Annotated in this window: 49 protein-coding genes (2 of these 49 only partly in view); 16 read left to right on the top strand and 33 right to left on the bottom strand. The window is 71.4% G+C overall.

From position 1 onward, the window contains the following. On the top strand, positions 1 to 86 hold the 3' portion of the coding sequence (gene chcB / locus ACZ7LY_RS05840) for a 2-cyclohexenylcarbonyl CoA isomerase (protein WP_471623271.1). It extends 718 nt beyond the left edge of the window; 86 of the gene's 804 nt are visible here — the last part of the coding sequence; the start codon falls outside the window, past its left edge; it ends in the stop codon at positions 84 to 86. Between the two features lie 77 nt (positions 87 to 163). On the opposite strand, the gene ACZ7LY_RS05835 is transcribed toward chcB, so the two are convergent. Further along, a complete protein-coding gene (locus ACZ7LY_RS05835; protein WP_471623270.1) occupies positions 164 to 760 on the bottom strand; it encodes a DNA-3-methyladenine glycosylase I in 597 nt (198 codons plus the stop codon). After that, complete coding sequence (locus ACZ7LY_RS05830) at positions 757 to 1,326, bottom strand: DivIVA domain-containing protein (RefSeq protein WP_471623269.1); 570 nt, start codon at positions 1,324 to 1,326, stop codon at positions 757 to 759. Before ACZ7LY_RS05830 ends, ACZ7LY_RS05835 begins: the two co-directional genes overlap by 4 nt. A gap of 162 nt (positions 1,327 to 1,488) precedes the next feature. On the opposite strand from ACZ7LY_RS05830, the gene folP reads away from it, so the two are divergent. Next, positions 1,489 to 2,349, top strand: coding sequence for a dihydropteroate synthase (gene folP / locus ACZ7LY_RS05825; RefSeq protein ID WP_471623268.1), 861 nt, complete (start codon positions 1,489 to 1,491; stop codon positions 2,347 to 2,349). Between the two features lie 162 nt (positions 2,350 to 2,511). Here folP and ACZ7LY_RS05820 read toward each other — a convergent pair whose 3' ends face one another. Together ACZ7LY_RS05820 and dapE are read right to left on the bottom strand one after the other, a co-directional pair. Next, positions 2,512 to 3,261, bottom strand: a complete 750-nt coding sequence (locus tag ACZ7LY_RS05820; RefSeq protein WP_471623267.1) for an LOG family protein — start codon at positions 3,259 to 3,261, stop codon at positions 2,512 to 2,514. 145 nt (positions 3,262 to 3,406) lie between these two features. Continuing rightward, positions 3,407 to 4,492: a succinyl-diaminopimelate desuccinylase gene (gene dapE / locus ACZ7LY_RS05815; RefSeq protein ID WP_471623266.1), complete on the bottom strand. Its 1,086-nt coding sequence runs from the start codon at positions 4,490 to 4,492 to the stop codon at positions 3,407 to 3,409. Positions 4,493 to 4,565: 73 nt separating this feature from the next. On the opposite strand from dapE, the gene ACZ7LY_RS05810 reads away from it, so the two are divergent. Together ACZ7LY_RS05810 and ACZ7LY_RS05805 are read left to right on the top strand one after the other, a co-directional pair. Continuing rightward, a complete protein-coding gene (locus tag ACZ7LY_RS05810; RefSeq protein ID WP_471623265.1) occupies positions 4,566 to 5,543 on the top strand; it encodes a VldE C-terminal domain-containing protein in 978 nt (325 codons plus the stop codon). A gap of 344 nt (positions 5,544 to 5,887) precedes the next feature. After that, complete coding sequence (locus tag ACZ7LY_RS05805) at positions 5,888 to 6,295, top strand: ATP-binding protein (protein ID WP_471623264.1); 408 nt, start codon at positions 5,888 to 5,890, stop codon at positions 6,293 to 6,295. Between the two features lie 154 nt (positions 6,296 to 6,449). Here ACZ7LY_RS05805 and dapC read toward each other — a convergent pair whose 3' ends face one another. Further along, entirely contained in the window at positions 6,450 to 7,556 is a 1,107-nt protein-coding gene (gene dapC / locus ACZ7LY_RS05800) for a succinyldiaminopimelate transaminase (RefSeq protein ID WP_471623263.1), read from the bottom strand. 104 nt (positions 7,557 to 7,660) lie between these two features. Next, positions 7,661 to 7,981 carry a ferredoxin gene (fdxA, locus tag ACZ7LY_RS05795; protein ID WP_306317943.1) on the bottom strand — a complete coding sequence of 107 codons (321 nt, stop codon included), beginning with the start codon at positions 7,979 to 7,981 and terminating at the stop codon, positions 7,661 to 7,663. A gap of 140 nt (positions 7,982 to 8,121) precedes the next feature. Here fdxA and ACZ7LY_RS05790 point away from each other — a divergent pair, with 140 nt between their 5' ends. Together ACZ7LY_RS05790 and ACZ7LY_RS05785 are read left to right on the top strand one after the other, a co-directional pair. Further along, entirely contained in the window at positions 8,122 to 9,156 is a 1,035-nt protein-coding gene (locus ACZ7LY_RS05790; protein ID WP_471623262.1) for a GNAT family N-acetyltransferase, read from the top strand. Between the two features lie 53 nt (positions 9,157 to 9,209). Next, positions 9,210 to 10,070: a transglutaminase family protein gene (locus ACZ7LY_RS05785; RefSeq protein WP_471623261.1), complete on the top strand. Its 861-nt coding sequence runs from the start codon at positions 9,210 to 9,212 to the stop codon at positions 10,068 to 10,070. Positions 10,071 to 10,136: 66 nt separating this feature from the next. Here ACZ7LY_RS05785 and ACZ7LY_RS05780 read toward each other — a convergent pair whose 3' ends face one another. The 8 genes from ACZ7LY_RS05780 to ACZ7LY_RS05745 form a co-directional block, all read right to left on the bottom strand. Beyond that, entirely contained in the window at positions 10,137 to 10,760 is a 624-nt protein-coding gene (locus ACZ7LY_RS05780; protein WP_471623260.1) for a response regulator, read from the bottom strand. After that, complete coding sequence (locus ACZ7LY_RS05775; RefSeq protein WP_471623500.1) at positions 10,757 to 11,899, bottom strand: sensor histidine kinase; 1,143 nt, start codon at positions 11,897 to 11,899, stop codon at positions 10,757 to 10,759. Before ACZ7LY_RS05775 ends, ACZ7LY_RS05780 begins: the two co-directional genes overlap by 4 nt. 59 nt (positions 11,900 to 11,958) lie before the next feature. Then, positions 11,959 to 12,699: an ABC transporter permease gene (locus ACZ7LY_RS05770; RefSeq protein WP_471623259.1), complete on the bottom strand. Its 741-nt coding sequence runs from the start codon at positions 12,697 to 12,699 to the stop codon at positions 11,959 to 11,961. Then, positions 12,696 to 13,604 (bottom strand): ABC transporter ATP-binding protein, encoded by a 909-nt coding sequence (locus ACZ7LY_RS05765; protein WP_471623258.1) that lies wholly within the window; start codon positions 13,602 to 13,604, stop codon positions 12,696 to 12,698. The genes ACZ7LY_RS05770 and ACZ7LY_RS05765 overlap by 4 nt, the downstream gene beginning before the upstream one ends. A gap of 166 nt (positions 13,605 to 13,770) precedes the next feature. Next, positions 13,771 to 15,951, bottom strand: coding sequence for a peptidoglycan binding domain-containing protein (locus ACZ7LY_RS05760; protein ID WP_471623257.1), 2,181 nt, complete (start codon positions 15,949 to 15,951; stop codon positions 13,771 to 13,773). A gap of 153 nt (positions 15,952 to 16,104) precedes the next feature. Then, on the bottom strand, positions 16,105 to 16,545 hold the full coding sequence (locus ACZ7LY_RS05755) for a DUF6113 family protein (protein ID WP_471623256.1): 441 nt from the start codon (positions 16,543 to 16,545) through the stop codon (positions 16,105 to 16,107). Then, positions 16,542 to 17,444, bottom strand: a complete 903-nt coding sequence (mshB, locus tag ACZ7LY_RS05750) for an N-acetyl-1-D-myo-inositol-2-amino-2-deoxy-alpha-D-glucopyranoside deacetylase (RefSeq protein WP_471623255.1) — start codon at positions 17,442 to 17,444, stop codon at positions 16,542 to 16,544. The genes ACZ7LY_RS05755 and mshB overlap by 4 nt, the downstream gene beginning before the upstream one ends. 9 nt (positions 17,445 to 17,453) lie before the next feature. Further along, complete coding sequence (locus tag ACZ7LY_RS05745) at positions 17,454 to 17,648, bottom strand: hypothetical protein (RefSeq protein WP_471623254.1); 195 nt, start codon at positions 17,646 to 17,648, stop codon at positions 17,454 to 17,456. A 205-nt stretch (positions 17,649 to 17,853) separates the two neighbouring features. On the opposite strand from ACZ7LY_RS05745, the gene ACZ7LY_RS05740 reads away from it, so the two are divergent. Continuing rightward, complete coding sequence (locus tag ACZ7LY_RS05740; RefSeq protein ID WP_471623253.1) at positions 17,854 to 20,058, top strand: S9 family peptidase; 2,205 nt, start codon at positions 17,854 to 17,856, stop codon at positions 20,056 to 20,058. 17 nt (positions 20,059 to 20,075) lie between these two features. Here ACZ7LY_RS05740 and ACZ7LY_RS05735 read toward each other — a convergent pair whose 3' ends face one another. The 5 genes from ACZ7LY_RS05735 to ACZ7LY_RS05715 all read right to left on the bottom strand — a co-directional run bounded on the left by ACZ7LY_RS05735 (position 20,076) and on the right by ACZ7LY_RS05715 (position 25,816). Next, positions 20,076 to 21,227: an ABC transporter ATP-binding protein gene (locus ACZ7LY_RS05735; RefSeq protein ID WP_471623252.1), complete on the bottom strand. Its 1,152-nt coding sequence runs from the start codon at positions 21,225 to 21,227 to the stop codon at positions 20,076 to 20,078. Continuing rightward, entirely contained in the window at positions 21,211 to 22,197 is a 987-nt protein-coding gene (locus ACZ7LY_RS05730; protein ID WP_471623251.1) for an ABC transporter ATP-binding protein, read from the bottom strand. Before ACZ7LY_RS05730 ends, ACZ7LY_RS05735 begins: the two co-directional genes overlap by 17 nt. A 5-nt stretch (positions 22,198 to 22,202) precedes the next feature. Then, positions 22,203 to 23,177 carry an ABC transporter permease gene (locus ACZ7LY_RS05725; RefSeq protein WP_471623250.1) on the bottom strand — a complete coding sequence of 325 codons (975 nt, stop codon included), beginning with the start codon at positions 23,175 to 23,177 and terminating at the stop codon, positions 22,203 to 22,205. Beyond that, positions 23,170 to 24,093: an ABC transporter permease gene (locus tag ACZ7LY_RS05720; protein ID WP_471623249.1), complete on the bottom strand. Its 924-nt coding sequence runs from the start codon at positions 24,091 to 24,093 to the stop codon at positions 23,170 to 23,172. The genes ACZ7LY_RS05725 and ACZ7LY_RS05720 overlap by 8 nt, the downstream gene beginning before the upstream one ends. 82 nt (positions 24,094 to 24,175) lie before the next feature. Next, on the bottom strand, positions 24,176 to 25,816 hold the full coding sequence (locus tag ACZ7LY_RS05715; RefSeq protein WP_471623248.1) for a peptide ABC transporter substrate-binding protein: 1,641 nt from the start codon (positions 25,814 to 25,816) through the stop codon (positions 24,176 to 24,178). A gap of 133 nt (positions 25,817 to 25,949) precedes the next feature. Here ACZ7LY_RS05715 and ACZ7LY_RS05710 point away from each other — a divergent pair, with 133 nt between their 5' ends. Next, the gene (locus tag ACZ7LY_RS05710) at positions 25,950 to 26,699 is read left to right on the top strand and encodes a class I SAM-dependent methyltransferase (RefSeq protein WP_471623247.1); all 750 of its coding nucleotides are present in this window, start codon (positions 25,950 to 25,952) and stop codon (positions 26,697 to 26,699) included. Between the two features lie 263 nt (positions 26,700 to 26,962). Here ACZ7LY_RS05710 and ACZ7LY_RS05705 read toward each other — a convergent pair whose 3' ends face one another. The 7 genes from ACZ7LY_RS05705 to ACZ7LY_RS05675 form a co-directional block, all read right to left on the bottom strand. Beyond that, a complete protein-coding gene (locus ACZ7LY_RS05705; protein ID WP_471623246.1) occupies positions 26,963 to 28,087 on the bottom strand; it encodes an ABC transporter ATP-binding protein in 1,125 nt (374 codons plus the stop codon). A 27-nt stretch (positions 28,088 to 28,114) separates the two neighbouring features. Beyond that, a complete protein-coding gene (locus ACZ7LY_RS05700) occupies positions 28,115 to 29,176 on the bottom strand; it encodes an ABC transporter ATP-binding protein (protein WP_471623245.1) in 1,062 nt (353 codons plus the stop codon). A gap of 9 nt (positions 29,177 to 29,185) precedes the next feature. Then, a complete protein-coding gene (locus tag ACZ7LY_RS05695; RefSeq protein WP_471623244.1) occupies positions 29,186 to 30,163 on the bottom strand; it encodes an ABC transporter permease in 978 nt (325 codons plus the stop codon). Positions 30,164 to 30,274: 111 nt separating this feature from the next. Beyond that, positions 30,275 to 32,071, bottom strand: a complete 1,797-nt coding sequence (locus ACZ7LY_RS05690) for an ABC transporter substrate-binding protein (protein WP_471623243.1) — start codon at positions 32,069 to 32,071, stop codon at positions 30,275 to 30,277. A gap of 108 nt (positions 32,072 to 32,179) precedes the next feature. Beyond that, the gene (locus ACZ7LY_RS05685) at positions 32,180 to 33,211 is read right to left on the bottom strand and encodes an ABC transporter permease (protein ID WP_471623242.1); all 1,032 of its coding nucleotides are present in this window, start codon (positions 33,209 to 33,211) and stop codon (positions 32,180 to 32,182) included. Positions 33,212 to 34,025: 814 nt separating this feature from the next. Further along, positions 34,026 to 35,933 carry a translational GTPase TypA gene (gene typA, locus ACZ7LY_RS05680; RefSeq protein ID WP_471623241.1) on the bottom strand — a complete coding sequence of 636 codons (1,908 nt, stop codon included), beginning with the start codon at positions 35,931 to 35,933 and terminating at the stop codon, positions 34,026 to 34,028. Between the two features lie 261 nt (positions 35,934 to 36,194). Continuing rightward, a complete protein-coding gene (locus ACZ7LY_RS05675) occupies positions 36,195 to 38,423 on the bottom strand; it encodes an ABC transporter family substrate-binding protein (protein WP_471623240.1) in 2,229 nt (742 codons plus the stop codon). A gap of 741 nt (positions 38,424 to 39,164) precedes the next feature. Here ACZ7LY_RS05675 and ACZ7LY_RS05670 point away from each other — a divergent pair. Then, entirely contained in the window at positions 39,165 to 40,262 is a 1,098-nt protein-coding gene (locus ACZ7LY_RS05670; protein ID WP_471623239.1) for a LacI family DNA-binding transcriptional regulator, read from the top strand. A 9-nt stretch (positions 40,263 to 40,271) separates the two neighbouring features. Here ACZ7LY_RS05670 and ACZ7LY_RS05665 read toward each other — a convergent pair whose 3' ends face one another. Continuing rightward, entirely contained in the window at positions 40,272 to 40,691 is a 420-nt protein-coding gene (locus tag ACZ7LY_RS05665) for a MarR family transcriptional regulator (RefSeq protein ID WP_471623499.1), read from the bottom strand. Between the two features lie 96 nt (positions 40,692 to 40,787). On the opposite strand from ACZ7LY_RS05665, the gene ACZ7LY_RS05660 reads away from it, so the two are divergent. Further along, the gene (locus ACZ7LY_RS05660) at positions 40,788 to 41,690 is read left to right on the top strand and encodes an alpha/beta fold hydrolase (protein WP_471623238.1); all 903 of its coding nucleotides are present in this window, start codon (positions 40,788 to 40,790) and stop codon (positions 41,688 to 41,690) included. 453 nt (positions 41,691 to 42,143) lie between these two features. Here the strand turns inward: ACZ7LY_RS05660 and ACZ7LY_RS05655 are convergent, their stop codons facing one another. After that, positions 42,144 to 43,133 carry an acetylxylan esterase gene (locus tag ACZ7LY_RS05655; protein ID WP_471623237.1) on the bottom strand — a complete coding sequence of 330 codons (990 nt, stop codon included), beginning with the start codon at positions 43,131 to 43,133 and terminating at the stop codon, positions 42,144 to 42,146. A 307-nt stretch (positions 43,134 to 43,440) separates the two neighbouring features. Here ACZ7LY_RS05655 and ACZ7LY_RS05650 point away from each other — a divergent pair, with 307 nt between their 5' ends. The 5 genes from ACZ7LY_RS05650 (at position 43,441) to ACZ7LY_RS05630 (ending at position 49,622) form a co-directional block, all read left to right on the top strand. Further along, entirely contained in the window at positions 43,441 to 44,688 is a 1,248-nt protein-coding gene (locus ACZ7LY_RS05650) for a sugar ABC transporter substrate-binding protein (RefSeq protein WP_471623236.1), read from the top strand. A gap of 115 nt (positions 44,689 to 44,803) precedes the next feature. Then, a complete protein-coding gene (locus ACZ7LY_RS05645) occupies positions 44,804 to 45,805 on the top strand; it encodes a carbohydrate ABC transporter permease (RefSeq protein WP_471623235.1) in 1,002 nt (333 codons plus the stop codon). Next, positions 45,802 to 46,695, top strand: a complete 894-nt coding sequence (locus ACZ7LY_RS05640; RefSeq protein ID WP_471623234.1) for a carbohydrate ABC transporter permease — start codon at positions 45,802 to 45,804, stop codon at positions 46,693 to 46,695. The genes ACZ7LY_RS05645 and ACZ7LY_RS05640 overlap by 4 nt, the downstream gene beginning before the upstream one ends. Positions 46,696 to 46,787: 92 nt before the next feature. Further along, the gene (locus tag ACZ7LY_RS05635) at positions 46,788 to 47,984 is read left to right on the top strand and encodes a glycoside hydrolase family 1 protein (protein WP_471623233.1); all 1,197 of its coding nucleotides are present in this window, start codon (positions 46,788 to 46,790) and stop codon (positions 47,982 to 47,984) included. A gap of 222 nt (positions 47,985 to 48,206) precedes the next feature. Further along, positions 48,207 to 49,622 carry a glucoamylase family protein gene (locus ACZ7LY_RS05630; RefSeq protein WP_471623232.1) on the top strand — a complete coding sequence of 472 codons (1,416 nt, stop codon included), beginning with the start codon at positions 48,207 to 48,209 and terminating at the stop codon, positions 49,620 to 49,622. A 534-nt stretch (positions 49,623 to 50,156) separates the two neighbouring features. Here ACZ7LY_RS05630 and ACZ7LY_RS05625 read toward each other — a convergent pair. The 5 genes from ACZ7LY_RS05625 to ACZ7LY_RS05605 form a co-directional block, all read right to left on the bottom strand. Continuing rightward, positions 50,157 to 52,790 (bottom strand): SpoIIE family protein phosphatase, encoded by a 2,634-nt coding sequence (locus tag ACZ7LY_RS05625; RefSeq protein ID WP_471623231.1) that lies wholly within the window; start codon positions 52,788 to 52,790, stop codon positions 50,157 to 50,159. Positions 52,791 to 53,052: 262 nt separating this feature from the next. Continuing rightward, the gene (locus ACZ7LY_RS05620) at positions 53,053 to 53,574 is read right to left on the bottom strand and encodes an ATP-binding protein (RefSeq protein WP_471623230.1); all 522 of its coding nucleotides are present in this window, start codon (positions 53,572 to 53,574) and stop codon (positions 53,053 to 53,055) included. 21 nt (positions 53,575 to 53,595) lie between these two features. Beyond that, positions 53,596 to 54,072, bottom strand: coding sequence for a (deoxy)nucleoside triphosphate pyrophosphohydrolase (locus ACZ7LY_RS05615; protein WP_471623229.1), 477 nt, complete (start codon positions 54,070 to 54,072; stop codon positions 53,596 to 53,598). 10 nt (positions 54,073 to 54,082) lie between these two features. Beyond that, complete coding sequence (locus tag ACZ7LY_RS05610; protein ID WP_471623228.1) at positions 54,083 to 54,289, bottom strand: SPOR domain-containing protein; 207 nt, start codon at positions 54,287 to 54,289, stop codon at positions 54,083 to 54,085. Positions 54,290 to 54,867: 578 nt separating this feature from the next. Beyond that, the gene (locus ACZ7LY_RS05605) at positions 54,868 to 55,620 is read right to left on the bottom strand and encodes a GntR family transcriptional regulator (protein WP_471623227.1); all 753 of its coding nucleotides are present in this window, start codon (positions 55,618 to 55,620) and stop codon (positions 54,868 to 54,870) included. Between the two features lie 291 nt (positions 55,621 to 55,911). On the opposite strand from ACZ7LY_RS05605, the gene ACZ7LY_RS05600 reads away from it, so the two are divergent. After that, a protein-coding gene (locus ACZ7LY_RS05600) for a pyridoxal-phosphate dependent enzyme (protein ID WP_471623226.1) crosses the window boundary here: on the top strand, positions 55,912 to 56,504 show its 5' portion. It continues 517 nt past the right edge of the window; the window shows 593 of its 1,110 coding nt (coding positions 1–593); its start codon is at positions 55,912 to 55,914; the stop codon falls past the right edge of the window.

The raw sequence follows: 56,504 nt of genomic DNA, 5'->3' as shown, positions 1-56,504 counted from the left end.
AGACGCGCGCCGGCGCCTCCGAGGACCACGCCATCGCCGTGCAGGCGTTCATCGCCAAGGCCGAGCCGCGCTACCACGGCCGCTGAGCGCACGGGCCACCGGAGCAGGCAGGGCGGCGGGAGGCTCGGGCCAGCGGAACGGGCAGGTCAGCGGGGCGCGCGTGTCAGCGGGACGCGCGGGCCACGCAGCCTGCCAGGTGGTCGTCGACGAGCCCGCACGCCTGCATCAGCGCGTACGCCGTGGTCGGCCCGACGAAGCGGAGGCCGCGCCGCTTCAGCTCCTTGGACATCGCCGTGGACTCCGCGGTGATCGCGGGCACGTCGGAGAGGGTCGTCGGCACGGGGCGGCCCGTGGCGTCCGGCGCGAAGGACCAGATCAGCCGGTCGAGGTCGCCCGGCGCCCAGTCCGCGAGGACCCGCGCGTTGGCCAGGGTGGCGTCGACCTTGGCGCGGTTGCGGATGATGCCGGCGTCGGCGAGGAGCCGCTCGCGGTCGGCGTCGGTGAAAGCGGCCACGTCCGCGATCTTGAACCCCGCGAACGCGGCGCGGAACCCCTCGCGGCGGCGCAGGATCGTGATCCAGGACAGGCCGGACTGGAACGCCTCCAGGGAGAGCCGTTCGAACAGGGCGTCGTCGCCGTGGACGGGCCGGCCCCACTCCTCGTCGTGGTAGGCGACATAGTCCTCGGTGGACAGGCCCCAGGGGCAGCGGGGTCTGCCGTCGGGGCCGGGGACGGCCGCCCCGGTGACCTGCTCGCTCATCGCTGCCCCTCCCCCGCGCCGGGCTCCTGTCCGGGCGGGGCGAAGCCCTGGCCGGGTCTGCCGTCGGCGGTCTCCCCGTACGCCCGGTCATAGGGCTCGGGAGCCGTCCCGTACCCCTCGGAGGCCGTCCCGTACGCCTCAGGCGCCGTCCCGTACGCCTCGGGGGCCTCCCCCTGTGGCTGCGGGGCCTGGTCGTAGGGCTGGGCGGGGGCGGTCCCGTAAGGCTGGGCGGGGGCCTGTCCGTACGGGGACGTGGCGGGCCGGGGGCCGGTGTGGGCGGTGGCGAGCGCCGTCTCCAGTTCGCTGATACGGGCGTCTCGCTCCGCCAGTTCGGCGCCGAGCCGGTTGAGCGCGTCGTCGACCTCCGCCATGCGGTAGCCGCGCACAGCGACGGGCAGACGCAGGGACTCCACGTCGTCCTGGTCCAGCGGGCGGCCCGGCGGCAGCGGGTCGGTGTGGAACTGGGGCGGCTCGTCGCGCAGCGTGCCGCCGTCACCGCCGCCGACGACCGCGAGGGTCACCGCCGCGATCACCACGACCAGCGCGGCGACCAGAAACAAGAACATGACCATCTCTGCCGTCCCCTGGACTCGCCCGGGTCTGTGGACGGTCGTCCCACAGGCCCTCAACCATCAGGCTCCGATCGTGCCATGCCGCACTGACAGTTAAGGTCGCAGGCGACCGTTCCAGAGGGAATCGCCAGCTTCAGGCAAGGAGAGTCACAGGGGATGCTCAGGCTGGGCCAGCGCGAGTTCGACGCGCACGAGCCGGTGGTGATGGCGATCGTGAACCGGACTCCGGACTCCTTCTACGACCAGGGCGCCACGTTCCAGGACGAGCCGGCGCTCACCCGGGTCGAGCAGGCGGTCGCCGAGGGGGCCGCGATCGTGGACATCGGCGGGGTGAAGGCGGGGCCCGGCGAGGAGGTCAGCGCCGAGGAGGAGGCGCGCAGGACCGTCGGGTTCGTGGCGGAGGTACGGCGCCGCTTCCCCGAGGTGATCATCAGCGTGGACACCTGGCGGCACGACGTGGGCGCCGCCGTCTGCGAGGCGGGCGCGGACCTGCTCAACGACGCCTGGGGCGGCGCGGATCCCAAGCTCGCCGAGGTCGCCGCCCGCTACGGCGTGGGCCTGGTCTGTACGCACGCGGGGGGCGCGGAGCCGCGTACGCGCCCGCACCGGGTGACGTACGACGACGTGATGGCGGACATCCTGAAGGTGACCGTCGGCTACGCGGAGCGGGCCGTGGCGCTCGGCGTGCCGCGCGAGTCCGTGCTGATCGACCCGGGGCACGACTTCGGCAAGAACACGCGGCACTCGCTGGAGGCGACGCGGCGGCTGCCGGAGATGGTGGAGACGGGCTGGCCGGTGCTGGTGTCGCTGTCCAACAAGGACTTCGTGGGCGAGACGCTGGACAAGCCGGTCAAGGAACGGGTGATCGGGACGCTGGCGACGACGGCGGTGTCGGCGTGGCTCGGCGCGCAGGTCTACCGGGTGCACGAAGTGGCGGAGACGCGGCAGGTGTTGGACATGGTGGCGTCCATCGCGGGCCACCGGCCCCCGGCGGTCGCCCGCCGGGGACTGACGTGACAGCGAGCTACTACGCGCGCGTAGTCACGTGAAGGTCAGCACGCGCGTGTCGTCACATGACGGCCGGGCACGCGCGCGTAGTCACTGATCGCCAAGCCCGCGTGCGCCGTCACGTGACCGGCAGGCACGCGCACGTAGTGGCCCGCCGGCCTCCACTCGCGTCTACTTGCCCGTCTCCTTCGTGACGAGGGTGATCGCCTCCTCCACGTCGTCCGTGACGTGGAACAGCAGCAGGTCCGCCTCACTGGCCTTGCCCTGGGCGATCACCGTGTTCTTCAGCCAGTCGACGAGGCCGCTCCAGTACTGCGTGCCGAACAGGACGATCGGGAAGCGCGTCACCTTGCGGGTCTGGACGAGGGTGAGCGCCTCGAAGAGTTCGTCGAGGGTGCCGAGGCCGCCCGGCAGCACGACGAAGCCCTGCGCGTACTTGACGAACATGGTTTTTCTGACGAAGAAGTAGCGGAAGTTCAGCCCGAGGTCGACGTACGGGTTGAGCCCCTGCTCGAAGGGCAGCTCGATGCCGAGGCCGACCGAGGTGCCCTCCGCCTCCACCGCGCCCTGGTTGGCGGCCTGCATGGCGCCGGGGCCGCCGCCGGTGATGACCGCGAAGCCGGCCTCGACGAGGGCCTTGCCGATCTCGACGCCCGCCGCGTACTCGGGCGAGTCGACCGGGGTGCGCGCGGAGCCGAACACGCTGATCGCGGGCGGCAGTTCGGCGAGCGTGCCGAAGCCCTCGATGAACTCCGACTGGATGCGCAGGACCCGCCAGGGGTCGGTGTGCACCCAGCCCGAGGGGCCCTCCGTGTCGAGCAGACGCTGGTCGCTCGTGCCCGGCTGCACCTGGTCCCGGCGGCGGACCACCGGTCCCGTCCGCTGCTCCTTGGGCCGCCGCTTGCCCTCCGGGTTGCTCATCGTCCGCTCCCTCCGTGCGCGCCGATCACGCCTTGCGTAGAAGCAAGGGTAGGTCTACGCGGGTTACGTACGCGGGACCTTGGCCTTGCTGGGCGGTGGCGGGCACGCGCACCGCGTCCCGGGCCCTGACCCGGCGGACGGGGCGTCAGGAAGCGGTGAGCCAGGCGGCGAGGACCTTCTCGGCCTGGAGGATGAGCCGCGTGTCGACGCGCTCGTCGATCTTGTGGGCGTAGATCGGGTCGCCGGGGCCGTAGTTGACGGCCGGGACGCCGAGGGCGCTGAAGCGGGAGACGTCGGTCCAGCCGAACTTGGGGCGCGGCTCCCCGCCCACGGCCGCCAGGAACGCGGCGGCGGCCGGGTGGGTGAGGCCCGGGCGGGCGCCGCCGGTGTGGTCGTCCACGACGAACTCCTCGATCGGGCAGCCCGCGAAGAAGTCCCGTACGAACTGCTCGGCCTCTTCCATCGAACGGTCCGGCGCGTACCGGAAGTTGACGGTGACCTCGCAGGCGTCGGGGATGACGTTGGTGGCGACGAACCCCTCGACGCGCACGGCGTTGAGGCCCTCGTGGAAGCGCAGGCCGTCGACCACGGGGGTGCGCGGCTCGTAGGCGGCGAGGCGCTGGAGGATGGGGGCGGCGGCGTGGATCGCGTTCTCGCCCATCCACGCGCGCGCGGAGTGCGCCCGTTCGCCCTTGACCTTGAGGATGACGCGCAGGGTGCCCTGGCAGCCGCCTTCGACCAGGCCCTCGGTGCCTTCCAGGAGGATCGCGAAGTCGCCCGCGAGCCAGTCGGGGTGGGCGTCGGCCACATGTCCGAGGCCGTTGAGGTGGGCGGCGACCTCCTCGTTGTCGTAGAAGACGAACGTGAGGTCGCGGTTGGGCTCGGTGACGGTCTGGGCGATGCGCAACTGGACCGCGACGCCGGACTTCATGTCGGTGGTGCCGCAGCCCCACAGGGTGACGCCGTCCTCGTCGAGCCGCGAGGGCACGTTGTCCGCGATCGGGACCGTGTCGATGTGGCCGGCGAGGATGACGCGCTCGGCGCGGCCGAGGTGCGTGCGCGCCACCACGTTGTTGCCGTGGCGGTCGACCGTGAGGTGGGGCAGGGCGCGCAGGGCCTCCTCGATGGCGTCGGCCAGTTCCTTCTCGCTGCCGCTGGGCGAGGGGAAGTCGACCAGTTGAGCGGTGAGGCGGGCGGCGTCCTGAGTGAGGTCGAGCGCGGTGCGGTCCATGGCTTCGAGCCTATCCCGCGCGCGCGGGCGGGCCCGTGCCCCCCTCACAGGCCGCTCCAGTACCTTGGGACGCGTGCCTGAGCCCCCCACTTTCGTCCGGCGCGGCCGCCTGCTGAGGATCGGCGCGGCCGCCGTCGTGCTGCTCTGTGTGGTCGCGTACGTGGCCATGCAGTACGCCACCGGGGGACGCAAGGGACCCAGATGCACGGTCGTGTCGGCCGACGGCGACGGGGCGAGCTACGAGTTCACGGCCGAGCAGGCGGTGAACGCGGCGACGATCTCCGCCGTCGGCACCGCGCGCGGGATGCCCGAGCGGGCGGTGACGATCGCGCTGGCGACGGCGTTGCAGGAGTCGGGTCTGCGCAACATCCGGCACGGCGACCGCGACTCCCTCGGCCTGTTCCAGCAGCGCCCTTCGGAGGGCTGGGGCGACCGGGAGCAGATCATGGACCCGGTGTACGCGTCGGGCCGGTTCTACGAGCACCTGGACAAGGTCCCCGGATACTCGCGGCTGCCGCTGACGGTGGCGGCGCAGCGCGTGCAGCGCAGCGGCTATCCGCAGGCGTACGCGAAGCACGAGCCGGACGCGACACTGCTGGCGGCGGCGCTGACGGGCCGCTCCGCCGCCTCGCTGTCCTGCGAGGGCCGGCCCAGCGGCGTGGAGGCGACGCGGCCGGGCGATCCGCTGCGGGTGCGGGACGCGCTGGTACGGGACTTCGGCCGGGGCGTCGCTCCCGCGGCGGACCGGCGCGGGCGTGCCGTGCGGGTGCCGGTGCCCGCGCCGCTGGACGCGGGCGCGGGGAGCGCGGGCCGGGGCGAGGAGCGGCGGCGCGGCTGGGAGCTGGCGCAGTGGGCCGTGGCGAACGCGTCGGCGCTGCACATCGAGCGGGTGTCGTACGCGGGCCGGGAGTGGTCGGCGGGCGCGGTCGGCGGCGGGGACGCGGCGAGCGCGTGGCGCACGGTGCCGGCGCGGGGGTCCGGGAAGGGCGCGGGGGGTTCGCGGCCGGCGCCGGGGAGCGCCGACGAGGTCCGGATCGTCACGGGACAGTAGTGGGACAGTAATGGGGCAGGAGTGGGCAGTAGTACGGACGCTCACTCGTCCGGGGCATCCCGGTCAGCGTGGGTGGACGGTATCGGGCGCGCTTTCCGCCGCTCGGGACGCTGTCGGCGGAGGCTGTGTCCAGCAAGGGAAGTAAGGATTCTGCACGGCCGCGCGCCGGATGGCGTTTGCCCGTTTTTATCCGTAGCTGATTATGCGATGCATTACGAACCCTTTACGTGAGGGACCCGCAACCTTCCCCGGCCCCGGGGCGGTTGTCACGGCGTCCGACCGCCGCCCGGCAGCCCGCCGGGGGTGAGCGGACGACCAACGTCCTCTCCCGTCTAAGGAGCATCATGTCCCTCCCCCTGACCCGCCGGATCGCCCGTGCCGCGCTGCTCGTAGCGGCGGCGGCGCCCGTGGTCGGTGCGGCCGGCTCCGCGACCGCCGCCGAGCTTCCCGCCCCGAACCTGGGCGGCGTGACCGCTCTGGACGGCGCGCACCTCGGCAACACCGTGGACGGCGCGGCCCAGAACGTCAGCGGGCTCGCGGGCGACACCGGCGGCAAGGCCGTGAAGAAGGCCGTGCCGACGGCGGGCAAGGCGGTCGGCAAGGGCGCCAAGACCGCGACGCCGGTCGCGCAGAAGGCCGCGGGCGACCTCGCGGGCAGCGCGGGCGATGTGCTCGGCTCCACCGCCGGCTCCGCGACCAAGGGCGGCCTGCCCACCAGCCAGCTCCCCACCAAGGGCCTGCCGCTGGGCTGACGCGCCGCGCCGCGCGCGACGGAGCGCGCGGCCGGTGGTGACCGTGTGACGGTGTGAGAAGGGGTGCCGGAGGCCCACGGGCTTCCGGCACCCTTTCGCGTACGCCTGACGGCCGCGACTACGGCTGCGGCTACGCCTGTGGCTGACGCTGCGGCTAGCGCGCGAGGCGGGCCACGGCCGCGCGGACCCGCTCGTCGGACGCGGTGAGCGCCACGCGGACGAACCGCTCGCCGGCCTCGCCGTAGAAGTCGCCCGGCGCGACGAGGATGCCGCGCTCGGCGAGCCGGCCGACCGTCGCCCAGCAGGACTCGTCCCGCGTCGCCCACAGGTAGAGGCTGGCCTCGCTGTGTTCGATGCGGAAGCCGTGCCCGAGCAGGGCCTCGCGCAGCAGGGCGCGGCGGGCCGCGTACCGCTCGCGCTGCTCGTGCACGTGCGCGTCGTCGCCGAGCGCCGCGACGACGGCGGCCTGCGTCGGCGCGGACGTCATCATGCCGCCGTGCTTGCGGATCTGGAGGAGGTCGCCGAGGACCCGCGCGTCACCGGCGACGAACGCGGCGCGGTAGCCCGCCAGGTTCGAGCGCTTGGACAGCGAGTGGACGGCGATCAGGCCGTCGTGCGAGCCGCCGTTGACGTCCGGGTGCAGGACCGAGACCGGGTCGGCCTCCCAGCCCAGCTCCAGGTAGCACTCGTCGGAGACGACGAGGACGCCGTGCTCGCGGGCCCACGCGACGATCCGGGTCAGTTCGTCCTTGCCGAGGACGCGGCCGGTCGGGTTGGACGGCGAGTTGAGCCACAGCAGCTTCAGGCCCGCGGGGTCGAGCGCGGTCGGGTCGTCGTAGACGACGTGCTCCGCGCGCGCGAGCCGGGCGCCCACCTCGTACGTGGGGTACGCCAGGCGCGGGTAGGCCACCGTGTCGCCCGGGCCGAGGCCCAGATGCGTGGGCAGCCAGGCCACGAACTCCTTCGAGCCGACCACCGGCAGGACGTTGTGGTGGGTCAGGTCCCGGGCGCCGAGGCGGCGGGCGCACCAGTCGACGAGCGCGTCCCGCAGCGCGGGCGTGCCCCAGACCGTCGGATAGCCCGGCGAGTCGGCCGCGTCGATCAGCGCCTTCTGGATCAGCTCCGGCACCGGGTCGACGGGCGTGCCGACCGACAGGTCGACGATGCCGTCCGGGTGCGCGGCGGCCGTCTTCTTGTACGGCTCCAGCTTGTCCCAGGGGAAGGCGGGGAGGCGGTCGATGGGGGCCGGGACTGCGGACACCTGGGTCAGCTCACTTTCCTCGTGGTGGGTCAAACACCGCGGTCCCGTACGGCAGGTGAGGCCGTACGGGACCGGGGGTGTGCGCGTGCGACCGCTGAACGCTGTTACTGGTTCTGCGGCGGCAGCGCGGCGATGAACGCGTGGTCCTTCTCGATCAGGCCCATCTTCGAGGCACCACCGGGCGAGCCGAGATCGTCGAAGAACTCGACGTTCGCCTTGTAGTAGTCCTTCCACTCCTCAGGAGTGTCGTCCTCGTAGAAGATCGCCTCGACCGGGCAGACCGGCTCACAGGCACCACAGTCGACGCATTCGTCCGGGTGGATGTACAAGGACCGGGAGCCCTCGTAGATGCAGTCGACCGGGCACTCCTCGATGCACGCCTTGTCCTTGACGTCGACACAAGGCTGCGCGATGACGTAGGTCACGCTGTCGTTCCTCCTCGATAGGGCGCTGGCGGGCCTCCGCAGGCTCCGCCGCCTGGCGCGCGGGAGCGCGGCGTCGTCGATGCCCGCCCCTAGTATCTCCGTTCTTGGGCATGATCCGAACAGGAGGGGTGGACCAAGCTGTGGAATTCACTGCGGGCGGACGGCTCGACGTCCGTATCACCGGCGCTGACGTGGGAAAACGCGTCTCCGTACGAAGGGTGACCGGTGATCCCTCCGCGGGTCGGAAGTTCACCGACACGCTCGGGGTTCTCACATCCTGGGATCAAGGTGTGCTGCTCATCACACGGCGGAGCGGCGAACAGGTACGGATCGAGGAGTCCGCGCTCGTCGCCGGGAAGGTCGTGCCCGCCGAACCGGCCCGGCGCCGTGGACCCGCCACGACGTACCGCGAACTGACCCGGATCGCCGCCCGGTCCTGGCAGCCGCTCGAGAGCGAGCGGCTCGGCGAGTGGGAGCTGCGCGCGGCCGTGCGCGAGCTGCCGGACGGGGGCCGCGAGGGCTTCACGCGGCGCGCCAACTCCGTGCTGCCGCTGGGCGACCCCGGCCTCCCCCTGGACGACGCGCTCAGCCGCGTACGGCAGTGGTACGCGGCCCGGGGGCTGCCCGCCTACGTCCAGGCCGCGACCGGCGCCGAGGGCACGCAGGAGCTGCTGTGCGCGGAGCTGGAGGCGCGCGGGTGGGTGCGTGAGGTGAGCGCCGAGGTGCGTACGGCGGGGCTCGCGCCGCTCGCCGACCTGACCGACGCCGGGGACGAGATGACGCTCACGCGGGCGCCGGACGACGCGTGGCTCGCGCGGTACCGGCGCGCGGGGGCGGACGCGGTGGTGCGCGGGGTGCTGTGCGCGGGGCCGTCCGTGTGGTTCGCGGCCGTACCCGGCGAGGACGGTGGCCCGGCCGCGATCGGGCGGTGTGTGGTCGACGGACGGTGGGCAGGCTTCGCCGCCGTGGAGGTGGACCCGGCGCTGCGGCGGCGGGGTCTTGCCACGCGGGTCATGGCGGCGCTCGCCCGGCGGGCCCTGGACGAGGGCGCTTCGGCGGCCTGGCTCCAGGTCGAGACGGACAACGCGGGGGCGCGGGCGCTGTACGACCGGCTGGGTTTCGCCCCGCACCACGCCTACCACCACTACCGTGCTGAGCGGCGGGAGGGGCCCTGATCCCGCCGCCGGCCGGGTAACCGAACGGTCAGCCAAGAAGGCACGAGGCTCGTATGTCCCCCCAGCAGTCCCCCCGATCCATCGAACTGCGGCGGCGGTTCGCCGAGCAGGCGCGGGCGGAGCGGCCCGATCTCTCGCAGCTCTGCCTGCTGGTCGCGGCGCACGCCGATCCGGCGCTCGACGACGCCGGGATGGACGCCGCGCAGATCAGACTCGACGAGCTGGCGGGACAGCTGCCGTTCCGCCCCGGCGGGCCGCGCGCGTGGGCGACGGCGCTGCGGGAACTCCTCGGCGACCGGCTCGGGTTCCACGGTCTGCCCGTCGACTATGAGCGCCTGGAGTCCTCGCTGCTGCACGAGGTGCTGCTGCGCCGGCGTGGGCTGCCGATCCTGCTGTCCGTGGTGTGGATGGAGGTCGCGCGGCGGGCCGGCGCGCCGGTGTACGGGGTCGGGCTGCCGGGTCACTTCGTCGTGGGGTTCGGGCCGGAGCGGGACCAGGTGCTGGCCGATCCGTTCGACGGGGGGCGGCTGTTCGCGGACGGCGAGGTGGAGGCGCTGTTCGCGGGCGCGACGGGGAGTTTCGACGGCGCGGAGACCGGGCTCGACCCGGCGCTGTTGCGGCCCGTCGACCCGCTGGACGTGGTGTTGCGGGTACTGAACAACATCCGGGCGTGGGCCGGGGAGCGGCCCGACCGGTCCGACGTGGCGCTGTGGGCGGTGGAGTTGTCGCTGCTGCTGCCCGCGCATCCGGCACGGCTGCGGTACGAGCGGGGGCGGCTGCTCGTGGCGCGCGGCGAGTTCGTCGCCGGGGCGGCGGAGCTGGAGGGGTACGCGGACGTGCTGAACGTGGTCGACAAGGGGGGCGCGGAGCGGGTGCGCGGGGAGGCGCGGGCGGCCCGCGCCTTGCTGAACTGACCTGACCTGGCCTGCGGAAGGCCTCGCGCCTCCGGAGCCGGCGGCCGACTCACCGCCGTCCGGCGCCTACAGCCAGCCCTTCTCCCTGGCCACCGTCACCGCCTCCGCCCTGTTGCGCACCGCCAGTTTCTGGATGGCCACCGAGAGGTAGTTGCGGACGGTGCCCTGGGACAGGTGCAGGGCCTTGGCCAGCTCCGCGTTGGTACGGCCGTCCGCCGCCGCGCGCAGCACCTCACGCTCCCGGTCCGTCAGCGGGTTCGCGCCGCCCGCGAGGGCCGCCGCCGCCAGCGTGGGGTCGATGACCCGCTCCCCCGCGAGGACCTTGCGTACCGCCGCGGCGAGCTGGGCGGCCGGGGCGTCCTTCACCAGGAAGGCGTGCGCGCCGGCCTCCATGGCGCTGCGCAGATAGCCGGGCCGTCCGAACGTCGTGAGCACGACGACCTTCAGCGCGGGCAGTTCCGTACGCAGCCGCTGTGCCGCCTCGATGCCGGTGCAGCCCGGCATCTCGATGTCGAGCAGCGCCACGTCCACCGCGTGCGCGCGGGCCGCCGCCACGACCTCGTCGCCGCGCGCCACCTGGGCGACGACCTCTATGTCGGGTTCGAGGCCGAGCAGGGCCGCCAGCGCTTCCCTGACCATGGACTGGTCCTCCGCCAGCAGCACCCTGACCGGCGCGTTCGGTGTGCTCATGCCGCGGATCCTACGGACGGCGCCGGTACCCGGGCCACCAGCAGGAACCCCCGGGAGCGGGCCGCGCCGGTCTCCAGGGTGCCGCCGACGGCCGCGAGGCGTTCGCCGAGGCCGGTCAGCCCGTTGCCCTGGGGGCTGCCCGCCGGTCCGGTGCCGTCGTCCTCGACGGTCAGTTCGACGACGGGCCCGTCCAGCGTCTCGCGGCGTGTGACGTCCACGGCGCAGCGCCGGGCCCCGCTGTGCCGTACGACGTTGGTGACGGCCTCGCGCAGCGTCCAGGCGAGCGCCGCCTCACGGGCCTCGGGCAGCTCGGGCGGGGTCTCGGCGCTGACGGCGGCGTGGATGCCGGCCGCCCGCAACGCGACCTGCGCCCCGGCCAGTTCGGCGGCCAGCCGGGGTCTGCGGTAGCCGGTGACCGCCTCGCGCACGTCGACGAGGGCCTGGCGGCTGACCTTCTCGATGTCGGCGACCTGGTCGGCGGCCTTGTCGGGGTGGTCGGGGAGCATCCGCCCGGCCAGCTCGCTCTTGAGGGTGATCAGGGAGAGGGAGTGGCCGAGCAGGTCGTGCAGGTCACGGGCGAGGCGCAGCCGCTCCTCGTTGGCGGCGAGCTGGGCGACCTGGGCCCGCGCCTCCCGCAACTCCCGGGTGGTCCGCACCAGTTCCCGTACGCCGATCATGGAGAAGCCGCCGAGCAGGCACGGCACGAGCAGCCAGTACTCGGGCCGGGTGTCGAGCAGCAGGCCCACGAGGACCATCCCCGCGCTGGTGGCGAGGACCGAAAGGCGCGTCCAGCGCAGCGGGACGACCGCGCCGAACGCCACCGACACGTACACGAACAGGACGAGCCACGCCGAGCCGAGGGTGAGCGTGAGGACGACGGCGAAGACGGGCAGCAGGACCAGGCAGCCCTGCGCCAGATACCGCCCGAGCGGGCGGCCGGTCTGGCGCATGACGAGGCCGACGTAGGCGACCACGAAGACGGTGAGTCCGAGGCTGCCGAAGGCGGTGCCGGCGGGGCTGTGGGAGCCCTGCGCGAGGTCGGCGACGGGCCCGCCGAGGAAGGCGAGCCACATGCCGACCCAGAGCAGCTTGACGAAGACCTCGCGGCGCGTCTCCGGCGGCTTGCCGATCCTCGGCATGGACCGCGACCGCCCCTCGGTGCCCGCGTCCGTACCCGTGTCCGTCTCCGTGTCCGTGCTCACGCCTTCAGGGTGTCCTTCCGGTACAGGTACGCCGCTCCGCCCGCGAAGACGAGGAAGTAGGCGACGATCAGCGCGACGTCCTTGGCGTGCGGGGCGTTGCCCAGTTCGATGGCCTGGCCGAGTCCCGCGTAGGCGTGGGTGGGGAGCCAGGTGGCGATCTTCTGGAGCCAGTCGGGGAAGGACGTGGTGGGCATCCACAGGCCGCCGAGGATCGACAGGCCGAAGTAGACGATCATGGTGATGGGGCGGACGGCGTCACCGGAGGCGAGGTAGCCGATGGCCACGCCGAGCGCGGCGAAGCACAGGCTGCCCGCCCAGATCGCGCCGGTCAGCGCGAGCCACTGCCAGGCGTCGAACCGTACGTCCTTGACGGCCGCGGCCACGACGAAGACGACGACGATGGACGGCAGGGAGACCACGGCGGCGCTGGCGGTCTTGGCGAGGACGTAGCCGCGGCCCGGCAGGGTCGTCAGGCGCAGTTGGCGCACCCAGCCGCTCTCGCGCTCCTTGGCGATGCGCTCGCTGTTGCCCATGAGGACGGCGGTCAGGGCGCCGAAGGAGGCCATGGACACCATCATGAAGGCGGGCAGGTTCAGACCCGTGCCGTCGACGAGGGTCGTCGTGTCGGCCTGGCCCGCGATCAGCAGGAACAGGACCGAGGGGTAGACCACGGAGAAGAACAGGAACTTCTTGTTGCGCAGCGCGCGGGCGAGTTCGAGCTTGATCAGGCTGTTCATTCCGCCTTCGCCTCCTCGGCGTTGGTGATCGCCACGAAGGCCTGTTCGAGACCGAGTCCGGCGACCTCGAGATTGCGGGGGTAGACGCCGAGCCCGTACAGCGCGTGGACGGTCGCGTCGGCGTCGGTGGACTGGATGCGGACCGTCTGGCCGGAGATGTCCACGGACGTCAGGAAGGGCAGCGCGCGCAGGGCGTCGGCGTCGATGGCCCCTTCGAGGTCGAAGGCGACCTTGCGGGCGCCGGCCTTGGCCTTGATCTCGGCGGCGGTGCCGTCGGCGAGGAGCCGGCCGCGGTGCAGGACGAGGACGCGGTCCGCGATGGCGTCGGCCTCCTCCAGGTAGTGCGTGGCGAACAGGACCGTGCGGCCCGCCTCCGCCTGCTCGCGCATGGTCGCCCAGAACGCCTGGCGGGCGGAGACGTCCATGCCGGTGGTCGGCTCGTCGAGGACGATGAGGTCGCTGTCGCCGGCGGTGGCGAGGGCGAAGCGCACGCGCTGCTCCTGGCCGCCGGAGAGCTTGTTGACCTTGCGGTCGGCTATCTGCGCGATGCCCGCCCGGCTGAGCACGTCGGAGAGCGGATACGGCTTGGGGTGCAGGGCGACGGCCAGCTGCACGAGTTCGCGGACGGTCACCTCGTCCATGAGGCCGCCGCTCTGGAGCATGGCGCCGACCTTGCCGCTCACGATCGCCTCGCGCGGGCTGGTGCCGAAGACGCGGACGTCGCCGCTGTCGGCGGGGCGCAGGCCGAGGAGGAGGTCGAGGCTGGTGGACTTGCCCGCCCCGTTGGGACCGAGCAGGGCGACGGTCTCACCGGGATACAGCTCCAGGCTGAGGCCGTCGACCGCCTTCACGTTTCCATAGCTCTTGGTCACCTTGTCGAAGGTGACCGCCGCGTTCGTCGTCATAGGGACATCGTCGCGGCCGGAGGGTGCCCGGCGGCAGTGTCGCCTGTCGTCACTCCCGCATGACATCCGTCATGCGGGAGCGGTGACCGGCATCGGTTCCGGGCCCGCGAGCCCGGCCTGACCCGGAGAAGAGCCCCTGGAAGGAACGGCCCTGAAAGGGCAGGCCCTAGCTCGGGTTGGTGTCGATGGTGACCGTGCGGGCGGCCGGGGTGGTGCCCCGGACGGCCTGCCGCAGCGCGCCCACCACGTCCTGCGGGGTGACCGGCGTCTTCTTGCCGTTGGCGCGGGCGATGGTGACGCCGTCGAACGTCGATCCGTACAGCTTCTGGAGCGCGTCGAGGTCGTACGTGTCGACGAGCTTGCCGTTGATCGCCTTGACGCCGAGGATCTTCGGCAGCGACTTGTCGGGGCCGAACTGGATGACCGCGGTGGGGCCCGCCTTGATCGTGGCGAGGCCGGACATCGCGGGCCGCGCGAACTCCTTCATCATGCGGTCGACCTCGGCGTCCGACACGGTCGGCTTGCGGGTCGTGGTGGCCACCTGGACGGGTCCGGAGGCGCCGGTGGCGACCTGCTTCTGGTACGCCTGCGCGACCGCGTCGGCCGACTTGTCGACGTCGATGCCCTTGCCGGTCTTGCCGTAGACCGCGACGGCCTTGCCGGGCACGAACTTGATCGTGCCGTCGCCGGACGCCGCGGTGCCGCCCGCCGCCTGCTCCAGCGCGGCGTGCAGCTTCTCCTCGTCGACGGGCATGACGGGGTCGACGACCCGCTCGTTGCCGAACAGGGAGCCGATCACGGAGACCGGGTTGTAGTCGCTGCCCGCGGCCTCGGAGACGGTCGCGGCGCTGTCCAGGGACAGGCCGGCCTTGTCGGGCTCCAGGGAGACGGTCTTGCCGTCGACGGCCAGCTTGAGCGGCTGGTCGGTGCGCTTGCCGAGCGCGCTCTCCAGCTTGGCGGTGGCCTCGTCGCGGGTGCCGCCGCCGATGTCGACGCCGAGCACGGTGGTGCCCTTGGGCACGTCGGAGTGGTTCATCAGCAGGCCCGCGCCGTACGCGATTCCGGCGATGCCGACGACGCCCGCGCCGAGCAGGACCAGCTTGCTGCGGCCCTTCTTCTTCTTGGCGGGCGCCGGCGAGGGCACCGGGTCGGGCAGCTTCGGCGGGGTGTACGCGGCGGCCGGCTCGGGACGCGGAACGCCGGGCGGGTACGCGGCCCCCGGCTTGCCGCCGCCCTGCGGGGAGACGGGGACGCCGCTGGTGAGCGTGTCGCCGGAGACGTTGTTGCCGGTGACGCCGGTCTCGGGCGCGGGGCGCTGCGGGGTGAGGATCGCGGTGTCGTCGCTCAGCCGGGGCGGGTTCTGCGTGCCGGGGGCGGGCGGGACGGACGCGGGGGCGGACGCGCCGGATGCCGGGCCGCCGGGGACGGCTGGGTCGGGGGCGCTCGCGGGCGTCATCGGGCCGTCGCCGGTCACGGGGCCCGAGGTGGGCCCGGACGGTCCGGCGGGCCCGGCGGCGCGGTCGCCCGGGTCCGTCATGAAGTACGGCAGGTCGCCGCGCTCGCCCTGGCCGCGCTGGGCGCCGCCGAGCGGGCCTGAGCCGACGGCACCGGACACGTCGAAGGAGCCGGAGCCGCCCGAGGACAGGCCGGTGGAGGAGGCGGGCCCGCTCGGCCCGTTGGCGCCGGGGCCCGTCATCGGGGCGCCGGACGCGGGGCCCCGGGCGCCCGTGGCGGGGCGGTGGGCGCTGGTCGCGGCGCCCTGGCCCATGGCGCCGGCCGCGCCGCCCGCGGTGCCGCCGCCGGGCGTGCCGGAGCCGGCGGGGCGGCCTGCGGCGGGGGCGGCCGGCTTGCGCGGGGCGAACCAGTCGCTGGTCTTCTCCTCGCGCTGCGGCTCCCCCTCGTCGGCGCCGGCGCCCGCGCCGGAGCCCTGGGCCGAGGCGGCCGGGCCGGCCGGTCCGGTGCCGGGCTCGGGCGCGGAGGAGGCGTAGGAGGCGAGCGCGGAGGAGCGCCCGTCCGTCGCGTCGGCGCCCTTGTCGGCGCCCGGCGCGGGGGTCTGGCCGCCCTGGCGGGCGCCGCCCTCGGGCTTGTCGTCGACATCGCTCATCGGCGTACGCATCACGACCGGCGGGATGGGACGGGAGCCGGGGATGTTGATCCGAATCCGCGTCGTCAGCGTGGTCTCGGTCCTGGGCGCGTCCGAGGTCGCCTCGTCGCCCGGAGGGGTCGGTCCGGTGTCGCCGGATGCCGCGCCGCGCGCGGGCGTTCCGTACGGAGGCGTCCCCGACGGGTAGGCGGCAGCGCCGCGCCCCTGGGGCCCGGAGGACGAACTGTCAGTTTCACGGCTCAAGGCAGGTTCTCCCGGTTGGCTCCGCCGCCCGTCTCGATCTCGCGCGGGCTGCTCGGCGGCGCGCACCACCATACTGGCCGCCGCCGGTCAGCACGCTGGGACGGATGGTGAATCCCCTGTGGAGCAGGCGACGTACTGGTAGGAAGTACGACGTCACTTCCCAAGTCGGGCGGCGGGTGCGGGGGGTTGACCGAACGACCCGAGCGTGGCGCACATCACAGCCACGGCCATGCCGCCCAGCAGGTAGAGGTACGAGCCGATGCCCGCGCCGAACATGAAGTCGCCCTCGGGCCTGGTCGAGGTCAGCAGGATGACCGAGACGAGCCAGCCGGCGGCGGGCGCGACGGCCCCCGAGCGGCTGCGCAGCAGGCGGGCGCCGCCGTGGAAGAGGCCCGCGGCCCCGGCGAGCGCGAGCAGCAACCCGCCCGGGAACCAGCCGCCTTGGAGCAGGGCGCCCGCGACGCCGACGAGGGTGCCGAGCACGAGCAGGGCGAGCAGGCCCGCGATCCGGGCGGGGCCGAGGTGGGCGCCGATGGGCTGGGCGAGGGCGCTGCCGGCCCGCTGCGCGGGGACGTTCTTGGCGGTGCCGGTCACGGGGTGGCTCCTTCAGTGACACCCGCGAACAGGTCGTGCTCGCGGGCCTGTCCGCGCTCGCCGCGGACCAACTCGTAGGCCTCGATGTCGAACAGGGGCTGCGCGAGGCCGTTGGAGAGGACGAAGGAGTCCTCGGCGGGCGCCACGGTCACCTGGGTGGCGTGGGCGCGCATGGCGGCGGCCTTGCGGGCGGCGTAGGGGCGGCCGTCGATCTCGGTGGTGATCCGGTCGTCGTCGACGACGCCTGGCACGTCGGTGACGGCGGCGACGGCGTCGAAGGGCGTGCGGTCCAGGTCGCGGGCGAGGGCGGCGAAGCGCTCCTCGGCGAGGGTGCGCGGCACCCGGTTCCAGTAGACCTTGGCGACGGTGTGCGGCGCGCCGAGTCCGGGGCGGAAGGTGCCGTCGGCGGCGAGGTCGGCGGCGCGCATGGCGACGCGGTGCGCCTGGATGTGGTCGGGGTGCCCGTAGCCGCCGTCGGGGTCGTACGTGATGAGGACCTGCGGGCGGATCTCGCGCAGGACGGCGACGAGGTGGGCGGCGGCCTCGTCGAGGTCGGCGGACCAGAAGGCGCCGGGCCGCTCGTTCTGCGGGGCGCCCATCATGCCGGAGTCGCGGTAGCGGCCGGGGCCGCCGAGGAAGCGGTGGTCGTCGACGCCGAGTTCCTTCATGGCGGCGGCCAGCTCCCCGATCCGGTACGGGCCGAGCCGGTCGTCCCGGTCCGGGGCGAGATGGGCCAGTTCGTCCGGGATGACCTCGCCCTCTTCGCCGAGGGTGCAGGTCACGAGCGTGACGTGGGCGCCTTCGGCCGCGTACTTGGCCATGGTGGCGCCGTTGTTGATCGACTCGTCGTCGGGGTGCGCGTGCACGAGGAGCAGACGCCGGCCGGGCAGTTCCGTCATGCCCCCACCCTAGAACTTGATGCCCCCGATCATGCCCGCGACGTTGGTCGTGAGCTGCTTGATGGTGGGCGCGATGGACGAACTCGCAAGGTAGAACCCGAGCAGCACACAGACGATCGCGTGCCCGGCCTTCAGTCCCGACTTCTTGATCAGGATGAAGACGATGATCGCAAACAGCACCACGGCCGAGATCGAGAGTGCCACAGCGGTCCTCCTTCATAGTGATCCGGTCGCCGACGTGTTCTCCCCACGCAGCGCTACGCATCATAACTATCCGTCGCCTCGCATGAGTCTCGCTCGGTACACCCGGGGAGCAGCGGGTGCAGCGGGGAGCGCTCAGGGGGCGCACGCCCCCCGCGCCCGGACCTTCGCCCCTGCCCAACTCGCCTTTTGCGCCTAGGCTTCTCGGATGACCATCGAGAACGGAACCGAGTCCTTGACCGGTGCGCGGTCCTTCCCCCGCCGGCACGCGCGTACGCAGCGCTTCACGCTGGGCGCCCCCCGGGCCTTCCGTGTGGCGCCCGACGGGGAGCGGGTGGTCTTCCTGCGCTCCGCGTCCGGCACGGACCGGGCCGGCGCCCTGTGGGTCCTCGATGTGACGAGCGGCCAAGAGCGCCTGGCCGCGGACCCCGCCGCGCTGCTGGGCGGCGCGGACGAGCGGCTCTCGGCCGAGGAGCGGGCCCGCCGCGAGCGCAGCCGGGAGGGCGGCGCGGGCATCGTCGGGTACGCGACGGACGCGGCGGTGGAGCTGGCGGCGTTCGCGCTGTCGGGCCGCCTGTTCACCGCCGACCTGACCCCCGCCGACCTCGCCCCCGCGGACCTGGCCGCCCCGGACCCGGCCACCGCCGACCTCGCCACCGGCGCCCCCGCCGTCCGCGAGCTGCGCGTGCCCGGGCCCGTGATCGACCCCCGCCCCTCCCCCGACGGGCGGCACGTGGCGTACGTGGCGCGGGGCGCGCTGCGGGTGACCGGCGCGGGCGGTGAGGGCGACCGGGCGCTGGCCGAGCCGGAGTCGGAGACGGTGACGTACGGGCTCGCGGAGTTCATCGCGGCCGAGGAGATGTCCCGCTCCCGGGGCTTTTGGTGGTCGCCCGACTCGGACCGGCTGCTGGTCGCCCGCGCCGACGACGCCCCGGTGCACCGCTGGTGGATCAGTGACCCGGCGCACCCGGACCGCGAGCCGTCCCGTACGGCGTATCCGGCGGCGGGCACGCCGGACGCGGAGGTGCGGCTGTTCGCGTACGCGCTCGACGGGAGCCGCACCGAGATCGTCTGGGACCGGGCGGCCTACCCGTACCTCGCCCGCGTGCACTGGTCGGCGGACGGCGCGCCGCTGCTGCTCGTACAGGCCCGTGACCAGCGCAGTCTGCTGTATCTGGCGGTGGACGCCGAGAGCGGGGCGACGCGGATGGTGCATGCCGACGAGGACGACCAGTGGCTGGAACTGTTCCCCGGCTCGCCCTGCTGGTCGCCGAGCGGGCAGTTGGTGCGGATCGCCGACGAGGGCGGCGCGCGGGTCCTCGCGGTCGGTGAGCGCCCGCTGACCGGACCGCAGTTGCATGTGCGGGCGGTGCTCGACGTGGGCGAGGGCGACGTGCTGGTGTCGGCGTCGGCGGGAACGGACGCGGAGGCGCCCGAGACCGGCGAGGTGCATGTGTACCGGGTCAACGAGCTGGGGGTGCGGCGCGTCTCCGAGGAGCCCGGCGTCCATTCGGCCGTGCGCGGCGGCGACGCGACGGTCCTGATCTCCGCGACGCTCGACAGCGCGGGCGCGCGCGTGCGCGTGGAGCGCGACGGCAAGCACCTCGCCGACATCGCCTCGCACGCCGAGGCGCCCGGGATCACCCCGCGCGTGACGCTCACCGAGGCCGAGGGCATCCCCTGCGCGGTGCTGCTGCCGTCCTCGTACCGGGAGGGTGACGGGCCGCTGCCCGTCCTCATGGACCCCTACGGCGGCCCGCACGGGCAGCGGGTGGTGGCGGCGCACAACGCCTACCTGACCTCGCAGTGGTTCGCGGAGCAGGGGTTCGCGGTCGTCGTCGCGGACGGGCGCGGCACGCCCGGTGTCAGCCCCGGCCGGGAGAAGGCGATCGCCGGCGACTTCACGCTCACCCTCGACGACCAGGTCACGGCGGTGCGGGCGCTGGCCGAGCGGTTCCCCCTCGACCTGTCGAAGGTCGCCATGCGCGGCTGGAGCTACGGCGGCTATCTGTCGGCGCTCGCCGTGCTGCGCCGCCCGGACGTCTTCCACGCGGGCATCGCGGGCGCGCCGGTGACGGACTGGCGGCTGTACGACACGCACTACACGGAGCGGTACCTGGGCGATCCGGCCGCCTCCCCCGCCACGTACGCGAAGAGTTCGCTGGTCACGGACGAGGGGCTGGCCGAGGCCGCCGAGCCGCACCGGCCGCTGCTGATCGTGCACGGCCTCGCCGACGACAACGTCGTGGTGGCGCACGCGCTGCGGCTCAGCTCCGCGCTGCTCGCCGCCGGGCGCCCGCACGAGGTGCTGCCGCTGTCGGGGGTCACGCACATGACCCCGCAGGAGCAGGTCGCGGAGAATCTGCTGCTGCTCCAGGTCGACTTCCTGCGCCGCTCCCTCGGGCTCGGCTGACCGCACGGCACACCCCCTCACTCGGTGGGCACGACCTGCTTCTCCTCCGCGAAGTGGCAGGCCGAGGGGTGCCGCGCGGGCCCCGCGTCGCCGGTCTGGAAGACGGCGGGCACGGCCAGCAGCGGCACCTCCTCCTCGCACCGCTTCTGCGCCTTCCAGCACCGGGTCCGGAAGCGGCAGCCGGAGGGCGGGTTGGCGGGCGAGGGGACGTCGCCGGAGAGGATGATCCGCTCGCGGTGGTCGCGCGCCGTGGGGTCGGGCACCGGCACGGCGGAGAGCAGCGCCTGGGTGTACGGGTGGGTGGGGTGCTCGTAGATCTCGCTGTCGGAGCCGATCTCGACGATCCGCCCGAGGTACATCACGCCGACGCGGTCGGAGATGTGCCGCACGATGGACAGGTCGTGCGCGATGAACACGTACGAGAGGTCGAACTCGCTCTGGAGCCGGTCCAGCAGGTTGACGACCTGGGCCTGCACGGACACGTCGAGCGCGGAGACCGGCTCGTCGGCGACGATGATCTCGGGGCGCAGCGCGAGGCCGCGGGCGATGCCGATGCGCTGGCGCTGGCCGCCGGAGAACTGGTGCGGGTAGCGGTTGATGTACTCGGGGTTGAGGCCGACGACGTCGAGCAGGTCCTGCACCTTGCGGCGCCGGTCCCCCTTGGGCGCGACCTCGGGATGGATCTCGTACGGCTCCCCGATGATGTCGCCGACGGTCATCCGGGGGTTGAGGGAGGTGTAGGGGTCCTGGAACACCATCTGGATGTTGCGGCGCACGGCCTTGAGGGCGCGGCCGGACAGCTTGGTGATGTCCTCGCCCTTGTACTTGATGACGCCGGCGGTCGGCCGTTCCAGGTTGACCAGCATCTTGGCGACGGTCGACTTGCCGCAGCCGGACTCGCCGACGATGCCGAGCGTCTCGCCCTGCCCGAGGTCGAAGTCGACGCCGTCGACGGCCTTGACCGCGCCGATCTGCTTCCTGACGATGACGCCCTGGGTGAGCGGGTAGTGCTTGACGAGGTCGCGCACTTCGAGGATCGGCTCGTGCCCGGACGCCGAGCCGTTCTTCGCGTACGCGGACTCGGCCTGGGACCGGTGCAGGAGGTGCTCGGCGATCTCGCCCTCCCGGCGCAGGTCGTCCTTGCTGACGTGGTCACTGTGCGGAGGCATCGAGCGTCTCCTTCCAGAAGTGGCAGGCGCTGCGGCGGTCCGGCGCGACCTCGTAGAGCGGCGGAACGTCGGTGCGGCACACGTCCTGGGCCATCGGGCAGCGCGGGTTGAAGGCGCAGCCGGGCGGGATGTGCATCAGGTTCGGCGGCAGGCCCTTGATGGCGAAGAGTTCCTGGCCCTTCTGGTCCAGGCGCGGGATCGACTCCAGCAGGCCCTTGGTGTACGGGTGGGCGGGCGCCCGGTAGATCTCGTGGACGGGGGCGTGCTCGACGATGCGGCCCGCGTACATGACGGCGATCTTGTCCGCGACGTCCGCGACGACGCCGAGGTCGTGGGTGATGAGGATCAGGCCCATGTTCAGCTCGCGCTGCAACTCCGCGAGCAGGTCCATGACCTGGGCCTGGACGGTGACGTCGAGGGCGGTGGTGGGCTCGTCGGCGATGATCAGGTCGGGTTCGAGGGCGAGCGCCATGGCGATCATGATGCGCTGGCGCATACCGCCGGAGAACTGGTGCGGGTACTGCCCCACCCGCTCCTTCGCGGCGGGGATGCGCACCCGCTCCATCAGCTCGACGGCCTTGGCCTTGCTGTCCTTGCGGGACATGCCCTTGTGGACGCTGAACAGCTCACCGATCTGCTCGCCGACGGTGAGCACGGGGTTGAGCGAGGAGAGGGCGTCCTGGAAGATCATCGCCATCTCGGCGCCGCGCACCTTCCTGCGCTCCTCCTCCTTCAGCGTCAGCAGATCCCGCCCCTTGAACAGGATCTCGCCGCCGGCGATCCGGCCCGGGGGCATGTCGAGGATGCCCATGATCGCCTGCGCGGTGACGGACTTGCCGGAGCCCGACTCGCCGAGCACGGCGAGCGTCTCGCCCGCGTCCACGGTGTAGCCGACCCCGTTCACGGCCTTGGCGACGCCGTCCCGGGTGCGGAACTCGACGTGCAGATCGCGTACTTCCAGCAGGGACATGGGCGCTACCTCAGCTTGGGGTCGAGGGCGTCGCGCACCGCGTCGCCGAGCATGATGAACGCGAGGACCGTGATGGCGAGCGCGCCGGCGGGCCAGAGCAGCATGTGCGGCGCGTTGCGGATGTACTGGGAGGCGGCCGAGATGTCGATGCCCCAGCTGACCGCGGGCGGCTTCAGACCCACACCGAGGTACGAGAGGGTCGCCTCCAGGGCGATGTACGTGCCGAGCGCGATGGTGGCGACGACGATGACGGGCGCGACCGCGTTCGGCGCGATGTGCCGCAGCAGCATCCGGGAGTTGGAGGCGCCGAGGGCGCGCGCGGCCTGGACGTAGTCGTTCTGCTTGGCGGTGATGACCGAGCCGCGGGCGATGCGGCAGATCTGCGGCCAGCCGAGCAGCACCATGAAGCCGATGACGGGCCAGACGGTGTTGCTGGTGACGACCGACAGCAGGACGAGGCCGCCGAGGACGACGGGGATGGCGAAGAAGATGTCGGTGATGCGGGAGAGGATCGCGTCCCACACCCCGCCGAAGAACCCGGCGAGCCCGCCGAGTACGGAGCCGAGGAGGGCGACGCCGATCGTGGCGCAGACGCCGACGGTGATGGAGTTGCGGGCGCCGTGCACGGTGCGGGTGTAGACGTCGCAGCCCTGGCCGTCGAAGCCGAAGGGGTGGCCGGGCTGGGAGCTCTCCTGGGCCTTGGACAGATCGCAGGAGAGCGGGTTGCCGGGCGCGATGAGCTGCGGCCAGACCGAGATGACCAGCAGGAACAGGATGATCAGCCCGGAGATGATGAAGACGGGGTTGCGGCGCAGGTCCCGCCAGGCGTCCGACCACAGGCTGCGCGGCTTGGCGTTCGGGCCGCCGCCGGGGCCGGCCGGGCCCTTCTCCAGGGAGGCCGCCTCGCTGGCGGCGAGGTCCATGGCCCCGCCCGCGCCGGTCCCCGCGACGGCGCCCTTGGGTCCTTGGGGTTCAGGCATAGCGGATCCTCGGGTCGAGTACGGCGTACAGCAGGTCGACGAGCAGGTTCACCAGCAGGAAGACGAGGACGAGGATGGTGACGAAGCCGACGACGGTCTGGGTGTTCTGGCGCAGGATGCCCTGGTAGAGCTGGAAGCCGACGCCGTGGATGTTGAAGATGCGCTCGGTGACGATCGCGCCGCCCATCAGGGAGCCGATGTCGGCGCCGATGAAGGTGACGACGGGGATCAGCGAGTTGCGCAGCAGGTGCCGGGTGATGACACGGCGCCGGGGCAGCCCCTTGGCGATGGCGGTACGGACGTAGTCGGCGCGCCGGTTCTCCGCGATGGAGGTGCGGGTCAGCCGGGTCACGTACGCGAGGGAGACCGAGGCGAGCACGAGGCCGGGCACGATGAGTTCGCTGAAGGGCGCCTCGGTGGAGACCGCCGGGTTGATCCAGCCCCATTCGACGCCGAGCAGCAGTTGCAGCAGCAGGCCGGTGACGAAGGTCGGCACGGAGATGACGACGAGGGTGAGCAGCAGGACCGAGGTGTCGATGGGCTTGCCGCGGCGCAGTCCGGTGACGACGCCGAGGCTGATGCCGACGACGATCTCGAAGAGGATGGCGACGATGGTGAGCCGGATGGTGACCGGGAACGCGGTCGACATCAGCTCGGTGACCTTCTGCCCGTTGAACGCGGTCCCGAAGTCCCCGGTGAACACGTTCCCCATATAGGTCAGGTACTGCTGCCACACCGGCTTGTCGAGGCCGAACTCGCTCTTGAGCTGGGCCTCGGTCGCCGGGTCGCAGGCTCGGTCGCCGCACAGGCCGGCGATGGGGTCGCCCATCACGTTGACCATGAGGAAGATCAGCAGCGTCGCGCCGATGAAGACGGGGATCATCTGCAGCAGGCGCCGGATCACATAACGTCCCATGAGGACTCCGGGTTCCGGTTCCGTGAGCGGTGAGGGCGGCAGTCCGGCCGGCGACCGGCGCGGACTGCCGCCCTCCTGTTCTCTACTTGACCTTGATCTCGTTGTAGACGGGGACGCTGAACGGGTTCAGCGCCACGTTCGAGACGTGGTCGGAGTAGCCGGCGCTGCCGTTCTGGTACCAGAGCGGGATGGCGCCCATGTCGTCGCGCAGGACGCCCTCGGCCTCCTGGAATTTCTTGACGGCGGCGGCCGTGTCGGACTCGGCGTTGGCCTCGTCGACGAGCTTGTCGAACTTCTTGCTGGTGTACTTGCCGTCGTTGGACGAGGCGTTGGTGTAGTACAGCGGCTGCAGGAAGTTCTGGATGAGCGGGTAGTCCATCTGCCAGCCGGCGCGGAACGGCCCGTTCATCTTCTTCTCGGTGATCTTGTTGCGGAAGTCGGCGAAGGTGCCGGTCGGGCTGCCGACGCACGACTTGTCGTTGCCGAGGGCGTTGTTGATGGAGTTGCAGACCGCGTCGACCCACTCCTTGTGGCTGCCGGTGTCGGCGTTGTAGCCGATCCGCACCTGGCCGCCGGGGATGCCGCCGCCCTCCTTGATGAGCTTCTTGGCCTCGGAGGGGTTGTAGTCGCAGGCCGAGCCGCACAGCCCTTCCTTGTAGCCGCCGTCCTTGCCGAGCACCGGCGAGGTCCAGTCGGTGGCGGGGGTGCGGGTCTTGTTGAAGATCGTCTCGGTGATCTGCTTGCGGTTGATCGCCATCGACAGGCCCTTGCGGACCTTCGCGCTGTCCGCGCCCTTGTTCCAGCCCGCGTCGTAGAACGGGAAGGCGAGCGTCTGGATGATGCCGGCCGGGGTGTTGATGTAGCGGCCGTTGAGGTCGCTGTCCACGTTCTTGAGCTGGCTGGCGGGCACGTCGTCGACGAGGTCGAGGTTGCCGGCCGTCAGGTCCGTGTAGGCGGTGTTGTTGTCGGTGTAGACCTTGAGGTCGACGCCGCCGTTCTGCGCCTTGTCGTCACCGGGGTACTTGTCCCACTTGCGCAGGGACATCTGGGACCCCTTCTGGTACGAGTCCACGGTGTACGGGCCGTTGCCGACGGGCTTCTTCACCCAGGCCGCGTGGTTGTCGAAGAACGCCTTCGGCAGCGGCGCGAACGCCACGTAGCCGAGGGTGTCGGGCCAGGTGGAGAACTTCTGGTTCAGCTTCACCGTGAAGGTGCGGTCGCCCGTCACCTTCAGCCCCGACAGGGTGGAGGCGCTCTGGCTGCCGGAGTCCGGGTGGACCTTGTCGTAGCCGTCGATGTACCCGAAGAAGTACGCGTTCTTCTGGTTGTTCTTCAGGCTCGCGCCGTAGTTCCAGGCGTCCACGAAGGACTTCGCGGTGACCTTCTCGCCGTTGGAGAAGGTCCAGCCGTCCTTGACCGTGATCTTGTAGTTCATCTGGTCGGAGCTCTCGATCTTCTCCGCCAGCATGTCCTTGGCCTTGCCGGTCTTCGGGTCGTACCGCTTCAGGCCCCGGAAGATCATGTCCAGGACCTTGCCGCCCTGCACCTCGTTGGTGTTGGCGGGTTCGAGGGGGTTCTGCGGGTCGCCCCAAGAGGACCGGACGATCCCGGAGCCGTTGCCGCCGCCACCGCCCCCGCTGTCACTGCCTCCGCCACAGGCCGTCGCCGTGAGGGCGACGGCCACCGCACCGGCGGCCCACTTGGCGTGCGTGGCTCCACGCATGGAGTGCCTCCTCTAACCGATCACGCGCTACGTAGGCCCCAATATCGACCCAAGCCGGACATACCGCACTCCGAGCACCGCCTTACGTGAAATGCCGGTGCGCCGGGCGGGCCGCGCGCGCGATGATCGCCGGATGGTCGACCACGCCTACGCCGACGCCCGCCTCGCCCGTCTGTACGACTCCCTGAACCCATGGGGACCCGGCGACGACTACTACCTGCGCCTGGTGCGCGGGGCCGCGTCCGTCCTGGACATCGGCTGCGGTACGGGGGCGCTGCTGGCCCGCGCCCGGGAGGAGGGGCACACCGGGCGCCTGGTGGGGCTCGATCCGGCACCGGCGATGCTCCAGGTGGCGGCGGAGCGGTGCGGGGACGTCGAGTGGATCACCGGGACGGTGCGCTCCGCGGGCGGGGCGGGTGCGGGGGCCCGCGAGGCGCTCGGGGGGCCGTTCGACCTCGTGGTGATGACCGGGCACGCGTTTCAGACGTGGGTCCAGGACGAGGAGGTACGGGAGTCGCTGGCGGCGGTACGGGGGGTGCTGGCGCCGGGCGGGAGGTTCGTCTTCGAGACGCGGAATCCGGCGGTGCGGGCGTGGGAGGGGTGGACTCCGGCGCGGGCGGTCGTCGTCGACGGGGTCCGCGTGGCGCACCGGGTCGTCGGGGGGTTCGACGGGCGGACCGTCACGTTCACCACGACGTACTCCTGCGCGGAGTGGGCGGGCGACGAGGTCAGCCGCAGTACGCTCCGCTTCTTCGGGGTGGAGGAGCTTGAGGGGGCGCTCAGGGAGGCGGGCCTGCGGGGGGCTGCGCGCCACGGTGACTGGACGGGGGCGGCGTTCGCCCCCGACTCCCCCGAGTTGATCACCACGGCGACGGTGGCCTGACGGCGCGCCTCTGGACCGGGGTCCACCAGCTCGTTCGTCACGTGCGGCCCGGTGGGGGCTGATCGCGCAGTTCCCCGCGCCCCTGGAGGGGCGACTGCGTCGCCACCTCCATCGGGGAAGCTGCACGAAGTGCATGCTTCAGGGGCGCGGGGAACTGCGCGAGAAGCCCCACCCACCCGCAGACAACCGACAACCCAGGGGCGCGGGGAGCTGCGTGAGGGGGCGCCTCCGCAGGTCCCCGCTGGAAACCCCCGGAGGGAGAGCTACTTGTCGTCGGACTCCAGGGCGGCCAGCGCCGGATCGAGCACGATGTCCTCACCCCGCGCCTCGACAGTCGGCTCCTCCGGGAAGTGACACGCGGTCAGATGCCCCGGCTTGCTGCCACTGATCTGCACCAGCGGCGGCTCCTCCGTAGCGCACTTGTCCTGCGCCTTCCAGCACCGCGTACGGAACCGGCACCCGGACGGCGGAGCGATCGGCGAGGGCACATCGCCCTCGAGACGGATCCGCTCCTTCTTCTCCGCGTCGATGTCCGCATCCGGCACCGCCGACATCAGCGCGTGCGTGTACGGGTGACGAGGCCGGTTGTACAGCGAGTCCCGGTCCGCGATCTCGACGATCTTGCCGAGGTACATCACCGCGACCCGCTGCGAGAAGTGCCGCACGATCGCCAGGTCGTGCGCGATGAAGACGAACGCGATGCCCATCTCCCGCTGGACCTTCTGGAGCAGGTTGACGACCTGCGCCTGGATCGAGACGTCGAGCGCGGAGACCGGCTCGTCGGCGACGATCAGCTTCGGCTCCAGGGCGACCGCGCGGGCCACACCGATGCGCTGCCGCTGGCCGCCGGAGAACTCGTGCGGGAAGCGGTTGTAGTGCTCGGGGTTGAGGCCCACGATCTCCAGGAGTTCGCGCACGCGCTTCTCCCGGCCGCCGGGCGGGTTGATCCCGTTGATCTCCATCGGGCCGGAGATGATCGAGCCGACCGTCTGGCGCGGGTTCAGCGACGCGTACGGGTCCTGGAAGATCATCTGGATCTCGGACCGGATCGGCGCCAGCTGACGCCGGTTGGCGTGGCTGATGTCCTGGCCCTTGTACGTGATCGTGCCCTCGGTGGGCTCGTACAGACGGGTCAGGAGCCGGCCGGTGGTCGACTTTCCGCAGCCGGACTCGCCGACGAGGCCGAGGCTCTCGCCCGGGTAGACCTCGAAGTCGACGCCGTCGACGGCCTTGACCGCGCCGACGGTACGCCGGATCGGGAAGCCGCCCTTGATCGGGAAGTGCTTCTGCAGTCCGCTGACCTTCATCAGCGGCGCGGTGTTCGCGTCCCGCTGCTCGGGGATCGCCGTGTCGGCGACCGCGGTGGTCGTGGTGTTGTTCTCGCTCATGGTTCTGCCCCAGTCGCCGGTTTCAGCTCAGCCCAGCCGGGGCTGAATCTTCTCGATGAACACCTGCTGCTTCTGGTCCGCCGTCAGGTGGCAGGCGGATCCGCGCCCGGCCGGCAGCTGCGGGCGCTCGCCCGAGCAACGGCCGCCGCCCACCTTGTCGGTGAAGGTGCAGCGCGGGTGGAACGGGCAGCCCGAGGGCGGGTTGAGCAGCGAGGGCGGCGAGCCGGGGATCGGCATCAGCGGCTCGTTGACGTCCGAGTTCAGGCGCGGCATCGAACCGAGCAGGCCCCAGGTGTAGGGGTGTTCGGGCGACTTGAGCACCTCGCGGGTGCTGCCGCGCTCGACGGCCCGGCCCGCGTACATGACGAGGATGTCGTCGGCCATGTTCGCCACGACGCCCAGGTCGTGGGTGATCATGATGATCGCGGAGCCGAACTCCTGCTGGAGGTCCTTGAGCAGGTCCAGGATCTGCGCCTGCACGGTCACGTCGAGGGCGGTGGTCGGCTCGTCCGCGATCAGCAGCTCGGGGTTGCACACCAGCGACATGGCGATCATGGCGCGCTGGCGCATACCGCCGGAGAACTGGTGCGGGTAGTCGTCCACGCGCTGCTTGGGGTGCGGGATACCGACCTTGGCGAGCATCTCGATGGCGCGGGAGCGGGCCTCGGCCTTGGAGGCGCCCGTGTGCTTGCGGAACGGCTCCGAGATCTGCCGGCCGACCGTGTAGTACGGCGACAGCGCGGTCAGCGAGTCCTGGAAGATCATCGCCATCTTGTTGCCGCGGAGCTTCTCCATCTCCGGCTCGGAGGCGGTGAGCAGCTCCTTGCCGTCGAGGACGATCTCGCCGTCGATGGAGGTGGTCTTCGGGTTGTGCAGGCCGAGCACGGTCAGGTTGGTGACCGACTTGCCGGACCCGGACTCACCGACGATGCCGAGCGTCTTGCCGCGCTCCAGGTCGAAGGAGAGGCCGTCCACCGCCTTGACGGTGCCGTCCTCGGTGGAGAACTGCACCCGCAGGTCACGTACCGAGAGGAACGCGTCGGAACCGGTCGGGGCCGCGGCGTCCTCGGTCTTGGGGAGTGTGGTCACGGGGTTCTCCTAGGACAGACGCACGCGCGGGTCGATCACGGCGTACATGGCGTCCACGACGATGTTGCAGATGATGATGAAGGCGGCCGAGATGATCATGACGCCCATGAGGACCGGGAGGTCCTTGTTGATCACCGAGTCACGGGCGAGGCGGCCGAAGCCGGCCAGGCCGAAGGTGAGTTCGGTGACCATACCGCCGGAGAGCAGACCGCCGATGTCCATGCCGAGGATGGTGATGATCGGGATCACCGAGCCGCGCCACGCGTACCGGTAGAAGACGTAGCGGCTGCTCATGCCCTTCGCCTTCGCGGCGCGGACATGCTCCTCCTGCAACTGCTCGATCATCGACGAGCGCGACATACGCGTGTAGTTGGCGGTGAAGATCGTCGCCATGACGACCCACGGGATCAGCAGACCCATGAACCAGGCCGACGGATCCTCGGTGAACGGCACGTACTTGGGCTTGTCCAGCCAGCCGGTGCTGTAGACGAAGATGCCGAGCACGATCGGGCCGAGGAAGTAGATCTGGAACGAGCTGAGCACCAGCGAGCCGCCGCTGAAGATCTTGTCGAGCCAGGTGCCGCGGAAGCGGGCGGCCATGAGGCCGGCGCCGAGGCCGACGATCAGGAAGACGATGAGGCTGCCGAAGGTCAGCGAAAGAGTGGTGGGGAGGCGGTCCATCATCGTGGACCAGACCATCTGGTTGTTACGGAACGAGACGCCGAAGCACGGCGCGTCGCAGTGTCCCACCGCGAAGTCGCGTCCGAAGAAGATGCCGGTGAGGAAGTGCCAGTACTGCAGCGGCACCGGATCGTCGAGCCCGAGGTTCTTGTGGATGATGTCGAGCGCGGCCGGAGTGCAGTTCTTGCCGCACGCGAGCATCGCCGGGTCCTGTGGGATGGCGAAGTACATGAAGAACGTGAAGGCGCTGATCAGCAGGAGGATGAGTGCTGCGCCAGACGTCCGGCGTAGGAGAAATCGAAGCATCGCTAAAAGCTGCTCTCAGGACGGCGGCGGTGGGAGGCCAGGAGGGGAGTCCGGCGGCCCGGGGGTGAGGGCTCCGCCGCGCCCTCACCCCCGGGAACTGCCTTGTGGTGCTTACTTCTTGAGGAAGATCGTGGTCGGGTCGGTGTAGCTGACCACCTGGCCGTAGCGCAGGCCGCCCACGTTCGAGCCGGCGATCTGGAACACCTTGGTGTAGTAGATCGGGGCGGCCGGGTTGATCTTCTCGGAGATGTACTTCGAGAGCTTCGCGTACTCCTTGGCGCGCGAGTCGGCGTCCGCGATCTTCTGGATGCGGGCCAGCTCGGAGTTCACGTGCTTGTCGTTCGTGTGCGAGTAGTTGGACGAGCCGTCCTGGATCTGCGCACCGTCGAAGGAGGGCGGGAAGACGGTGTTACCGTCGGCCCAGTCCTGCCCCCAGCCGGTCATGTACAGGTCCATGCCGTTCTTGACCTTGCCCATCTGCTCGTACCACGTGGCCTGGTCGACCTCCTTCTTCTGGATGTCGAGCCCGATCTTCTCCAGGTTGTTGATGATCAGGTTGGCCTGCGTGGTGCGCACCGGGGTGTTGGCGTACGCGTAGACGAGCTTCTTGCCCTCGGCGCCCGCCTCCTTGATGAGCTTCTTCGCCGCGGCGATGTCACCGTTCGGCTTCTTCAGCCGGTTGAACGGGTCGTACGTCTTGTCGTAGCCCGGCGTGGTGGGCGACATCAGCGAGGTGGCGGCGTCACCGCCGTAGGCACCACCGTCGGCGCGGGCGGCGGCGGTGGCCGGGATCGCCAGCGCGATGGCGTCGCGGATGCGCTTGTCCTTGACGCGGTCCATGTTGAAGTTGAGCTGCCACACGTACGGGGCGTAGCCCTGGATCGTGCGCTTCATGACGGCCTTGTCGCTCGTGACCTTCTGAAGCTGGGTGGCGTCGATCTGGCCCGTGAACATGATCGCGTTCTGGGCGTCGCCGCGGTCGGCCAGGATCGTCTTCGTCTGGTCGGCCTTGTCGTGGTTGAACTCGATGTTCCAGCCGTCGACGTAGGCGTGACGCAGCGGGTCCGTCTTCTCGTCCCAGTTGGTGTTCCGGGTGAGGGTGAGGGACTTGCCGGACTTGTACGAGGCGACCTTGTACGGACCGGTGGCGACGGGCGACTGGTCGTACTTCTGCTTCGTGTCCGTCTTCTCGGGCACGACGGAGTAGGCGGCCATGGCGAGCGCCTGCGGCACGTCGGTGTGCGCCTCGAGGAAGTGGAAGACGACGGTCTTGTCGTCCGGGGTGGCGAGGACCGAGTCGGGCAGGTGCTTGCCCTTGAACGGGCCCTTGTAGGACTCGCGGTACTTGGTGCCCGCGCCCGACAGCCACTGCTGGATGTACGTCGGACCGTCCGTGATGAACGGGTCGTACATGCGCTCGATGGAGTGGCGGATGTCGGCCGACGTGATGACGTGGCCGTTCTGGTCCTTGACGCCGTCCTTCAGCTTGAAGGTCCAGGTCTTGCCGCCGTCCGAGGACTTGCCCGGGTCGGTGGCGAGGTCGCCGACGACCGTCTGGTTGCCCTTGTCGTCCTCGGTGTACGTGGTCAGGCCACGGTAGAGGAGCTTGGAGAGCAGGCCGGCGTCCGAGACGTAGATCTGCCCCGGGTCCAGGTGCGAGAAGTCCGCCTCCTGGTAGACCTGGACCGTGCCGCCCTTGCGGGCGCCGGAGACCGGCTTGGCCGGGCCCACCGAGTCCTGGGCGGTGCCCATGATGACCGGCTTGGCCTGGGCCTTGGCCTCGTCCTGGGTCTTGCCCGCGGGCTTGTTGTCGGACTTGCTGCCGCTGCTGCAGCCGGTCAGAGCGAGGGCTCCGGCGGTAACGGCGATGACCGTTGCCTGCGCCGTGCGCGATCGAAGGATGCTCATGGAGTTGAATCCACCTGCCTGTGAGTAGTGATCCTTTGGTGCTGCCTGGCGCATCCGGATGGTCGTCCCGGCGCCCGGGTGGCAGCTACCTCTGTGGTGACTGCCTGATCAGCGGCCGGTCTTGGGATCGAACGCGTCCCGGACCGAGTCACCGAGGAGGTTGAACGCCACGACGAAGACGACCATGGCGACACCCGGGAAGAACATGTAGGTCGGGTCCTGCTCGTAGATGTTCGCGGCGGTGGCGAACATCAACCCCCAGTCGGGAGTGGGGTCTTGGTAACCCACGCCGACGAACGAGAGGAAGGCGACCGAGAGGATGGTGCTGGGAAGCAGATACGTGCCCTGCACGATGATCGGCGTGACCAGGTTGGGCAGCAGCTCCTTGCGGATGATCCGCCAGGGAGAGGCACCCGCGACCTTCGCCGCCTCCACGAACTCCCGCTCGCGCAGGGAGAGGGTGACGGCGCGGATCAGCCGGGCGAGGCTCATCCAGGTCAGCAGCCACATCACACCGGTGATGGCGAGGAAGCGCACATAGGTGGGCGTCTCCTCGTCCGGCGCGACGAACACCGTGACGATGACGGGCATGACCGCCACCATGAACAACTGGTTGGGCAGCGCCAGCATGAAGTCGATGAGCCGACCCAGCCAGTAGTCGATCTTGCCGCCGAAGTAGCCGGCGGTCAGACCGATGACGATGCCGATGAGGACCATGCCGATGGTGGCCAGCAGGGCCGTGAACAGCGACGTCCGGATGCCGTACAGCAGGTAGGCGAGGACGTCACGCCCGTAGTTCGGGTCGATGCCGAACCAGTGGTCGGGCGACATGCCGCCGTTGGGGCCGGCCGGGAGGTTGAACTCGTTGAGGAGCGTGGGGTCGTCCTGCCCGTAGAAGGTGTACGGGTCCTTGCCGTACAGCTTCGTCAGGAGCGGGGCGGCCGCGGCTATCACGAAGAAGAACACCACGACACACGCGGCGATGATGCCGGTCTTGTCCCGCTTGAAGCGGCGCCACATGAGCTGGCCGGGGCTGCGCCCTTCCAGCTTCTTGGCCTCCGGCGCGTCGCCCTTCGGCACGCTCTCTTTGTCCAAGGCGGAAGAGGTCTCGGCGCCCTCAATCTCGATTGGACTCGTCATGATTCGTCCATTTCACAGGTGTTGGAGACCGTCGGGGTACGTATAGAGGGCCCGACGGCCGTCGCACGGCGTACGTCATTCGAAGCGCGCGATGGGAACAACGACTGGGGTAAAGACCCCTGGGGAACCCCGGCCCGCCACCGGCACCGCCGGTGGTCGAAGGGCCGAGCCGTCAAAGGCGTCCGCGACGCTGGATCGATACCTCGCCCACGGGGACGGGACTGCACGTGCCCGCGGGGCCTACACCTGTCTTCGGGGACGACGCGACCCATATGGCGCTTGTGGCACCTCGCATGGGTTCCTCCTCATGAGTCCACTGTGTTCACTGCAAGTGGAGGCACAAGTCACCCAGCCGACACCCCTGACGGCGAAGGTGTAAGTGCCCCAGTGTGCTCGCGAGTCGGCGCTCCCCACAGCGCGTGACCCATTGACCCGAGCTCTACGCCGTCAACTATTAGCCACGGGGGCTTCCCCGACCACACTCTTTTGGTCTCGGTTCGATCACACCTGATGCGTACAATGCCCAAAATCCGGACAAACGGATCCGAGATAGATGGTTGCGAAACGGACGTGTTACATATCTATCGACCACCGGTGCCCGGATACCGGACACCGCGGTGGACTTAATCACTTGCGCGTGGAGCGCTTTTGACCCGTTGTTGGGTCGGCTCGCGCGCGAAGAGCGCGGCCCGTCCGGCGCCGGCGCGGTCACCCCGCGTAGACCGGGGCGGGACAGGGGCAGGGTAGCGGCAACGCGAAGGGCCCGGCACCCCTTTCGGGGTACCGGGCCCAACTGCCTTCAGGCGGCCGCGTATCAGGCGTGCTTGGCGCGCGAGGCGGTGCGCCCGCGCTCCTTCTGGTCCAGGACGACCTTGCGGATACGGACGGCCTCCGGGGTCACCTCGACGCACTCGTCGTCGCGGCAGAACTCCAGGGACTGCTCCAGGGAGAGCTTGCGCGGCGGGACGATCGCCTCGAACGAGTCGGCCGACGAGGACCGCATGTTCGTGAGCTTCTTCTCCTTGGTGATGTTCACGTCCATGTCGTCGGCGCGCGAGTTCTCGCCGACGATCATGCCCTCGTACACCTCGGTGCCCGGCTCGGTGAACAGCACGCCGCGCTCCTGCAGGTTCGTCATGGCGAACGCGGTGACGGCGCCGGCGCGGTCGGCGACGAGCGAGCCGTTGTTGCGGGTCGTCAGCGTGCCGAACCAGGGCTCGTGGCCCTCGTGGATGGAGTGCGCGATGCCGGTGCCGCGGGTGTTCGTCAGGAACTCCGTACGGAAGCCGATCAGGCCGCGCGAGGGCACGACGAACTCCAGGCGGACCCAGCCGGAGCCGTGGTTCGACATGTTGTCCATGCGGCCCTTGCGGACGCCCATGAGCTGCGTGACGGCGCCCATGTGCTCCTCGGGCACGTCGATCGTCATGCGCTCGACCGGCTCGTGCACCTTGCCGTCGATGACCTGCGTGACGACCTGCGGCTTGCCGACGGTCATCTCGTAGCCCTCGCGGCGCATCTGCTCGACGAGGATGGCGAGCGCCAGCTCACCGCGGCCCTGCACCTCCCAGGCGTCGGGGCGCTCGGTGTCGAGGACGCGCAGCGACACGTTACCGATCAGCTCGCGGTCGAGGCGGTCCTTGACCTGGCGGGCGGTGACCTTGCGGTCCTTGACCGCGGCCTTGGCGTCCGCGCCCTTGCCGGTGCCGCCGCGGCCGACCAGCGGCGAGGTGTTCGTACCGATGGTCATGGAGATCGCCGGCTCGTCGACCGTGATCAGCGGCAGCGCGACCGGGTTCTCCGGGTCGGCGAGCGTCTCACCGATCATGATCTCGGGGATGCCCGCGACGGCGCAGATGTCGCCGGGGCCCGCGTACTCGGCGGGCTTGCGGGTGAGCGCCTCGGTCATCATCAGCTCGGTGATGCGGACGTTCTGGATCGAGCCGTCGCGCTTCATCCAGGCCACGGTCTGGCCCTTGCGCAGCTCGCCCTGCTCGACGCGGAGCAGCGCGATACGGCCGAGGAAGTTGTCGGCGTCCAGGTTCGTCACGTGGGCCTGGAGCGGGGCGCCCTCGTCGTACGTGGGGGCCGGGATGTGCTCCAGGATCGTGGAGAAGAACGGCTCCAGGCTGGTGGAGTCGGCCGGGACCGTGCCGTCCTCCGGCTTCGTCAGCGACGCGACGCCGTCACGGCCGCACGCGTAGACGATCGGGAACTCGATCTGTTCCTCGTCGGCGTCCAGGTCGAGGAAGAGGTCGTACGTCTCGTTGACGACCTCGTCGATCCGGGCGTCGGGGCGGTCCGTCTTGTTGATGCAGAGGATGACGGGCAGGCGCTGCTGGAGCGCCTTGCGCAGTACGAAGCGCGTCTGCGGCAGCGGGCCCTCGGAGGCGTCGACGAGCAGGACGACACCGTCGACCATCGACAGACCGCGCTCGACCTCGCCACCGAAGTCGGCGTGGCCGGGGGTGTCGATGATGTTGATCGTGATGACATCCCCGCCGTCCTTGGGGTGATACTTCACCGCCGTGTTCTTGGCGAGGATCGTGATGCCCTTCTCACGCTCCAGGTCGTTCGAGTCCATGACGCGGTCATCGACCGACTCGAGCTGGTGGGCGGCGAAGGCGCCGGCCTGCTTCAGCATTCCGTCGACGATGGTCGTCTTACCGTGGTCGACGTGGGCGACGATGGCGACGTTACGGATGTCGTGGCGCGTGGCCATATTGCGGCGTACTCCCGGAGTGAGTGGACGGCTGCGCGTACATCAGTGATACGCGCGCCCTGCCGGGCTGGACACGCCACGGCCTCACCCCATGGTACGTGGCTCGGCGGGTGGGGGCCGTCCGGGGGCCGCGGGGGCAGCGCACAGTGCGGGGTACGGGGAGGAGAAAGCCCAGGTCAACGGGTAGAACGAAGCCTGCCCGCCGGGGGGTCCGGCGGGCAAGGGATTTGAGCGTAAGTTGAGGCGGCGGACCGCCCCGGTTCACTTGGCGCGCTGCGGTCCTGCGGCGCCCTTCTTCAGGAAGCCGATGTCCTCGTAGCGCGGGTCCTGGAAGCCGAAGGCGCCGGCGTTGGCGAGGTCGGGGCGGGCGGCGACCAGTTCGGGGCGCTGGTAGAGCGGGATGGAGCCGGCGGCGGCCCAGATCCGGGCGTCGGCCTGGCGCACCAGGGAGCGCTCCTCGGCCGGGTCCAGCTCACCCGCCGCCTCGTCGAACAACTGGTCGATGTGGTCGGTGCCGACCCGCGTGTAGTTCTGCTCCACGGTCAGCGAGCCGTCGGCCGCCGGGACGGGCTTGGCGTAGATCGGGCGGGCGTCGGTGGCCGGGAAGGCGGACGCGGGCCAGGAGTACAGCGCCAGGTCGTAGTCGCCGGAGGCGATGTGGTCCTTGAAGTAACTGTCGCCCGCGACCTTGGTGACGTCCGTACGGACGCCGATCTTCGCCAGCATGCCCGTGATCTTGTCGGCGACCGTGTCGAGCTGCGCCGAGCCGGGCCCCGAGGGGAGCACGAAGCGCAGGGTGAGCGGCTTGCCGTCCTTGGCGAGCGCGCCCGCGGCGGCCCCGGCGGGCGCGGCCGTGCCCTTGGGGGCGTACGCGCCGGGCGCCCCGCCGCGCAGCGCCTCGGACGCCGTGTCCCGGGTGTGCTTGCCGTGACCCGACGCCCGTACCTTCGCGGCGTCCGCCTGGTGCAGCAGCGCCGCGTGCTGGGCGCTCGCGTCCCGCCCGGGGGCGAGCAGCGCGGGCGCGTGCCCGCCGGGCTTACCGTCGCTCTTGTCGTCGCTCTTGTCGTCGCTCTTGTCGTCGTCGGACGCCTTGTCGGCCTGGCCGCCGGCGGTCTTCGGCTTCTTCTCCTCCTTCAGCGGCCCGCCCGGCACCCAGCCGGCCTCGGAGAGCAGCGCCTGCGCCTCCGCGGTGTCCTGGCCGCCGAGCGCGTCGCTGTTGTCGGCGTACGCGTCCTGCCCCGCGAGCGCGAGGTGGTTGTCGGCGGTGACGACGGGCAGGCCGAGCGGCTTGAGGACGGCGGCGGCCACCTGCTTGCGGTCCAGGGCGCGGGCCACGGCCCGGCGCACCCTGTCGTCGGCGAGCGGGCCCTCGCTGCCGTTGAGCGCGAGCTGCGTGTAGGCGGGCTCGAAGGACTTGCGGAGCTGGAAGCCGCGCAGCGCCGCCTGCTCCTTCTCGTACGTCCGCTGTGCCTTACGGGCCTTCTTGCGGGCGGCGATCTCCTCGGCGGCGGCCTCCTCGTCGTCGCCGTGCGCGACGGCCCACGAGCGGAGCGCCTTCGCGGGCGTCATCCCGGCGCCGGGGCCGTGCGCGGGCGGGCCCGCCGCCCCCTCGGGGGTGCGGGCGGCGCGTGCGGCGCGGGTGAGGCGGTCGGCGCCGGTCGCGTCCACGTCGGCCAGATCGAGGTCGCCGGCGGCGAGGGCGGCGGCGCGCTCGTCGCGGGGCACGGCCGTCAGCACCAGCTTGTCGAGCTTGGCGGGGCTGCCCCACCAGCGCGGGTTGCGCTTGAGGGTGACCTGCTCCGCCTCACGGTCCGTCGAGGAGAGGGCGAACGGGCCGGCCGTCACCTTCAGCTTGCGGCGCGCGCCCTCGTTGAAGTGGTCCGGGGTCCCCATGACGTCCTTGGGGTACAGCGGCGAGAACAGGGAGCGCCAGTCCGCGTACGGCTTGGCGAACGTGACCCGCACCTCCAGGTCGTTCGCGCCGCGCTCGATCTTCTCGATGCGGTCGTAGCCGGCGTTGTGCGCGGTCCAGTACGCGGAGTCCTTGCCGGACAGGGCGCGCCACTGGGCGGCGAAGTCGGGGGCGCCGATCTCACGGCCGTCGCTCCACACGGCCTGCTGGTTCAGCTTGTACAGCACGACCTGCTTCGGCTCGGTCTTGATGACCTCCGCCTTCTCCAGGTAGTCCGGGTCCCGCCGCGGGCGGCCCTGCGCGTCCATCTTGAACATCGCGGGCAGGACGGCGCCGGTGACGCGGCTGGTGGCGGCGTCGGCGTCCGCCTGGAACGTGTTCAGCGTCTGCGGCATGTCGTCCATCGCCCAGCGCAGCGTGCCGCCGTCCTTGATCCGGTCGCGGGCGGCGGGCGCGATGTCCTGCCGGGCCGCGGGCTTGCCCGCCTCGTTGTCGTCGGCGCCGCATCCCGCGAGGGTGGTCACGGCGAGCGCGCCGCTCACGAGGAACGCGGCCGAGCGGGCGGCGGTTGGCTTCACGGGGTACCTCCGGTGCGGGCCGGTTGATCACGTTTGGCGGTATATACCGTTGATCACATCTATTGCCCCACTGAAGGCGATACGGGCGTCACACCCGCCCCGACACGACGCGCCCACCCCCAACCCCACCCACCTGGCCCAACAGGTACGGCCACCAGCGCAGCTCCCCGCGCCCCTGGGTAAGTGGGTGGCCCCGCCCGGTGAGTGACCTCAACTTTCGTCGTGGCTGATCGCGCAGTTCCCCGCGCCCCTGGGGAGTCCTCCAGGCGAGGCCCGCTGCCCTGAACGTTTGCGCAGTTCCCCGCGCCCCTGGGTGAGTGGGTGGCTCCGCCCGGTGGGGATCCTCGACTCCCGTCGGCTGGTCGCGCAGTTCCCCGCGCCCCTGGAGGCGGGGCTTCGCCCCAGCCTCCCCAGATAGAGGTAGCGCACGAAGTGCGCACCGAAGGGGCGCGGGGAACTGCGCGAGAAGCCCCACCCACCCGCGGACGAAGTACAACCCAGGGGCGCGGGGAACTGCGCGACCAGCCACCCACCCGGCGAAAGGTGAACGACAACCCCAGGGGGCAGCGCCCCTTCAGGGGCGCGGGGAACTGCGCAGAACGTTCACCACCGCACCGGCGACCCAACAACCCCGGCCCCCGAGAACTCCTTGCCCCCACCCCCCACCCCCACCTAGGGTGAATGCGCTTTCATCCGCCGCCAAAACCCACCCGCACACGAACAACTCCGGGGGTCAACCCAGTGAGCACAGCCCCCACGGTGTACGACGTCGCCGACCGCGCCGGCGTCTCCATCGCCACCGTCTCCCGGGTCTACCGCACCCCCGACTCCGTACGCGCCCAGACCCGCGAAAAGGTCCTCACCGCCGCCCGCGAACTCGGCTACGTCCCGAGCGGAAACGCCCGCGGCCTCGCCAGCCGCTCCACCGGCGTCCTCGGCCTCTGCTTCCCGGACTACTCCGACCCGGACGCCGAGTGGGAGGCGGAAGCCGCGGGCGCCGCCGGCGACGAGGCCGACGACAACGCCGCGCTCCTCTACTCCGACCAGATCATCCGCGGGATGGAACGCGCCGCCCGCCGCCACGGATACGCCCTGCTCATCGCCGCCTCCCTCAAGGGCGGCCCGGAGAGCCAGGTGGCGAAGGTCGCCGGCCGCGTCGACGGTTTCGCGGTCCTGGCCCGCACGGTCCCCACCGAGGAACTGGAGTTGATCTCGCGCCGCCAGCCCGTCGTCATGCTGGCCGGCCCCCGCGAGTCCGAGCAGCTCGACCACCTGGACCACATCGAGGTCGCCAACGCCGACGGCCAGCGCGAACTGACCCGCCACCTCATCGAGGACCACGGCCTGCGCCGCCTCGCCTACGTCGGTTCCGCGGAGGAGTCACCCGACGTGGAGGCCCGGTTCCGGGGGTACGTCGAGGCGTGCCGGGCCGCCGGGATCAGCGTCGGTGACGTCCCTGACGTACGGGTCGCGCTGATGACGCAGGCGGAGGGGGCGCGGGCGACGGACGCGCTGCTCGACCGGGCCGGGGGGCAGCGGCCCGAGGCGCTGATGTTCGCCAACGACCAGATGGCCGTCGGCGGGACGCACACGCTGGAGCGGCGCGGGCTGCGGGTGCCGGAGGACATCGCTGTCACGGGGTTCGACGGGATCGCCCTGAGCCGGCTCGTGCGGCCGGCGCTCACGACCGTGCGGCAGCCGATGCGGCGCATGGGCGAGGAGGCGGTGGAACTCCTCGTCCGCCGGCTCAACGGCACGCAGCCGGCCCCGCCGGTCTCGCTGGTCCTCCCGGTCTCCCCCACGTACCGCGCGAGCTGCGGATGCCCCCAGCGGGGCTGAACACGGCCGCTACGGCACGACCTCCTGAAGTCCCGTCAGAAAGCCTCTGATCGCAGCGACTTGGTGATCGTCGTAGCCGCCCAGGAGGGCCGTCGCCCGGTCGATGAGGGGGCCGAAGTGGGCACGGCCGAGGGCGACGGCGTGCTCCTCGATCTCGATGGTGACCTTGCGGCGGTCCCGTGTGTCGCGCACGCGCCGTACGTGGCCCGCGCGTTCGAGGCGGTCGATGAGGGCTGTGGTGCCCGCGGAGTTGAGCCCCAGTCCGCCGCCGAGGCTCCCGGCCGTGGTCCGCGCGCCCGCGCGTGCCGCGTCCATCAGGACGATGAGGGCGCGGACGTCGGTGGGGTGCATGCCGTTGCGTTCGGCGAACCGCGCGGTGTGCCGGCTCAGGTCGACGACCACCGCGCGCAGCAGATGGACGATCTCCATCTCGGGCCTCTCAGGCCTCTGGTCGGCCACGCGCCGCCTCCGTATCATCTCGCTCGACGAGTATCTTGCTGAGCGAGATGATAGGGGCCGCCGTCCATGAGGGCTCGCACCGCGTACGACGCCGACCGCTTCTTCACGGCTTACGAGAAGGTCATGGCCAAGTGGCCGGCCGCGCGTGAGACGGCGCGGGTGCCGACCCCGTACGGCATGACGCACGTCAACATCTGCGGGCCCGCCGACGCGCCCCCGCTCGTGCTCCTGCCGGGCGGCGGGGGCGCGACCTCCGCGTCCTGGTACGCCCAAATGCCCGAACTCGCCCGCATCCGGAGGGTGTTCGCCGTCGACCTGATCGGCGCGCCGGGGCGCAGCACGTGTGACGGTGACCGCCGGCCCCGTACGGCCGCCGATCTGTCGGCGTGGCTGGACGCGGTCCTCGACGGGCTCGGGGTGACGGAGACGGACCTGTGCGGACACTCGTACGGGGCCTGGATCGCCCTGCATCACACCCTTCGGGCGCCCGGCCGGGTACGGCGGCTCGTCCTGCTCGACCCGACGCTCTGCTTCGCCGGGTTGAGCGTGGCGTACCTGCTGCGGGCGGTGCCGTCGCTGGTGCGGCCCGCGCCGGGGCGTGTGCGGGCCCTTCTGGACTGGGAGACGCGGGGCGCCCGGCTCGATCCGGACTGGGTCGCGCTCCAGGAGGCGGCGGCGGGATTCCCCGGCGTGCGGCCGGTGAGCGGGCCGAGGCCCCCGGTGGAGGCGTTGCGGGGCCTGGAGGTGCCGGTGCTTGTGGTGTTGGCGGGCGGTGGGCGCGTGCACGACATACGGCGGGTCGGAGCGCGGGCCGAGTCCTTCTTAAGTGACGTCACGGTGACGACGCTCCCGGCCACCTCCCACCACGAACTCCCCCTCCACGCCCTGGCAACCCCCGCGCAGTTCCTGACGGCCCCCACTGATCCCGGCCTCCGCCCGGCGGGAAACCTCGACTTTCGCCGTGGCTGATCGCGCAGTTCCCCGCGCCCCTAGGCAGGTGCGTGGCTCCACCCGGCGGGTCATCTCAACTCTCGTCGTGGCCGCTCGCGCAGTTCCCCGCGCCCCCAGGTAGGGGGGGGTGGCTCCGGCCAGTGGAGATCCTTGACTCTCGTCGTGGTTGCTCGCGCAGTTCCCCGCGCCCCTAGGTAGGTGGGTGGCCCCGGCCGGTGGGGATCCTCGACATTCGTCGTGGCTGATCGCGCAGTTCCCCGCGCCCCTGGAGGCGGGGCTTCGCCCCAGCCTCCCCCGATAGAGGTGGCGACGCAGTCGCCCCTCCAGGGGCGCGGGGAACTGCGCAACCTCAGCTTCAAGCAGCCTCACCCGGATAACTCCCTAGGGGCGCGGGGAACTGCGCGACCAGCCACCCACCCACCGGAAGCCGAACAACCCACCCCCCCCCGGCCGGCGCGACGACAACGCCCCCTACTTCAACACCCGCCCGAAGAACTCCCGAACCGCCCCCGCAAGCCCCGCCACATCCCCCTCAAGCCCCGCCCACTCAAAATGCCCCGCCCCGAGCACGACCAACTCCCGCCCCCCGGAGGGCAACCCGTTGAACACCGCGAACTGCCCCGGCGGCGGCACCGAGGGATCGAACAACGCCCCGCCCACCAGCACCGGCACCCGCACGAACCCCGCGGCGACAGCGGAGTCGAAGTACCGCAGTACGTCCAGCACTTCAGGCCGCCCCGCGTAGTACTCCCGCACCGCCTCCCCACTGCCGACGCACGGCAACGTCACCCGGAGCGGATGGTTCCCGAACGTCGGTACCGTCAACTGCCCTGCGGCGATCCGCTCGTCCCACGGCAGCGCCAGCGCCCCGAGCCCGCCCCCGAAGCTGACCCCCAAGTACCCGAGCCGGGGCTCCAGTTCGGGCACGAGTTCCAGCAGCGCCGACGCCGCGCACCACAGATCGGCGACGCACTCCCCGATGACGTACGACTCGCGGGAGCCGATCCCGTGCAGGACATGCTCCCCGGCGACGGACGGCACGCCCTCGACGAGCCCCCGCGTCCCCATGCCCCGCACGCACGGCAGGATCCCCGCCGACCGGGGCAGCGGCAGCGGCACATCGGGGCCGACCGCGTCCCGGCCCCCGTACCCGTGCCCGATGACGAAACCGTGCTCGGCCGGCCCCTCGACCGGCAGCGCGACCCAGCCGCCGAGCCGCACCCCGCCGACCGAGGTGTACGTCACCTCGCGCACCCGCACCCCGTCGCGCTCCTCCACGACCGCGCCCAGCTCGGGCCGCGTCTCGACGGCCCGCGCCCGCTCGTACAGGCCGCGCCAGAACTCCGCGAAGTCGCCGGGCGCCTCCGGCACGCCCACGGCCAGCAGGTCGTCGAGGCCGTAGCCGTACGTGGGGTCGAACGGGAAGTCGTGATCGAGCACCGGCGCCGCAGTGTGTGTCATGGCCGCGACCCTAGGGCCTGTCCTTCGGATCATGCCGGGGTCGCGGGCTGATCCGAAGGAAGACCCTAGAAGACCGGCCCGCCCCCGACCACACCCCCCGCCACCGCCGCCCGCCGCCACCGCCCGCCCCGGAACGTCCGCTAGTTTCGGAACGCAAACGGCAATCACGCGCGCCGCGGCGACCGTCCGGCCCGTTACGGGAGTGTGACCAAGCCCCCTCTTGCCACATCGGGGATGCCTGCCACAGAGTGATGTATGCGCTTACAGACAGCGCATACATCAGGAACGCTCAAGGAGGAGCCGTCCAATGAACCGCGCCGCCACCACCGCAGCCGTGGCCGTCACGTTGGCGTCAGCGCTGACCCTCACCGCCTGCGGCGGCTCGGGCGGCTCGGGCGTCGGCGCGGACGCGAAGCAGACGCTGACCGTCTGGGCGATGGGCACCGAGGGCGAGAAGCTCGCGGACGTCGCCAAGGAGTACGAGAAGGCGCACGCGAACATCACGGTCAAGGTCACCCCGATCGGCTGGGACGTGGCCCACCAGAAGCTCGTCGCCGCCGCGGCCGCGGGCAAGCTGCCGGACGTGATGCAGATGGGCGGCAGCTACCTCGGCGAGTTCGCGGCGATGGGCGCCCTGGAGCCCGTGGACACCGGCACGTTCAAGGAGAAGGACTTCTTCCCGGCCGGCTGGAAGCAGGGCACCGCCGACGGCAAGACGTACGGCGTGCCGTGGTACGTGGACACCCGCGTCCTCTACTACCGCACGGACCTCGCCGAGAAGGCCGGCATCACCAAGGCCCCGGCGACCATGGACCAGCTCCAGCAGGCGGCATCGGCGTACCAGAAGAAGGCCGGCACCACCTGGGGCCTGTCGATCCAGCCGAACGGCCTGGACAGCGTGCAGAGCTTCTACCAGTTCCTGTACTCGGCGGGCGGCGAGATCGTCACCGACGACGGCAAGGTCGTCGTCAACAGCCCGGCCGCCGTCAAGGCGCTCGAGAACTACGGCAGTTACTTCAAGAAGGGCATCGCCGAGAAGTCCGTACGCCCCGGCTACGACGTGACGAAGGACTTCAACAAGGGCTCCGTGCCGATGTTCTTCGGCGGCCCCTGGCACATGGGCCTCCTCGACGACAACTACCCGTCCCTGAAGGGCAAGTGGGCCATCGCCAACGTGCCCGCCGACAAGTCCTCCACCTCCATGGCCGGCGGCTCCTCCCTCGCCGTCTCCGCCGACAGCGAGCACAAGGCTGCCGCGAAGAAGTTCATCTCGTACCTGACCGACGCCAAGGGCCAGGCCGACTGGTTCCGCCGGACCAAGGACCTCCCCGCCAACGTCGGCGCCTGGAAGTCCGGGCCGCTCGCCACGGACCCGAAGATGAAGGTCTGGAAGACGCAGATGGAGAGCGCGAAGGTCTCCCCCGTGCAGCCGAAGTGGACGGAGATCACGTCCAAGGTCGACGCGGCGATCGAGTCCGTGTCCTCCGGCAAGGCCACCCCGAAGGCCGCGCTCGACAAGGCGGCGGGCGAGATCGAGGGCCTTGTGAAGAAGTAGCCCGCACGCGCCGATCACTGTCATGAGCCGCACCGACGACGGCGCCGGCGAGACGCGCGGGGGCCCCGCCAGGCGAGGTCCCCGCGCCGCGAGCAACAGGTCCGAAGGGCAGACCATGTCGTCCACCACCACACCAGGCGCCGCCGCCGAGCGGCCCGCCCCGGCCCCGGCGGGGGCCGGCACCACCGAGAAGACCGGCTCCCCGGGGCCGCGCGCCAGGCGTCCGCGCAAGCGCGCCATGGGCAGGCAGAACCTGGCCGGCTGGCTGTTCTCCACGCCGTTCCTGGTGCTGTTCGGCGTCTTCATGCTGTTCCCGATCGTGGCGACGCTCGTCATGAGCTTCACCGAGTTCGGCACGCGCAACGTGACCCGGCCGGCCGAGGCGAAGTTCATCGGCTTCGACAACTACGTCAAGCTGTTCCAGGACGACCAGTTCCTGCGGGCGCTGTTCAACACGGCGTACTTCGTCGTCGTCGGCGTGCCCGCCACCATCGTCCTCGGGCTGCTCGTCGCCGTCCTGCTCAACAACGGCATCGACCGCGCCCGCACCTTCTTCCGCGTCGGGTTCTACGCGCCGGTCGTCACCACCATCGTCGCCGTCGCCATCGTGTGGCGGTTCGTGCTCGACCCGTCGGACGGGCTGATCGCCGGGCTCGGCGACGAACTCGGCTTCAAGGCACCGGACTTCCTCGGCTCGCCCGGCTGGGCCATGCCCTCGCTCATCACGATGGCGGTGTGGCGCAACCTCGGCACGGTCATGGTCCTCATGATCGCCGGACTCCAGGCCATCCCGACCGAGGTACGCGAAGCGGTCCGGCTCGACGGCGCGAACGCCTGGCAGGAGCTGCGCCGGATCACCGTGCCGCTGCTGCGTCCGACGCTGCTGTACGCCACGGTCATCACCACGATCGGCTACCTCAACGTCTTCGAGGAACCGTTCGTGATGACGCAGGGCGGGCCGTCCGACGCCACGCTGACCGTCTCGCTCGACATGTACAAGCAGGGCTTCAGCTTCTTCAACATGGGCTACGCGAGCGCGATGGCCTACGTCCTGTTCGTCGTGATCATGGGCATCACGGTGTTGCAGCTTCGACTGATGAAGGACAACACGAAATGAGCGCCGCACCCGCCACTCCCGTGACCGCCGCCCCGGCCCCCGCCCCGGCCTCCGCGCGCCGCTCGGGCCGCGCCCGCAAGCCGCTCCTCTACGTCGTCGCCTCGCTCGGTCTGCTGATCATGGCCACGCCGTTCCTGTGGATGGCGCTGAGCGCGTTCAAGACGAAGAAGGACCTCACCGCGAGCCCGCCGGTGTGGCTCCCCTCGGAGTGGACGCTGCAGAACTTCCGGGATCTGCTGCACCAGCTCGACATGCCGCGCTACTTCATGAACTCGCTGATCGTCGCGGTGCTGGTCACCGTCTGCAATCTGCTGTTCTGCTCGATGCTCGGCTACGCGCTCGCCAAGCTGAACTTCACCGGCCGCTCCAAGGTCTTCGGCATCGTCCTCGCCGCCCTGATGGTGCCGGGCAACCTGATGATCCTGCCGCTGTTCGTGCTGATGAACCAGCTCAGCCTGCTCGACACGTACGCCGGTCTGGTGCTGCCGTTCGCGGCGGGCGCCTTCGGGGTGTTCCTCATGCGGCAGTTCATGCAGACGATCCCCGACGAACTGCTCGAAGCGGCCCGGATGGACGGCGCCGGCGAGTGGTACATCTTCTGGCGGATCGTGCTGCCGCTGGTCAAGCCGGCACTCGCCACGCTGACGATCTTCACGTTCCTCGGGTCGTGGAACAACTTCATCTGGCCGCTCATCGCCACCAACGACCCGTCCAAGTACACCCTGCCGGTGGCCCTGGCGACCTTCGCCAACGACCCCAACCGCACGGTCGGCGGCGCCAACGGGATGCTCATGGCGGGCTCCCTGCTCGTCGTCCTGCCCGTGCTCGTCGTCTTCGCGGTCCTCCAGCGCCACTTCACCCAGGGCGTCGCCACCGCCGGCATGAAGTAGCCCCGGCGCGCCGCCTCTTGACGTAGACCTCCGCGGCGCCGCGTTCGCCGCCCCGCCCCCACCTCGTACGCAGAAAGACAGGCACTCTCACCATGACGCGCAGCAGCACCCCCTTCCCCGACGGCTTCCTCTGGGGCGCCTCCACGGCCGCCCACCAGATCGAGGGCAACAACGTCAACAGCGACTGGTGGCGCAAGGAGCACGACCCGGCGGCGAAGATCGCGGAACCGAGCCTGGACGCCTGCGACAGCTACCACCGCTGGGAGCAGGACATGGACCTGCTCGCCGAACTCGGCTTCACCGACTACCGGTTCAGCGTCGAGTGGGCCCGCATCGAGCCCGTACGGGGACACTTCTCGCGCGCCGAGATCGCGCACTACCGGCGCATGGTCGAGGGCGCCATCGCGCGCGGCCTGCGCCCGATGGTGACGCTCCATCACTTCACCGTTCCGCAGTGGTTCGAGGACCTGGGCGGCTTCACGGCGGACGGCGCCGTCGAGCTGTTCGAGCGGTACGTACGGGCCTGCGCGCCCATCGTCTCCGAGGGCGTGCGGCACATCTGCACGATCAACGAGCCGAACATGATCGCCGTCATGGCCGGCCTCGCCAAGCGCGGTGAGCAGGGCTTCCCGCCGGCCGGGCTGCCGTTCCCCGACGAGGAGACGACGCGGGCGGTCATCGCCTGCCACCACGCCGCCGTGAAGGCCGTCCGCACGTTCGCGCCGGACGCGCTGGTCGGCTGGACCATAGCCAACCAGGTGTACCAGGCGCTGCCCGGCGCCGAGGAGGTCACGGCCGCCTACCGCGCCCCGCGCGAGGACGTGTTCATCGAGGCGGCGCGCGGCGACGACTGGATAGGCGTGCAGTCCTACACCCGCACGAAGATCGGCCCCGAGGGCCCGGTGCCCGCGCCCGAGGACGCCGAGCGGACCCTGACGCAGTGGGAGTACTACCCGGCCGCCGTCGGTCACGCGATCCGCCACACCGCCGAACTCGCGGGCCCCGACATGCCGTTGATCGTCACCGAGAACGGGATGGCCACCGGTGACGAGCAGCGCCGTATCGACTACTACGCCGGTGCCCTCGACGCGGTCGCGGCCTGCATGGACGACGGCATCGACGTCCGCGGCTACCTCGCGTGGAGCGCGCTCGACAACTACGAGTGGGGCACGTACAAGGCGACGTTCGGGCTCATCGGCTTCGACCCGGTGACCTTCGAGCGGACCCCGAAGCCGGCCGCGCGCTGGCTCGGCGGGCTCGGCCGCGAGCGCGCGCTCCCCCGCCTCTGACCTGCACCTTCTCTCCTACCGGCCGCCCCTTCGGCGGCCCGCGAACCGCCCGGATCGGCACTCCACACCCCGCTGTGCCGCTCCGGGACGCCGGGCCCACGGAACCTGACCCCCGTGGGCCCGGCACCCCCACCCCCCGCGCACGAGCACCACGGACTCGCCTTCCACGCCCGCGGGCCGCACCGGCCCGCCCGCCACCGACCGTTCGGAAGAAGGACCTTCATGGACCGCCGTACGTTCCTCATGACCGCCGCCGCCGGAAGCGCCGCCGCGCTCTCGCTCGGCGCCGCGCCCACCGCCCTCGCCGCTTCGAACCGCGACACCGAACGCGCCTTGCTCCTGCGGTGGTTCGAGGCCACGTACCGCTCGATCAAGGCGATGACCACGGACTTCGGGCTGGCCGCCGACAAGATCGATGTGAGCGGGACGGGGACGCCGGTGCCGTCCGTGCAGACCTCGCCGACGAACATCGGCTGCGGGCTGTGGTCGACCGCCGCCGCCGGCGGGCTCGGCGTGATCCCGCGCGACGTGATGGAGCGGCGCCTGACGCGGACGGTCGCGGCCGTCGAGCGGCTGGAGCGGGCGCACGGCTTCTGGTTCAACTGGTACGACGCGCACGTCGGTTCGCTGCTCACCGCGTGGCCCGGGACGGGCGATCCGGTCCGTCCGTTCCTGTCGTCGGTGGACAACGCGTGGCTCGTCACCGGGCTGCGGATCGCCGCCGACGCGGCACCGGCGCTGCGTCCGCGCGTAGCGCGGCTGCTCGCCGGTGCCGACTGGTCGTACTACTACACGCCCTACGACCCGGCCGATCCGGTCGCGGGGCCAGGGCAGTTGCGTGGCGGGTTCTGGCCCGACAAGCCCGGCAAGGGCGAGCCGACCGGGCACCACTACGGCGCCCTCAACACCGAGCCCCGCATGGCGAGTTACCTGGGCATCGCGGACGGCAGCCTGCCCGGCGAGCACTATTGGCACCTCTTCCGTACGCTGCTGCCCGGCATGGGGCAGGACCAGGAGCCGGGCGGGGAGTACGGGACGTTCGACGGGGTGCGGGTCTGGCAGGGGCACTACACGTACCGGGGGCGTACGTTCGTGCCGACCTGGGGCGGGTCGATGTTCGAGGCGCTGATGGTGCCGCTGTTCGTGCCGGAGGCGGAGTGGTCGCCCCGGTCGTGGGGGCGGACGCACGGGCGGTATGTGCGCGGGCAGATCGAGCACGGGCTCGACGAGAAGAAGTACGGGTACTGGGGATTCTCGCCTGCGAATGTGCCGTCCGGCGGGTATCGGGAGTACGGGGTCGACGCGCTCGGCATGCAGCAGGACGGCTACCACTCGCTCGGCGTCGTCACCCCGCACGCGTCCTTCCTGGCGTTGCCGTATGCGCGGGGGGAGGCGCTCTCCAACTTGCGGGCGCTTGACCGGGACTTCGGGGCGTACGACGAGACGTACGGGTTCCGGGACTCCGTCGATGTGGTCGGGGGGCGGGTCAGTGACTTTGCGCTCGCGCTGGATCAGGGGATGGTTGCTGCGGCGCTGGCTCAGGAGTTGAGCCCGGGGTTGTTGCAACGGCCTTTCCGTACGGGGGGTTTCGCGGCGCGGGTCCGCCCTCTGCTCCAGAGCGAGCGCTTCACGCTCTGACGCGGGCCGCTTGGCAGCGGGCCTGGCCGTGAATTCATCGTCTGCGGGCTCGTCGTGGCTGATCGCGCAGTTCCCCGCGCCCCTAGGTGAGTGGGCGGCTCCGGCCGGTGGGTTTCCTCGACTTTCGTCGTGCCTGCTCGCGCAGTTCCCCGCGCCCCTAGGCAGGTGGGTGGCTCCGCCGGTGAGTTTCCTCGACATTCGTCGTGGCCGCTCGCGCAGTTCCCCGCGCCCCTGGAGGGGCGACTGCGTCGCCGCCTCCATCGGGGGAAGCTGGGGCGAAGCCCCGCTTCCCTCAGGGGGAAGCTGCACGAAGTGCATGCTTCAGGGGCGCGGGGAACTGCGCGAGAAGCCCCACCCGCCCGCAGATGACCACGCACGGTAGTGCCCCGATAGGGGCGCGGGGAACTGCGCGGCCAGCCACCACCCACCCGCAGGTGAACGACGACCCAGGGGCGCGGGGAACTGCGCGACCAGCCCCCACCGGCGCCAAGGTGAAGGACAGCTCAGGGGCTCGGGGAACTGCGTCGAGAGGGGTCAGAAGAGGCTGAGGAGCGCTTCCGTGGGGTCGGCCAGCCCCCCCTCCCCGTCAGGCAACGGCAACTCGAACCACACCGTCTTCCCCCGCGGCGTCCGCCGAGACCCCCACGCCGCACTGAGCAACCCCACAAGCTGCAACCCCCGCCCCCCTTCATCCGTGTCCCGCGCCCGCCGCCGCCGAGGCTGCACAAGCCCCGCGTCCCACACCTCGCACACGAGCGTCCGGTCCAGAAGGAGCCGCAGCCGGATGTCCCCCTCGCCATAGCGCAGCGCGTTCGTGACCAGCTCGCTGACGAGCAACTCCGTGGTGTCCACGAGGGGTTCGAGGTCCCAGCCCTGAAGCTGCGTACGGGCGAGTTCCCGCGCCCGCCCCACGGACGTCGGCTCGCGCGGCAGCGTCCAGTCCCCGACGTTCCCGGCGGGCAGCCCTTGGACGCGGGCCATGAGCAGCGCGATGTCGTCCTCGCCGTGTTGGGTGTCGAGGGAGTTCAGGACGCGGTCGCAGATGTCCTCAAGAGCGGGCGAGGAGTCGTCCAGCGCGGAGCGGAACGCGGCGAGCCCCTCGTCCAGCGGATGGTCCCGGGACTCGACGAGCCCGTCCGTGTACAGCGCGAGCAGCGACCCCTCGGGCAGATCGACCTCGACCTCCTCGAACGGCTCGCCGCCGACCCCGAGCGGCATCCCGGGCGGTACGTCGAGCATGAGCGCGCCCTCGCCCGGTTCGACGAGGACGGGCGGCAGATGGCCCGCGTTGGCGAAGGTGCAGCGCCGGGTGACCGCGTCGTAGACGGCGTACACGCAGGTGGCGAGGTAGACCTCGGAGAGTTCGGCGTCCTGGGGGCGGCTGCGGGCGCGGGCCGCCTGCTGGGTGCCGCCGGGCGTGCCGAGGCCGCGGGCGATCTCGTCGAGGGCGCTGAGCACTTCGGCGGGTTCGAGGTCGAGCAGGGCCAACGTCCGTACTGCCGTACGGAGTTCACCCATGGCGACGGCGGCGCGCAGGCCGCGGCCCATGACGTCGCCGACGACCAACGCGGTGCGGTGGCCGGGGAGTTCGATGACGTCGAACCAGTCGCCGCCGACCTCGGTCGCCGCGTTGCCCGGGAGGTAGCGGCAGGCGATGTCGAGGCCGGACGCCTCGGGGTCGTCGGGCGGCAGCAGCGAGCGTTGCAGTATCAGGGCCCGCTCGTGTTCGCGGCGGTACAGGCGGGCGTTGTCGATGCAGACGGCGGCGCGGGCGGCCAGCTCCATGGCGAGCGCCCGGTCGCGGTCGCCGAACGGTTCGCTGCCCTTCGTACGGGAGAACTGCACGAGCCCGACGACGGTGTCGTGGGCGACCATCGGCACCGCGAGCGTGGACTGTACGAGGCCGCCGGGCTGGGCGGGCAGGAGTTGCGGCCGGGCGGTGCGCAGGGCGTCGGCGCAGGCGGAGTTGAAGGTGAAGCGGTGCACGGCACCGACGTTGACGGGCTCCTCGCCGCCGAGGTCGAGGAAGGGCACGTCGGCGACGGCGCTGGCAGCGGCGACACGGCGCAGTTCGGCGCTGCCGTCGGCGAGGCTGTGCCGGACGAGGGCGGTCTCGTCGCCGCTGAGGAGTCCTTGATAGAGGTCGACGGAGGCGAGGTCGCAGAAGCCGGGGACGACGACGTCGAGGAGTTCGCGGGCGGTGGTCTCCAGGTCCAGGGAGTTGCCGATGCGGGCGCCGGCCTCGTTGAGCAGGGCGAGGTTGCGGCGGGCGTGGGCGGCCTCGCGGGCGGCGGCGTGGCGGCGGGTGACGTCGGTGACGAGTCCGGCGATGCCCATGGGGCGGCCCGAACCGCTGTGCACACGGTACAGGTTGAGGGACCAGTGGCGGCGCTCGGCGGAGTCGGGGGCGGTGCCGACGAGCTGCATGTCGGTGACGGCCTCGCCGGTCTCCAGCACCCGGCGCAGCGCGGCCTGCACGCGGTCGGCCTCGTGGCGCGGCAGGTAGTCGTGGACGGTGCGGCCCCGGTGGTCCTCGGCGTGGCCGCCGAAGACGGCGGTGAACGTGCGGTTGGCGCGCTGGACGCGCAACTGGGTGTCCAGCAGCAGGAATCCGAACGGAGATTGGCCGAAAATTGCCTGCGCGGCGGCGATGTCCGTCTCGATGCGGCGCAGGGTGCGTACGTCCACGACGATGCAGACCGCGGCGCGCTCCCCGCCCTCCGTACGGGTCGGCATGACGTAGACCTCGGCGAGCCCGGCGCGCTCCTCGGCCGCGCCCGCGTCGCCCGCGCCCGGCGCGCCGGAGCCGTCCGGTCCTTCGGGGTCCCGCGGCGGGGCGCGGAAGGGGACGACGCCGGTCCATTCGCGGCCGTCGAGGATCTCCGCCATCTTGCGGTGGCCGTCGGCGCGCAGGTCGGCGGGGACGAACGCCTCGACGGGGTCCTTGCCGATCGCCTCCTCGGCGCTGATGCCGAAGAGTTGCGCGGCGCGCCGGCTCCACTGGTCGATGGCGCCGTCGGGGCCGATGGAGAAGGAGGCGACCTTGATGTAGTCGTAGATCGACCCGGGCGGGCTCGTCTGCCAGACGTCGGCCGCCGCGGCCTGCTCGGGCACCGTGGCACCCGAGGGACCCTCGGGCGTCTCTGCCTTCGCTGGTATCTCGCTCACGCGAACCGTCCCCTCCAGCTCACCGCGTCCGGCACCGGTCACCGGGGCGGCTGCCCGCAGTATCCAGCACTACGGTGCCGCGCAACACGGTGTTCACGATCACACCACGCTCCCGACTCTTTCCGGCCCGCCGGGACCGACTCTTTCCGTACCCAGGGTGCGGGTGCGTCCACACCCGCCGCTGCCACGCGATCCTCGCCGTGCGTCGTTCGGCGACCGTCGCCGGCCCCCCGCAGTCGTCTCCTAACCAGCGGGCCGCCGCCTAACCCGGCTCCCGCCCCCCAAGTACGCCGGCGCCCTCCGGGTGCGCCGGTTCCTCAGGGGGCACCGCCAGTTCGAACCACACGGTCTTGCCTCCGGAACGCTCGTCGCCGGGCCGGATACCCCAGCTCCGCGAGGCGCCCGCGACGAGTTGCAGCCCTCTTCCGCCTTCGTCGTCGGGGGCGGCGCTGCGGGCGCGGGGCGGGTCGGGCAGCGGGTCGGACACCTCGACGCGCAGCACGTCACGGGCGCCGGACGGACGCAGCAGCCGTACGCCGATGGGGCCCGACGCGTACCGCAGGGAGTTCGTCACCAGCTCGCTGACCAGCAGCGTCGTCACGTCCTCCAGGTCGGTCAGGGACCAGGCGGCCAGTTGCCCGCGCACGGCGGAACGGGCTCGGCGGACGGCCGACGGGTCGGCGGGGAAGGCCCACTCGGCGTATTCGCCTTCGATGTGGAGCACGCCGATCACTTCCCTGGCCGCCGCGAGCACCCTGTCCGGTTTCGGAGGGTTAATCGGCATATACCCGGGTACGGGGATGCGCTATCCCGCAGATGGGTGCGTGGTGGCACGGACGGCGTACCGGGCGGCGCGTTCGGCTCCCGCCTCTGCGATCGGCTCCGCCGCTTGCGCCGCCGCCGCGGCTTCGACGGCGGGAACGTCCTGGTCGAGCCAGTTCACGGACCGGATCCGCTCGGGTGCGAGCCAGCGCAGCTCGTCGTGGTCCTGCAAGGGGGCCGGGGTGCCGGAGGTGAGCCGGGTGCGCCAGACCCGGAGCACGTAGCCGGGCTTGAGGGGCCATTCGCCGGGGACGCGGGCGACCGGTTCGGCGTCGATGCCCAGCTCCTCGCGCAGTTCGCGGACGAGGGCGTGCTCCGGCGCCTCCCCCGGTTCCACCTTGCCGCCGGGCAGTTCCCAGCGGCCCGCCAGTTCCGGGGGTGCGCTCCGGCGCGCGGCGAGCAGGCGGCCGTCCGCGTCGTACAGGGCGGCGGCCACCACCACGATCGGTTCTGCGTTCATGGGGCGGAGCCTACGGGTGGGCGCCCTGTGTTCCGTTCTGCCCGGTGCTCTGGGGGAGGCTCTCGACCCAGTAGAGCTGCTTGTGGCCGCGGTCGTCGAGGCTGTCGGCGATCTGCTCGGCCTCCGCCTTCGTGGCGTACCGGCCCACGCGGTAGCGGTTGCCGTTGTCGTCCTGGCGTATGACGAGCCATGGCAGTGTCGTCGTGCTGTCCGTCATCGCGCCCCGCCCTTCCCCGATCGCGCCGACTCGCATCGCGTACCGCCCCCTGGTCGTGAGGAAACCGCAATCCGCATATGCCCGAGCGTACGCCTGACCTTTACGGAGCGGATACGGGTTAGCACAAAGAGGTACGCAACAAGCCAAGTTCCTCCGGAGGGGGGCGCGTGTTTGGGTCTGCGGCGGCTTTTGGGGGGCGGGTTGTTCGTCTCTCGGTGGGTGGGCGGCTTGGCGCGCAGTTCCCCGCACCCCTGGGTGGGTGGGGCTGCCCGTGGTTCGTTGTCTGCGGGTGGGTGGGGCTTCTCGCGCAGTTCCCCGCGCCCCTTCGGTGCGCACTACGTGCGCTACCTCTACCGGGGGAGGCTGGGGCGCAGCCCCGCCTCCAGGGGCGGAGGCCGGGAGTATGCGCTGAGGTCAGCCCCGGTAGGGGCGCGGGGAACTGCGCGGCCAGCCACGACGCGAGGCGAGGGCGAAAGGCGACGGGCCGGCCCGCATACCTCCTCAGGGGCGCGGGGAACTGCGCGGTCTTTTGGGGCAGCCGCGGCAACCCAAGAGCGGCCCGCGCCAAAGGCTGACCGTTACTTCACGGGCAAGTGATACGCCACGCGGTAGCGATCCGCGGGCACGACGACGTCAGCCGTCTCCACAGGCCGCCCAGACGCGAAGAACGTCCGATGAATGACAAGCACCGCATGCCCCGGCACCCCCCCGAGCGCACTCAACTCCTCCGCCAGCCCAGGCCGCGCGGCGACCTCCTCCGTCACGTTGTCCACGACGACATCGATCGCCGCCATCCGCTCGACCACCCCGCACCCCCCGAGCGGCCCCTCCTCGGGCAGCATCACCGGCGTGCGCCCCGTGAGGGCGAGCGGCTCCCACGACGTGGCCAGCATCATCGTCTCGCCGGCGTCCCGGTACACGTACCGCGTGCACATCACCCGGTCACCGGGGCGGATCGCCAGCCGCTCCGCGATACCCGCGTCCGCCCCCGCCTGCTCACTGCGCGACTCCCACGTCCCCCGCGCCGCCGGGTCCGACTGCTCCTGCCGGAACGGCGTCGACCCCGCCCCCGACCGGTATCCGGAACGGGCCACCTTGCGCGGGGTCGGCCGCTCCCGCACATACGTGCCGGAACCCGAGCGCCCCTCGACCAGCCCCTCGGCCATCAGCACCTTGCGGGCCTCCAGGGCGACCGTGTCCGAGACCCCGTACTCCTCGCGGATCTTCGCCTGGGACGGGAGGCGCGTGTGCGGTGGCAGCGATCCGCTGACGATCTTCTTGCGGAGATCACCCGCGACGCGCAGGTACGCCGGCTGCTCACCGAATGTCACTGGTCGTTCCCCTCAAGTCCCCGTCGGACGTCCTCGTCGGATTGACAGACAGCAACAGCGTGGCAACCGTGGGTTGAGCCATGCAAGCAGAGGCCAGAGAATCACTCGAAGTGATGACATGCGCGCCAGGAAGCCTTTACGCAGCATCTTTCTCCAGGTAGTGCAGCTTTCACACATCCACTCCTCGCTCGCGCACCTGTACGCCCCCCTTCCGCGCCCCCGCGAAGAACGCCGCCGGGGACGCCCCGGCACCTCCGTACGTAACGGCCCCGCGCCTCCTACGCTCTCCCCATGACCGCGCTGCCCGACTGTTACTGCCCCGTCGACGGGACCCGCGTACCGGCCGGTTCGCCGGACTGGTCGTGCCCGGTGTGCCGGGGCCCGCTCGACCTCGACTACTCCCCCACGCCCGCCACGCTGAAGTCGCTGACGGGGCGGGAGAGTTCGATGTGGCGGTACGCCGAGTGCCTGCCGCTGCCCCGCCCCGGATGCACGCTCGGTGAGGGGCGCACCCCGCTCGTCCCGCTCACCGACACCGTCTCGGGGAAGCTGGACTTCTTGATGCCGACGCTGTCGTTCAAGGACCGGGGCGCCGTCATGCTGGCCGCGCTCGCCGCCCGGCTCGGCCCCGACCGTGTCGTCGCCGACAGCAGTGGCAACGCGGGCACGGCCGTCGCCGCGTATTGCGCCCGCGCGCGCCTGCCCTGCGAGGTCTACGTCCCCGAGGGCACGTCCCCGAAGAAGATCGAGCAGATCGGGGCGTTCGGCGCGCGGCTCGTCGTGGTGCCCGGTGACCGGGAGGCGGCGGCGGAGGCGGCCCGGCGGACGGCGGACGAACCCGGCGTCTTCTACGCCAGCCACGTCTACAACCCGTACTTCCTGCA

This window comes from Streptomyces sp. NPDC107550, assembly GCF_055639095.1.
The sequence above is the reverse complement of the archived record's forward strand: the minus strand, read 5'-3'. Positions and strand labels throughout refer to the sequence as shown.

Excerpts from the sequence above, each read along its gene's own strand:
- ACZ7LY_RS05640 (WP_471623234.1), top strand. The coding sequence starts at position 45,802 with ATGAGCGCCGCACCCGCCACTCCCGTGACCGCCGCCCCGGCCCCCGCC.
- ACZ7LY_RS05820 (WP_471623267.1), bottom strand. The coding sequence starts at position 3,261 with ATGAGCAACCCGGAGGGCAAGCGGCGGCCCAAGGAGCAGCGGACGGGA.
- ACZ7LY_RS05720 (WP_471623249.1), bottom strand. The coding sequence starts at position 24,093 with ATGGGACGTTATGTGATCCGGCGCCTGCTGCAGATGATCCCCGTCTTC.
- dapE (WP_471623266.1), bottom strand. The coding sequence starts at position 4,492 with ATGGACCGCACCGCGCTCGACCTCACTCAGGACGCCGCCCGCCTCACC.
- ACZ7LY_RS05650 (WP_471623236.1), top strand. The coding sequence starts at position 43,441 with ATGAACCGCGCCGCCACCACCGCAGCCGTGGCCGTCACGTTGGCGTCA.
- ACZ7LY_RS05630 (WP_471623232.1), top strand. The coding sequence starts at position 48,207 with ATGGACCGCCGTACGTTCCTCATGACCGCCGCCGCCGGAAGCGCCGCC.
- ACZ7LY_RS05780 (WP_471623260.1), bottom strand. The coding sequence starts at position 10,760 with ATGAGCACACCGAACGCGCCGGTCAGGGTGCTGCTGGCGGAGGACCAG.
- ACZ7LY_RS05695 (WP_471623244.1), bottom strand. The coding sequence starts at position 30,163 with ATGCTTCGATTTCTCCTACGCCGGACGTCTGGCGCAGCACTCATCCTC.
- ACZ7LY_RS05725 (WP_471623250.1), bottom strand. The coding sequence starts at position 23,177 with ATGCCTGAACCCCAAGGACCCAAGGGCGCCGTCGCGGGGACCGGCGCG.
- ACZ7LY_RS05785 (WP_471623261.1), top strand. The coding sequence starts at position 9,210 with ATGTCCCCCCAGCAGTCCCCCCGATCCATCGAACTGCGGCGGCGGTTC.
- ACZ7LY_RS05615 (WP_471623229.1), bottom strand. The coding sequence starts at position 54,072 with ATGAACGCAGAACCGATCGTGGTGGTGGCCGCCGCCCTGTACGACGCG.
- ACZ7LY_RS05610 (WP_471623228.1), bottom strand. The coding sequence starts at position 54,289 with ATGACGGACAGCACGACGACACTGCCATGGCTCGTCATACGCCAGGAC.
- ACZ7LY_RS05665 (WP_471623499.1), bottom strand. The coding sequence starts at position 40,691 with ATGGAGATCGTCCATCTGCTGCGCGCGGTGGTCGTCGACCTGAGCCGG.
- ACZ7LY_RS05835 (WP_471623270.1), bottom strand. The coding sequence starts at position 760 with ATGAGCGAGCAGGTCACCGGGGCGGCCGTCCCCGGCCCCGACGGCAGA.
- ACZ7LY_RS05705 (WP_471623246.1), bottom strand. The coding sequence starts at position 28,087 with ATGAGCGAGAACAACACCACGACCACCGCGGTCGCCGACACGGCGATC.
- ACZ7LY_RS05715 (WP_471623248.1), bottom strand. The coding sequence starts at position 25,816 with ATGCGTGGAGCCACGCACGCCAAGTGGGCCGCCGGTGCGGTGGCCGTC.
- ACZ7LY_RS05805 (WP_471623264.1), top strand. The coding sequence starts at position 5,888 with ATGTCCCTCCCCCTGACCCGCCGGATCGCCCGTGCCGCGCTGCTCGTA.
- ACZ7LY_RS05710 (WP_471623247.1), top strand. The coding sequence starts at position 25,950 with ATGGTCGACCACGCCTACGCCGACGCCCGCCTCGCCCGTCTGTACGAC.
- ACZ7LY_RS05735 (WP_471623252.1), bottom strand. The coding sequence starts at position 21,227 with ATGCCTCCGCACAGTGACCACGTCAGCAAGGACGACCTGCGCCGGGAG.
- ACZ7LY_RS05620 (WP_471623230.1), bottom strand. The coding sequence starts at position 53,574 with ATGCCGATTAACCCTCCGAAACCGGACAGGGTGCTCGCGGCGGCCAGG.
- folP (WP_471623268.1), top strand. The coding sequence starts at position 1,489 with ATGCTCAGGCTGGGCCAGCGCGAGTTCGACGCGCACGAGCCGGTGGTG.
- mshB (WP_471623255.1), bottom strand. The coding sequence starts at position 17,444 with ATGACGGAACTGCCCGGCCGGCGTCTGCTCCTCGTGCACGCGCACCCC.
- ACZ7LY_RS05655 (WP_471623237.1), bottom strand. The coding sequence starts at position 43,133 with ATGACACACACTGCGGCGCCGGTGCTCGATCACGACTTCCCGTTCGAC.
- ACZ7LY_RS05730 (WP_471623251.1), bottom strand. The coding sequence starts at position 22,197 with ATGTCCCTGCTGGAAGTACGCGATCTGCACGTCGAGTTCCGCACCCGG.
- ACZ7LY_RS05775 (WP_471623500.1), bottom strand. The coding sequence starts at position 11,899 with ATGCCGAGGATCGGCAAGCCGCCGGAGACGCGCCGCGAGGTCTTCGTC.
- ACZ7LY_RS05740 (WP_471623253.1), top strand. The coding sequence starts at position 17,854 with ATGACCATCGAGAACGGAACCGAGTCCTTGACCGGTGCGCGGTCCTTC.
- ACZ7LY_RS05770 (WP_471623259.1), bottom strand. The coding sequence starts at position 12,699 with ATGAACAGCCTGATCAAGCTCGAACTCGCCCGCGCGCTGCGCAACAAG.
- typA (WP_471623241.1), bottom strand. The coding sequence starts at position 35,933 with ATGGCCACGCGCCACGACATCCGTAACGTCGCCATCGTCGCCCACGTC.
- ACZ7LY_RS05660 (WP_471623238.1), top strand. The coding sequence starts at position 40,788 with ATGAGGGCTCGCACCGCGTACGACGCCGACCGCTTCTTCACGGCTTAC.
- ACZ7LY_RS05830 (WP_471623269.1), bottom strand. The coding sequence starts at position 1,326 with ATGTTCTTGTTTCTGGTCGCCGCGCTGGTCGTGGTGATCGCGGCGGTG.
- ACZ7LY_RS05645 (WP_471623235.1), top strand. The coding sequence starts at position 44,804 with ATGTCGTCCACCACCACACCAGGCGCCGCCGCCGAGCGGCCCGCCCCG.
- ACZ7LY_RS05685 (WP_471623242.1), bottom strand. The coding sequence starts at position 33,211 with ATGACGAGTCCAATCGAGATTGAGGGCGCCGAGACCTCTTCCGCCTTG.
- ACZ7LY_RS05635 (WP_471623233.1), top strand. The coding sequence starts at position 46,788 with ATGACGCGCAGCAGCACCCCCTTCCCCGACGGCTTCCTCTGGGGCGCC.
- ACZ7LY_RS05690 (WP_471623243.1), bottom strand. The coding sequence starts at position 32,071 with ATGAGCATCCTTCGATCGCGCACGGCGCAGGCAACGGTCATCGCCGTT.
- ACZ7LY_RS05765 (WP_471623258.1), bottom strand. The coding sequence starts at position 13,604 with ATGACGACGAACGCGGCGGTCACCTTCGACAAGGTGACCAAGAGCTAT.